The organism is Erythrobacter sp. GH1-10 (assembly GCF_045363165.1).
In the GTDB taxonomy this organism is placed as follows: Bacteria; Pseudomonadota; Alphaproteobacteria; order Sphingomonadales; family Sphingomonadaceae; genus Erythrobacter.
On sequence record NZ_JBJFLP010000001.1, the window covers coordinates 2,628,786 to 2,685,334 of the forward strand.

The 56,549-nt window shown below is 62.8% G+C and carries 51 protein-coding genes, 1 other RNA gene and 1 pseudogene (2 of these 53 cut by a window edge); 24 read left to right on the plus strand and 29 right to left on the minus strand.

Translation table 11 applies throughout. The annotated features are described in order from the left end of the window. Positions 1-1,174: the 3' end of a TonB-dependent receptor domain-containing protein gene (locus ACI5KX_RS13015; protein WP_406811088.1), read on the plus strand. 1,862 nt of this gene lie to the left of the window's left edge; 1,174 of the gene's 3,036 nt are visible here — the last part of the coding sequence; the start codon falls outside the window, past its left edge; it ends in the stop codon at positions 1,172-1,174. Between the two features lie 763 nt (positions 1,175-1,937). Here ACI5KX_RS13015 and ACI5KX_RS13020 read toward each other — a convergent pair. From ACI5KX_RS13020 to clpB, 3 genes are all read right to left on the minus strand, one after another. After that, complete coding sequence (locus tag ACI5KX_RS13020) at positions 1,938-3,932, minus strand: alpha/beta hydrolase family protein (protein ID WP_406811089.1); 1,995 nt, start codon at positions 3,930-3,932, stop codon at positions 1,938-1,940. A 154-nt stretch (positions 3,933-4,086) separates the two neighbouring features. Then, a complete protein-coding gene (locus ACI5KX_RS13025) occupies positions 4,087-7,509 on the minus strand; it encodes a TonB-dependent receptor domain-containing protein (RefSeq protein ID WP_406811090.1) in 3,423 nt (1,140 codons plus the stop codon). 345 nt (positions 7,510-7,854) lie between these two features. Then, positions 7,855-10,431: an ATP-dependent chaperone ClpB gene (gene clpB, locus ACI5KX_RS13030; protein WP_406811091.1), complete on the minus strand. Its 2,577-nt coding sequence runs from the start codon at positions 10,429-10,431 to the stop codon at positions 7,855-7,857. Positions 10,432-10,632: 201 nt separating this feature from the next. On the opposite strand from clpB, the gene ACI5KX_RS13035 reads away from it, so the two are divergent. From ACI5KX_RS13035 to ACI5KX_RS13045, 3 genes are all read left to right on the plus strand, one after another. Continuing rightward, positions 10,633-12,864: an acylase gene (locus ACI5KX_RS13035; RefSeq protein WP_406811375.1), complete on the plus strand. Its 2,232-nt coding sequence runs from the start codon at positions 10,633-10,635 to the stop codon at positions 12,862-12,864. A 75-nt stretch (positions 12,865-12,939) separates the two neighbouring features. After that, on the plus strand, positions 12,940-15,792 hold the full coding sequence (locus ACI5KX_RS13040; protein ID WP_406811092.1) for a M16 family metallopeptidase: 2,853 nt from the start codon (positions 12,940-12,942) through the stop codon (positions 15,790-15,792). 223 nt (positions 15,793-16,015) lie between these two features. Continuing rightward, positions 16,016-16,321, plus strand: a complete 306-nt coding sequence (locus tag ACI5KX_RS13045; protein ID WP_406811093.1) for a hypothetical protein — start codon at positions 16,016-16,018, stop codon at positions 16,319-16,321. Positions 16,322-16,428: 107 nt separating this feature from the next. On the opposite strand, the gene ACI5KX_RS13050 is transcribed toward ACI5KX_RS13045, so the two are convergent. Together ACI5KX_RS13050 and ACI5KX_RS13055 are read right to left on the minus strand one after the other, a co-directional pair. Continuing rightward, positions 16,429-16,647 (minus strand): hypothetical protein, encoded by a 219-nt coding sequence (locus tag ACI5KX_RS13050; protein ID WP_406811094.1) that lies wholly within the window; start codon positions 16,645-16,647, stop codon positions 16,429-16,431. Positions 16,648-16,791: 144 nt separating this feature from the next. Next, complete coding sequence (locus ACI5KX_RS13055) at positions 16,792-17,838, minus strand: helix-turn-helix transcriptional regulator (protein WP_406811095.1); 1,047 nt, start codon at positions 17,836-17,838, stop codon at positions 16,792-16,794. A gap of 189 nt (positions 17,839-18,027) precedes the next feature. Between ACI5KX_RS13055 and ACI5KX_RS13060 the strand changes: the two genes are divergently transcribed. The 4 genes from ACI5KX_RS13060 to ACI5KX_RS13075 all read left to right on the plus strand — a co-directional run bounded on the left by ACI5KX_RS13060 (position 18,028) and on the right by ACI5KX_RS13075 (position 20,675). Further along, positions 18,028-19,062 carry a hypothetical protein gene (locus ACI5KX_RS13060; RefSeq protein WP_406811096.1) on the plus strand — a complete coding sequence of 345 codons (1,035 nt, stop codon included), beginning with the start codon at positions 18,028-18,030 and terminating at the stop codon, positions 19,060-19,062. Between the two features lie 19 nt (positions 19,063-19,081). Next, positions 19,082-19,690: a hypothetical protein gene (locus ACI5KX_RS13065; protein WP_406811097.1), complete on the plus strand. Its 609-nt coding sequence runs from the start codon at positions 19,082-19,084 to the stop codon at positions 19,688-19,690. A 67-nt stretch (positions 19,691-19,757) separates the two neighbouring features. Further along, positions 19,758-20,231 (plus strand): hypothetical protein, encoded by a 474-nt coding sequence (locus ACI5KX_RS13070; RefSeq protein ID WP_406811098.1) that lies wholly within the window; start codon positions 19,758-19,760, stop codon positions 20,229-20,231. A 12-nt stretch (positions 20,232-20,243) separates the two neighbouring features. Beyond that, the gene (locus tag ACI5KX_RS13075; RefSeq protein WP_406811099.1) at positions 20,244-20,675 is read left to right on the plus strand and encodes an META domain-containing protein; all 432 of its coding nucleotides are present in this window, start codon (positions 20,244-20,246) and stop codon (positions 20,673-20,675) included. A 13-nt stretch (positions 20,676-20,688) separates the two neighbouring features. Here ACI5KX_RS13075 and ACI5KX_RS13080 read toward each other — a convergent pair whose 3' ends face one another. Further along, positions 20,689-20,925, minus strand: a complete 237-nt coding sequence (locus ACI5KX_RS13080) for a hypothetical protein (protein ID WP_406811100.1) — start codon at positions 20,923-20,925, stop codon at positions 20,689-20,691. Between ACI5KX_RS13080 and ACI5KX_RS13085 the strand changes: the two genes are divergently transcribed. After that, positions 20,900-21,481 (plus strand): hypothetical protein, encoded by a 582-nt coding sequence (locus tag ACI5KX_RS13085; RefSeq protein ID WP_406811101.1) that lies wholly within the window; start codon positions 20,900-20,902, stop codon positions 21,479-21,481. The genes ACI5KX_RS13080 and ACI5KX_RS13085 overlap by 26 nt on opposite strands. 15 nt (positions 21,482-21,496) lie before the next feature. Here ACI5KX_RS13085 and gatB read toward each other — a convergent pair whose 3' ends face one another. From gatB to rpsU, 7 genes are all read right to left on the minus strand, one after another. Then, positions 21,497-22,993, minus strand: coding sequence for an Asp-tRNA(Asn)/Glu-tRNA(Gln) amidotransferase subunit GatB (gatB, locus tag ACI5KX_RS13090; protein ID WP_406811102.1), 1,497 nt, complete (start codon positions 22,991-22,993; stop codon positions 21,497-21,499). Then, positions 22,990-23,184, minus strand: coding sequence for a hypothetical protein (locus ACI5KX_RS13095; RefSeq protein ID WP_406811103.1), 195 nt, complete (start codon positions 23,182-23,184; stop codon positions 22,990-22,992). Before ACI5KX_RS13095 ends, gatB begins: the two co-directional genes overlap by 4 nt. Continuing rightward, positions 23,184-24,335 carry an acyltransferase family protein gene (locus ACI5KX_RS13100; RefSeq protein ID WP_406811104.1) on the minus strand — a complete coding sequence of 384 codons (1,152 nt, stop codon included), beginning with the start codon at positions 24,333-24,335 and terminating at the stop codon, positions 23,184-23,186. Before ACI5KX_RS13100 ends, ACI5KX_RS13095 begins: the two co-directional genes overlap by 1 nt. Next, positions 24,332-25,813, minus strand: a complete 1,482-nt coding sequence (gene gatA / locus ACI5KX_RS13105; protein WP_406811105.1) for an Asp-tRNA(Asn)/Glu-tRNA(Gln) amidotransferase subunit GatA — start codon at positions 25,811-25,813, stop codon at positions 24,332-24,334. The genes ACI5KX_RS13100 and gatA overlap by 4 nt, the downstream gene beginning before the upstream one ends. A gap of 1 nt (position 25,814) precedes the next feature. Next, positions 25,815-26,117: an Asp-tRNA(Asn)/Glu-tRNA(Gln) amidotransferase subunit GatC gene (gene gatC, locus ACI5KX_RS13110; protein ID WP_406811106.1), complete on the minus strand. Its 303-nt coding sequence runs from the start codon at positions 26,115-26,117 to the stop codon at positions 25,815-25,817. Between the two features lie 16 nt (positions 26,118-26,133). Then, a complete protein-coding gene (locus tag ACI5KX_RS13115; RefSeq protein WP_406811107.1) occupies positions 26,134-26,751 on the minus strand; it encodes an FKBP-type peptidyl-prolyl cis-trans isomerase in 618 nt (205 codons plus the stop codon). A 130-nt stretch (positions 26,752-26,881) separates the two neighbouring features. Continuing rightward, positions 26,882-27,088 carry a 30S ribosomal protein S21 gene (gene rpsU, locus ACI5KX_RS13120; protein WP_006834591.1) on the minus strand — a complete coding sequence of 69 codons (207 nt, stop codon included), beginning with the start codon at positions 27,086-27,088 and terminating at the stop codon, positions 26,882-26,884. A gap of 224 nt (positions 27,089-27,312) precedes the next feature. On the opposite strand from rpsU, the gene ACI5KX_RS13125 reads away from it, so the two are divergent. The 5 genes from ACI5KX_RS13125 to ACI5KX_RS13145 are packed head-to-tail and all read left to right on the plus strand — an operon-like array spanning position 27,313 to position 30,449. Further along, positions 27,313-27,714 (plus strand): fluoride efflux transporter FluC, encoded by a 402-nt coding sequence (locus ACI5KX_RS13125; RefSeq protein WP_406811108.1) that lies wholly within the window; start codon positions 27,313-27,315, stop codon positions 27,712-27,714. Next, positions 27,711-28,865 (plus strand): RluA family pseudouridine synthase, encoded by a 1,155-nt coding sequence (locus ACI5KX_RS13130; RefSeq protein WP_406811109.1) that lies wholly within the window; start codon positions 27,711-27,713, stop codon positions 28,863-28,865. The genes ACI5KX_RS13125 and ACI5KX_RS13130 overlap by 4 nt, the downstream gene beginning before the upstream one ends. Beyond that, positions 28,862-29,518, plus strand: coding sequence for an HAD-IA family hydrolase (locus ACI5KX_RS13135; RefSeq protein WP_406811110.1), 657 nt, complete (start codon positions 28,862-28,864; stop codon positions 29,516-29,518). The genes ACI5KX_RS13130 and ACI5KX_RS13135 overlap by 4 nt, the downstream gene beginning before the upstream one ends. After that, positions 29,515-29,751, plus strand: a complete 237-nt coding sequence (locus ACI5KX_RS13140; RefSeq protein WP_406811111.1) for a hypothetical protein — start codon at positions 29,515-29,517, stop codon at positions 29,749-29,751. The genes ACI5KX_RS13135 and ACI5KX_RS13140 overlap by 4 nt, the downstream gene beginning before the upstream one ends. Beyond that, positions 29,748-30,449, plus strand: coding sequence for an ATP12 family chaperone protein (locus ACI5KX_RS13145; RefSeq protein ID WP_406811112.1), 702 nt, complete (start codon positions 29,748-29,750; stop codon positions 30,447-30,449). The genes ACI5KX_RS13140 and ACI5KX_RS13145 overlap by 4 nt, the downstream gene beginning before the upstream one ends. On the opposite strand, the gene ACI5KX_RS13150 is transcribed toward ACI5KX_RS13145, so the two are convergent. Genes ACI5KX_RS13150 through ACI5KX_RS13165 form a run of 4 tightly spaced genes read right to left on the minus strand, consistent with a single transcriptional unit; the run spans position 30,446 to position 34,011 of the window. After that, on the minus strand, positions 30,446-31,066 hold the full coding sequence (locus tag ACI5KX_RS13150; RefSeq protein ID WP_406811113.1) for an ABC-type transport auxiliary lipoprotein family protein: 621 nt from the start codon (positions 31,064-31,066) through the stop codon (positions 30,446-30,448). The two genes, ACI5KX_RS13145 and ACI5KX_RS13150, sit on opposite strands and share 4 nt — an antisense overlap. Before the next feature lie 7 nt (positions 31,067-31,073). Beyond that, positions 31,074-32,024, minus strand: coding sequence for an MlaD family protein (locus tag ACI5KX_RS13155; RefSeq protein ID WP_406811114.1), 951 nt, complete (start codon positions 32,022-32,024; stop codon positions 31,074-31,076). 43 nt (positions 32,025-32,067) lie between these two features. After that, on the minus strand, positions 32,068-32,895 hold the full coding sequence (locus tag ACI5KX_RS13160; RefSeq protein ID WP_406811115.1) for an ABC transporter ATP-binding protein: 828 nt from the start codon (positions 32,893-32,895) through the stop codon (positions 32,068-32,070). 3 nt (positions 32,896-32,898) lie between these two features. After that, positions 32,899-34,011, minus strand: a complete 1,113-nt coding sequence (locus ACI5KX_RS13165) for an MlaE family lipid ABC transporter permease subunit (RefSeq protein WP_406811116.1) — start codon at positions 34,009-34,011, stop codon at positions 32,899-32,901. Positions 34,012-34,228: 217 nt separating this feature from the next. Here ACI5KX_RS13165 and ACI5KX_RS13170 point away from each other — a divergent pair, with 217 nt between their 5' ends. Then, positions 34,229-37,039: a valine--tRNA ligase gene (locus tag ACI5KX_RS13170; RefSeq protein WP_406811117.1), complete on the plus strand. Its 2,811-nt coding sequence runs from the start codon at positions 34,229-34,231 to the stop codon at positions 37,037-37,039. A 96-nt stretch (positions 37,040-37,135) separates the two neighbouring features. Here the strand turns inward: ACI5KX_RS13170 and ACI5KX_RS13175 are convergent, their stop codons facing one another. Continuing rightward, positions 37,136-37,918 (minus strand): hypothetical protein, encoded by a 783-nt coding sequence (locus ACI5KX_RS13175; RefSeq protein WP_406811118.1) that lies wholly within the window; start codon positions 37,916-37,918, stop codon positions 37,136-37,138. 128 nt (positions 37,919-38,046) lie between these two features. Between ACI5KX_RS13175 and ACI5KX_RS13180 the strand changes: the two genes are divergently transcribed. Together ACI5KX_RS13180 and ACI5KX_RS13185 are read left to right on the plus strand one after the other, a co-directional pair. After that, positions 38,047-38,862 carry a zinc-dependent peptidase gene (locus ACI5KX_RS13180; protein ID WP_406811119.1) on the plus strand — a complete coding sequence of 272 codons (816 nt, stop codon included), beginning with the start codon at positions 38,047-38,049 and terminating at the stop codon, positions 38,860-38,862. A 225-nt stretch (positions 38,863-39,087) separates the two neighbouring features. Then, on the plus strand, positions 39,088-39,825 hold the full coding sequence (locus tag ACI5KX_RS13185) for a 7-carboxy-7-deazaguanine synthase QueE (RefSeq protein ID WP_406811120.1): 738 nt from the start codon (positions 39,088-39,090) through the stop codon (positions 39,823-39,825). Here the strand turns inward: ACI5KX_RS13185 and ACI5KX_RS13190 are convergent. The 5 genes from ACI5KX_RS13190 to ACI5KX_RS13210 all read right to left on the minus strand — a co-directional run bounded on the left by ACI5KX_RS13190 (position 39,822) and on the right by ACI5KX_RS13210 (position 45,972). Beyond that, positions 39,822-41,495: an ATP-binding protein gene (locus tag ACI5KX_RS13190; RefSeq protein ID WP_406811121.1), complete on the minus strand. Its 1,674-nt coding sequence runs from the start codon at positions 41,493-41,495 to the stop codon at positions 39,822-39,824. The two genes, ACI5KX_RS13185 and ACI5KX_RS13190, sit on opposite strands and share 4 nt — an antisense overlap. A gap of 134 nt (positions 41,496-41,629) precedes the next feature. After that, positions 41,630-42,397, minus strand: coding sequence for a TIGR02186 family protein (locus ACI5KX_RS13195; protein WP_406811122.1), 768 nt, complete (start codon positions 42,395-42,397; stop codon positions 41,630-41,632). Then, the gene (locus ACI5KX_RS13200) at positions 42,394-43,308 is read right to left on the minus strand and encodes a sulfite exporter TauE/SafE family protein (RefSeq protein ID WP_406811123.1); all 915 of its coding nucleotides are present in this window, start codon (positions 43,306-43,308) and stop codon (positions 42,394-42,396) included. Before ACI5KX_RS13200 ends, ACI5KX_RS13195 begins: the two co-directional genes overlap by 4 nt. A gap of 100 nt (positions 43,309-43,408) precedes the next feature. Beyond that, positions 43,409-44,566, minus strand: coding sequence for a hypothetical protein (locus tag ACI5KX_RS13205; protein ID WP_406811124.1), 1,158 nt, complete (start codon positions 44,564-44,566; stop codon positions 43,409-43,411). Further along, entirely contained in the window at positions 44,563-45,972 is a 1,410-nt protein-coding gene (locus tag ACI5KX_RS13210; RefSeq protein ID WP_406811125.1) for a glycosyl transferase family protein, read from the minus strand. The genes ACI5KX_RS13205 and ACI5KX_RS13210 overlap by 4 nt, the downstream gene beginning before the upstream one ends. Before the next feature lie 90 nt (positions 45,973-46,062). On the opposite strand from ACI5KX_RS13210, the gene nhaA reads away from it, so the two are divergent. Then, entirely contained in the window at positions 46,063-47,310 is a 1,248-nt protein-coding gene (gene nhaA / locus ACI5KX_RS13215; RefSeq protein WP_406811126.1) for a Na+/H+ antiporter NhaA, read from the plus strand. 4 nt (positions 47,311-47,314) lie between these two features. On the opposite strand, the gene ACI5KX_RS13220 is transcribed toward nhaA, so the two are convergent. Continuing rightward, positions 47,315-47,752: a VOC family protein gene (locus ACI5KX_RS13220; RefSeq protein ID WP_406811376.1), complete on the minus strand. Its 438-nt coding sequence runs from the start codon at positions 47,750-47,752 to the stop codon at positions 47,315-47,317. A 193-nt stretch (positions 47,753-47,945) separates the two neighbouring features. On the opposite strand from ACI5KX_RS13220, the gene ACI5KX_RS13225 reads away from it, so the two are divergent. Further along, complete coding sequence (locus ACI5KX_RS13225) at positions 47,946-48,596, plus strand: SIMPL domain-containing protein (protein ID WP_406811377.1); 651 nt, start codon at positions 47,946-47,948, stop codon at positions 48,594-48,596. 100 nt (positions 48,597-48,696) lie between these two features. Here the strand turns inward: ACI5KX_RS13225 and ACI5KX_RS13230 are convergent, their stop codons facing one another. Then, positions 48,697-49,626, minus strand: a complete 930-nt coding sequence (locus ACI5KX_RS13230) for a TorF family putative porin (protein WP_406811127.1) — start codon at positions 49,624-49,626, stop codon at positions 48,697-48,699. Positions 49,627-49,921: 295 nt separating this feature from the next. On the opposite strand from ACI5KX_RS13230, the gene ACI5KX_RS13235 reads away from it, so the two are divergent. Together ACI5KX_RS13235 and ACI5KX_RS13240 are read left to right on the plus strand one after the other, a co-directional pair. Beyond that, a complete protein-coding gene (locus tag ACI5KX_RS13235; RefSeq protein WP_406811128.1) occupies positions 49,922-50,740 on the plus strand; it encodes a metallophosphoesterase family protein in 819 nt (272 codons plus the stop codon). Positions 50,741-50,826: 86 nt separating this feature from the next. Continuing rightward, positions 50,827-52,308 (plus strand): FMN-binding glutamate synthase family protein, encoded by a 1,482-nt coding sequence (locus ACI5KX_RS13240; protein ID WP_406811129.1) that lies wholly within the window; start codon positions 50,827-50,829, stop codon positions 52,306-52,308. Between the two features lie 62 nt (positions 52,309-52,370). On the opposite strand, the gene rnpB is transcribed toward ACI5KX_RS13240, so the two are convergent. The 4 genes from rnpB to ACI5KX_RS13260 form a co-directional block, all read right to left on the minus strand. Next, an RNA gene (gene rnpB, locus ACI5KX_RS13245) (RNase P RNA component class A) lies at positions 52,371-52,789 on the minus strand. Between the two features lie 54 nt (positions 52,790-52,843). Continuing rightward, on the minus strand, positions 52,844-53,590 hold the full coding sequence (locus ACI5KX_RS13250; RefSeq protein ID WP_406811130.1) for an N-acetylmuramoyl-L-alanine amidase: 747 nt from the start codon (positions 53,588-53,590) through the stop codon (positions 52,844-52,846). A gap of 3 nt (positions 53,591-53,593) precedes the next feature. Further along, positions 53,594-54,247, minus strand: coding sequence for a histidine phosphotransferase family protein (locus ACI5KX_RS13255; RefSeq protein ID WP_406811131.1), 654 nt, complete (start codon positions 54,245-54,247; stop codon positions 53,594-53,596). A 195-nt stretch (positions 54,248-54,442) separates the two neighbouring features. Then, positions 54,443-54,829: a Mov34/MPN/PAD-1 family protein gene (locus tag ACI5KX_RS13260; protein WP_406811132.1), complete on the minus strand. Its 387-nt coding sequence runs from the start codon at positions 54,827-54,829 to the stop codon at positions 54,443-54,445. Between the two features lie 64 nt (positions 54,830-54,893). Between ACI5KX_RS13260 and ACI5KX_RS13265 the strand changes: the two are divergent. The 3 genes and pseudogenes from ACI5KX_RS13265 to rpoH all read left to right on the plus strand — a co-directional run. After that, positions 54,894-55,103: pseudogene (locus tag ACI5KX_RS13265) on the plus strand (GIY-YIG nuclease family protein); the annotation flags it as partial. 99 nt (positions 55,104-55,202) lie between these two features. Next, the gene (locus tag ACI5KX_RS13270) at positions 55,203-56,141 is read left to right on the plus strand and encodes an RluA family pseudouridine synthase (protein ID WP_406811378.1); all 939 of its coding nucleotides are present in this window, start codon (positions 55,203-55,205) and stop codon (positions 56,139-56,141) included. A 58-nt stretch (positions 56,142-56,199) separates the two neighbouring features. Continuing rightward, positions 56,200-56,549 carry the 5' portion of an RNA polymerase sigma factor RpoH gene (rpoH, locus tag ACI5KX_RS13275; protein WP_406811133.1) on the plus strand. Its footprint extends 610 nt past the window's final position, so 350 of the gene's 960 nt are visible here — the first part of the coding sequence; its start codon is at positions 56,200-56,202; the stop codon falls past the right edge of the window.

Genomic DNA, 56,549 nt, shown 5'->3' on the forward strand with positions numbered 1-56,549 from the left:
CCCTGGCTTCCAGGAACTCACGCTTTCGGGCCAGTATCGTTACTCGAGCTACAGCACCGACGGTAACGGCACGACCAACAGCTTCGACACCAATGCATTCGGTGTACAGCTGACCTGGGCTCCGGTCGAGGACATCACCCTGCGTGGTCAGTTCCAGCGCGCTGTTCGTGCACCGAACGTGATCGAGCTGTTCACGGGCCAGAACACTGGTCTGCCGAACCTCAACTCGGACGTGAACTCGAACGGCGATCAGATCTTCGACCCGTGTGCAACGCCCTTCCCGACTGCTTCGCAGGCGGCATGTGCGAACACCGGCGTGACTGCAGCCCAGTACGGTAACATCCCTGATGTGATCTCGGGCCAGACCCAGTCGATCACAGGTGGTAACCCGAACCTGAACCCGGAAGAATCGGATACCTGGACCTTCGGCGCGGTTCTCACGCCACGGTTCCTTCCGGATCTGACGCTCTCGGTGGACTACTTCAGCATTTCGGTTGATGGGTTCATCGCTGCCGGTATCGCGGCCCAGACCACTCTCGATCAGTGCCTTGCGACGGGTAACCCGACGTTCTGCGACCTGATCAACCGTGCGTCGAACGGTTCGCTTATCGCCGGCATCCCGGGAGTTGGCTTCACACAGACCAACCTCAACATCGCGGAACTCGAAACCTCGGGTATCGATGTCCAGCTCAACTATCGGGCTGATATCGGTTCGCTCGGCGGATTGCGTCTCGACTACGCGGCTACTTACCTCGAGAAGTTCGACTTTGCGTCGTTCCCGGGTGACACGCCGATCGAGTGCGCTGGCTTCCTCAACAACGGTTGCGTTGCTCCGGTGAACCCGAAGTATCGTCACCGTGCTCAGGTGAGCTGGGAAACCATGTTCGGTCTCGATGCGACCGTGGCATGGCGTCACTTCTCGGGGACCGAAAACGAAACCGTTGCGGCCAACCCTGAGATTGACGACAACCTGCCTGCTGTGAACTACGTCGACCTGTCGTTCTTCTACGACATTGCAGACGGCGTTAGCCTGCGTGGCGGTGTTCTCAACGTTCTCAACGAACAACCGCCGGTTTCGACCTCTTCGGGTCCGCCGCTCGGTAACGGTAACACCTTCCCGACGATCTACGACACGGCTCGTACGGTCTTTGGCGGCATTCGGTTCAGCTTCTGATCCGAAGGTCTACCTAACAAGAGGAGCCGCGGTCTTCGGACCGCGGCTCTTTTTTTTTGCGCCGGTCGAGTGTTCCAATCCATGCCCGACATCGGCGATACTCAGGCATTCACGTGCGGCTCCTCGCCCACGAAGAACTTCTAGCCTTCCTTGCCGAAAGCGAGCCTGATCATCCCTCACGCGAGATAGGTCGCCGAGTTGTCTTCGAGAAAGGCATAGCCGCGCTCACCAGAGTGGCGCGGACCGCCAAAGCGTACCGTACACAGCTCGGGCGGTGCGAGAACGCGCTGTCCCAGCGCAGATGATCGGGTGAATGATGCCGGAATATCTTCCCGAGCCTTTCGCCTGCCGCATCTTTCGCACCCAGCGGGACGGCCTCGTCCGAATTTCTCGCGCCCTCCCCGGTCCTCGAACCATGCACTGCCTCCGATATCCGTCGGCTCATAACAGGCCGCAGCTGCGATCCACGTCCGGTAGTCGACCAGGCCTGCACGCCAATCGCGTTCTTCCGGAGCGAAGCTAAGCCTCACGCTGCGCGGCAGCCTCGGGACGGAAGTCGGGCACCGCAGCCATGAGCTGCGAGTACTGGGCTGGGTCTGGCGCGTTTCGTCCGAAGAGGCGTACAGGACGCAACCAGCCCGGCAAGTACCGCGAGCGATGCAGAACGGGGAAAGAGTCGGGACCATCGCCGTGCCCGCTCCAATCAAAAGACCCGCGTTCTCGTTGGAGAACGCGGGCCCTTGTCATCGTATCAGGCTCCGGATCAAAGGCCGCCCGGGCCGCAATCGTTCGCCAAATAATCGAGCACCTTCGTGAACAGCTGCTGCTGATGATCAAACATCAGCGTGTTCGAGAAGTGGTCCGCGCCTTCAAGAGTCACGAACTGCCCTTTCTTGCCTGCCGCTTCGAATGCCTTCTTGTAGTCCTTGAAGTGATAATACATCACGCGCCGATCGACGTCGCCGTGCACCATCAGCAGCGGAATGTTGACCTTGGACACCTCATTGATCGGGTTTACGCCGATCGTCCCGCGCCGCTTCGACCATTCGTCGAGCGCCTTGAGATCGGTGTTCCGGCGGCCCATGTACTGCTTTTCCGCATCGGCGACAGCCGCCACGGCGATCGAGCACTGGTAGAGATTGTTCTCGCGGCTGGCCGCCACGAGCGCAGCATATCCACCATACGACCAACCCATGAAAGCAACCCGGTCGGGATCCACGAGGCCCTGTTCAATCAGGTACTTCACCCCGTCGTCCTTGTCGTCCTGCATGGCAAGGCCGTGCTCGCCATAGCCGGCGTCGAAGTGCTTCTGGCCCCAGCCGGTGGAAATACGGTTTTCGGGGTGCAGAACCATATAACCGGCATTGGCCAGCATCTGGCCAATCTCGTCATAGAGAACCATGCCGTTCACGTGCGGGCCGCCGTTATGCTGGACGACCAGCGGGAACGGACCTTCGCCCTTCGGAATGGTGATGTAAGCCGGGATCTCAAGTCCGTCGCGCGCCTTGTAGCGGATGTACTTCACGTCGGAGAGCTGCTCGGGATTGACCAGCGGATTGCGGCTTCCAAGTTTCGCGAGTTGACCGTTCTTGACCATCCAGAACGATCCGGGATCGCGCGGACCGACGTTCTGGACGATCATCGTCTTGCCATCGACCGACCGGCTGGTGATCGTCACCTGGTGAGCGTAGGGAATTTGCTGTTCGAGAGCGTCGTAGAGCGCCTTTTCGTCAGCGTCGAACCAAGCCCGCTCCATCTTGGCACCAGGATAGCGTGCGGCCACAACCTTGTCGTTGCCGGGGATCGAATGAAGCTGGAGGCCCATAATGTCGGCATCCTCCACCGCGACGAGCTTTTCGCCGACTGACCCGGTGTTGAAGTCGAACTCGTAGAGCGCGGCCTTGTCTTCGCCGTCGCGGTTATCGATCAGATACCCGATATTCGGATCGTCGGCGCTGAAGCCCGCAATTCCATGGATACCGCCGAGAATGCGATACAGGTTGCCCTGGTCCTCCATGTCGGTTTCCTGGAAAAGGGTCCAGGAACCGTCGCCCGGCTTGCGGTAGTATTCCTTCAGCTTGCCATCATTCGCATCAAGAACCGAGGTGTAGCGCGGGTTCCCGTCGCTATCCCAGCGCTGCACGGTGGGGAACTTGCTGTTCCCCTTCATAACGAGTTCCTTGCCCCCGGATTCAAGGTTGAACTTGTAATACGCACGCGGGCGGAATGCCGCGAAGGGGTCGACACCAGTCGGGTCCGGGATCGCGTTCCCTTCAGCGATCAGGATTTTGTTCGGCTCTTTGGGCAGAGTGCCGATGAGTTGGAACTCACCCGCCGCCTTGCTGAATTCGTTTTCTTCGAGGTTGTAGGAATAGGCGAGGTAGTCTCGCACGTCCTGTTCCGGCCGCTTCACGGTGCTGCGATTGACCTGCCACGCCGTGCCGAAAATGAAATTATTGCTGACCCATTGCGCGCTGACGATTTCCATCGGGTCCGCATTCAGCCGACGCAGCGGCTTGGAAAGGTCATCCGTCGAGTAGATTTCCAGCAGGTATTCGCCGTCACGGCTTTCCACCTTGTGCACCAGCACGTGCTTGCCATCGGGCGAAACCTGCACCGCGTTGACCACGGAGCGCAGCGCCCAGACATCGACCGGGACAGATGCTTGCGCCTGGGTGTCGCTGGGCGCAGCGACGCTAAGGCCGAGCGCGGACACGCCGACCATTGCGGCCATCAGGGGGGCTTTCAAAAGCTTCATCTTCAGAACTCTTCCAGATTGAGAATGGATGGGCGTTCAACTGAGTCGCCTGGCCTCCCGTCCAGCGGCTCGAACGAGTTGCAATAAAACAAAAAAGCGGCCTCTCGGCAAGTGCGAGAGGCCGCCTTTTTTGGCTCTAACGAGCGTTTTTCAATCAGAAGCGATAGAGGAGCTGACCGAAGAACTCGCGACCGTCGAGGTTGTAGCCGTTACCGATCGGAATGTTCGATACACCGAACACTTCGTTGGTGTCGATCAGCGGCGGAGCCGTGTCGAAGATGTTGGTCACACCCGCGATGATGCGGATCGTGCCGTTGTCCCAACGGATCGATGCGGTGTGCTCGAACCACTCTTCGGCGAAACCGACGTCGCGGCAGAAGTTACCGTCACCGGTAACGTTGGCCGTACCGGCACCGGTGCAGGTGTCGGAGAAGAAGCCGGTGCCGAGGTTGCCGAACACGTCGTCGAAGGGGTCGATCCCATCCGGATCCTGTTCGACGTCGCCGATGTAGCGGGTCTGCCAGGTGAAGCGGAAGTCATCGTAGTCGACGGTGAAGGTCGCACGACCGGTCCAGCTCGGGAAGCCAAACTCGCCCGCGAAATCTTCTTCGGAGATCGATCCGTCATCATTGGTGAACAGGCTCGAACGTTCGATCAGGTGGTTCGCACGGATGTTCAGACCAAGGTCGAACTCCGAACCGCCGATCATGAGCGGATAGCCGAAGCTGGCGTTGATATCGATACCGCGAACCGATTCCTGATCGAGGTTGAGGAAGCCCTGGAACACGCCGCTGATCAGCTGACGACCGAAGCTGTCCACGAAGATACGATCACAGAACTGACTGCGGGTCCCATCGTCGCGGGTAAAGCAGTCGTTGATGACGAACTGCGCATTCGGCTCGATGATCGAGTCCTTCAACTGGATGTCGTAGTAGTTGAAGTTCAACGAGAAGTCGAAACCGCTTGCGAAGCTCTCTTCGAAGGCGAAACCAGTGGTCAGCGACGTCGAAGTTTCCGGATCAAGGTTCGAACCGTTGGCAATCACGCCACCGCCGAAGATTTCGCCGCTGACTGCCTGCTGAGTGTTCAGACCTTCGTCATCGATACCCACACTGGTCGGATCGCGTCCTTCACGAATGCAGTTTTCGAGAACGACCGCTTCACGCTGATCCAGGCTTGGATCATACGCCCCGTTCTGGAAGGCGGCATCCGGAACCGCGCACGGATCGAACAGAGTGCCAAAGCCCGACTGACTGCGGAGGAAAAGCTCGCGCAGGTTCGGCGCACGGAACGATGTGCCGTAGCTGAACTTCAGCAGCAGCGGCGCGACCGGACGCCAACCCGCCTTGATCGAGTAGGTGCCGTTGGTGCCGTAAAACTCGTCGTCCGTGATACGGCCCGAGAAGTTCACATTCAGCTCTTCGACCAGCGTCTCGCCCGCGATGAGCGGGACGTCGATTTCGCCGAACGCTTCCACGACCGAACGCGAGCCGCTGGCACCGCCGTCGGAGAAGAAGCCGAAGAACAGTCCGTTCGACGCGGTAAACGCAGGATCCGATTCGATCTTGTCGTTGCGATATTCGCCACCGACCACGACACCGACCGGACCAGCCGGCAGTTCGAACAGGTCACCGGTGATGAACGCAGAGAGCAGGGTCTGCTCGTAGGTGGTATCGAACGTCCGCTGGTCGAACACATAGTCACGCTCGGCCTGCGTTGCGAAATCGCCCTGCTCGCCGGTCAGAACGCTGGCAGCGAAGAGATTGACCGGTACGCAGCCCGCGGCCAGATCGGGTGCGGCCAAGTCCGGATTGGCGAGACCGGCCGTGTTACATTCGCCGATGAAGAGCGGGTTGCCGCGGAAGACATCGACACCGTTATCGTAATCGTCCGCGATGCCATCGCCGTCATTATCGACGATGCCGTCGCCATCGTAATCGGCCGTCGGGTCGAGGCCGAGTGCGAGAGCAAGGCGGTCCTCACGGATGCCGTCGCGCGACGACTTACCTTCGGAGCGTGAATAGACGCCTGCGATTTCGAAGGTCCAGCTCGAACCGATGAACGGCAGGTCACCGCGAACACCGAGAACGCCGCGATACTGCTCCTGCGTGACTTCGAAGTTGTTACGGTCACCCACGATCGATGCGATTGGAACGGTCGGCAGATCGAAACCGGTCGAGAGCGCTCCCGGCGGGTTCGGCGAGGTCGCTGCCTGAAGCGCGTTGTCGATCGCGCGACAGTCGACGCCGTTCGGGTTCGTCGTCCAGTTGCAAGGGTTGAACTGGTTTGCAGCCGGAACCGAAGGGAAGATCTGCGGAGCACCAGCCCGCGGCTGGAAGATTTCCGCACGCGAATACTGTGCTTCGAAGAACGGCGTGATGTTGGCTTCGCCCGGGAACGTATACTCACCGTAGGCGAATACGTTGTAGAGTTCCTGCTCCGGAATGAAGGTCCGGTTCAGCTCGGTCGGGCCGCCATTGGTGTTGACGTTCTGGAAGTCGACATCGCGGATGCCGTCATTGTTCGTGTCCAGATCGATACCGCGGGCGTTGGTCGATTCACCGAAGTTGAACGGACGACCGGTGCGCGGATCGAGCGGGAAGTTGGCAATGTTGCCGTTGGCGGGGAAGTAAACCGAGCCGAAACGGGCGTATGGCTGGAAGATACGGCCGGAAATGCCGCCAATCTTACACGGGCTTTCCGAAACCGACACGCCCGGCGTGCGGTCCTGGACGACTGCGTTGTCCGCCTTGCCCAAGGTGTAGATGTTGCCGTCTTCGTCGATTTCATACTCAGTGTTACAACCCGAAAGGAAGTCGCGGTCGGCCTGGATGATTTCATCGCGATAGGCGTATTCCGCACCGATGCCGAAGAAGGCACGGTCGGTGTTGAAGCCCCACGCCGCGCTGACGACATAGTCGTTGCCGCCACCCTGCTCGTTGACGTTGCCGTTGGCCTGAAGCTCGAGGCCGTCGAAGTCCTTGCGCAGGATGAGGTTACCCACACCGGCGACAGCGTCCGAACCGTAAACCGATGACGCGCCGTCGAGCAGCAGGTCGTAACGGTCGACCAGAGTCGAGGGGATAAGGTTAAGCGACGGGTTGGTCGGCGCACCTTCCACACCGGCAGGCGCCAGACGGCGGCCGTTGACGAGGAGAAGCGTACGGTCGGCACCAAGGCCGCGCAGGTTCAGCGTCTGCGAACCCGGGCCGTTGTCGAGCACGAAGCCCTGGAAGGTCGCATCGATCTGCTGACCGGCGGCGCTTTCGGAGCGCTGCAGGATCTGTGCGGGGTCGAATGCACCGACCGACTGCTGGTTTTCGGTGGTCAGGACCTGCAGCGGCGAAATCGAGCTGTAGGTGTCGCGAACGATACGCGAACCGGTGACGGTGATGCCGCCCGAAGGTTGGGGCTGGCCCGAAGCATCGGTCGTTACATCGACCTCTTCTTCTTCCTCGGCCTCTTCCTGGCCATCTTCGCCTTCATCCTGCGCGTAGGCCGGACCGGCGATTACGAATGCGAGTGCGGACGCGGAGAATGCCAGCGCCTTCACCGAATTGCTGTGAAACTTTTTCATGATCACTCCAGTTGCGACAACCGGAGCTTTGTCAGGTCAACGAACTAAATTTCCTGCCGCGACCGAATTTCGGTCTCGACAGGAAAGCCCCTGCTCGATTCACCACAAAGCCCCTGCGGTGTCGGCTGTGTGCAATAGTGAAAGTTTGATGTCAAAGCGCCGAGTGCGCCACCCAAACTTTTCAGCGCTGTGTTGCGTTAATCCCACAGACAGGATGCGGTCAGGAAATCTGGCACTATTGTGGCTTTCCATTAAATACAAAGAAGGACCGATCGTGTGAAACAATCCGTCCCTGCTGTTCATGGTATCCCTCGAGCGTCAGATCGTTGCGCCTTCGGGTAACGGTCAGGCAGCCACCATTTTCAGTTCACCGTCACCCTCATCGATCTTGAGAGTCGTGCCGTCGGTCACCTTTCCTTCAAGCAGCATCTCGGCGAGCGGGTCTTGCAGGTATTTCTGCACCGCCCGCTTCAGCGGACGTGCGCCATAGACCGGATCGTAGCCGACCCGTCCGAGCCAGCGCAGCGCGGCGTCGGTCAAATCGAGTGTGATCTTGCGGTCGTCGAGCAGTTTCTGCACGCGCTTGACCTGGATCTCGACGATCGGCGCCATATGCTCCTGCGCGAGGCGGTGGAACAGGATGATCTCGTCGAGCCGGTTGAGGAACTCGGGGCGGAAATGCCCGCGCACGACATCCATCACCTGGTCCTCGACATCGGCAACTGTCTGGTCGTCGCCGAGGTTCGACAGGTACTGGCTGCCGAGGTTCGAGGTGAGGATGATCAGCGTGTTCGAGAAATCGACCACGCGGCCCTGCCCGTCGGTCAGGCGCCCGTCGTCGAGCACCTGCAGCAGCACGTTGAACACATCGCCGTGTGCTTTCTCGACCTCGTCGAACAGCACCACCTGGTACGGACGGCGCCGCACCGCTTCGGTCAGCACGCCGCCTTCGTCGTAGCCGACATATCCCGGAGGCGCGCCGATAAGGCGGGCGACCGAGTGCTTCTCCATGAACTCCGACATGTCGATCCGGACCATCGCCTGGTCGTCGTCGAACAGGAATTCGGCGAGCGCTTTGGTCAGTTCGGTCTTGCCGACCCCGGTGGGCCCGAGGAAGAGGAAGCTGCCCAGCGGACGGTTCGGATCCTGCAGGCCGGCACGCGCGCGGCGGACCGCCTTGGACACGGCCTTTATCGCCTGTTCCTGCCCGATCACCCGCTTGCCGAGAATGTTCTCCATATCGAGCAGCTTGTCGCGCTCGCCTTCCATCATCTTGTCGATCGGGATGCCCGTCCAGCGAGAGACCACGCTGGCGATGTCTTCTTCTGTCACTTCCTCGCGCAGCAGCGCATTTTCGCTCATCGCTTCGGCTTCTTCGAGCTGCTTTTCGAGCTGCGGGATGGTGCCGTAGGAGAGCTCGCCGGCCTTGGCGAGATCGCCCTCGCGCTGCGCCTGTTCGAGCTCGAGCCTGGCGTGGTCGAGCTTTTCCTTGATCTTGCCTTCGGCTTCGATCTTGTCGCGCTCGTTCTGCCAACGGGTGGTGAGTTCCGAGCTTTCCTGCTCGAGCTCGGCGAGCTCCTTGCGCAGGTTGGCGAGGCGTTCCTGCGAAGCGTCGTCATCCTCCTTGGCGAGCGCCGATTCCTCGATCTTCAGCTGGATGATCCGCCGGTCGAGAGCCTCGATTTCCTCGGGCTTCGATTCGACTTCCATGCGGATGCGCGACGCGGCCTCGTCCATCAGGTCGATCGCCTTGTCGGGCAGGAAACGGTTCGAAATGTAACGGTCGGAAAGGCGCGCGGCGGCGACGATCGCGCCGTCGGTTATCCGCACCCCGTGGTGCAGTTCGTACTTGTCCTTGATGCCGCGCAGGATGCTGACGGTGTCTTCCACGCTCGGCTCGTCGATGAAGACCGGCTGGAACCGCCGCTGCAGCGCGGGGTCCTTCTCGACATATTTCTGGTATTCGTCGAGCGTCGTGGCCCCGATACAGTGCAGCTCGCCGCGCGAGAGCGCGGGCTTGAGGAGGTTCGAGGCGTCCATCGAGCCTTCGCTTGCGCCTGCCCCAATCAGAGTGTGCATCTCGTCGATGAACAGGATGATATTGCCTTCGGCGCCCTTCACCTCGTCGAGCACCGATTTCAGCCGTTCCTCGAATTCGCCGCGATACTTCGCGCCCGCGATCAGGGAGCCCATGTCGAGCGACATCAGCGTGCGGCCCTTGAGGCTGTCGGGCACGTCGCCATTGGCGATGCGCAGCGCAAGGCCCTCGGCGATCGCGGTCTTGCCGGTGCCGGGCTCACCGATCAGCGCGGGGTTGTTCTTGGTCCGGCGGGCGAGGATCTGGATCGTGCGGCGGATTTCCTCGTCGCGCCCGATCACAGGATCGAGCTTGCCATCGCGCGCAGCCTGAGTGAGGTCGCGGGCATACTTCTCCATCGCGTCGTAGCTTGCTTCGGCATTGGCACTGTCGGCCGTGCGCCCGCCGCGCAGCTGGTCGATGGCCGCATTGAGGCTTTGCGGGGTGATGCTCGCGGATTTCAACGCCCCGCCGGTCGCGCCGGGCGCGAGCGCCAGCGCGACAAGCATCATCTCTACCGTGACGTAGGAATCGCCCGCCTTGTCGGCGGCCTGTTCGGCCTGGTCGAGCACGCGCACCGCATCGTTATCGAGACCCGGCGTCTGCTGCGCACCGCCACCCGTCACCTGCGGAATCTTGGCCAGCGCGGCATCGACCGCGCTCACCGCAAGCGCCGCTTCGCCGCCCGCACGCTGGATCAGCCCGGCGGCCATGCCTTCCTCGTCTTCGAGCAGCGCCTTGAGGATATGCAGCGGCGTGATCCGCTGGTGATTCATGCGGATCGCGACGGTTTGCGCGCTTTGCAGGAAACCCTTGGCGCGATCGGTAAACTTTTCGAGATTCATCTAGAGACCCCTCACAGAATTGGCCTACTCCAGATAGTGTTGCATTTTAGCAACACAAGGTGTTGTCGACGAATTTTCGCGTCGCCGGTGTATTACTCGACTAGGTGGGTGCGGCAAGTCGCATTGCAAGCCTCATGTTGACCTCGCGCTGGCAGCCGCGCATTGATCCGCGTCAAGAATTCCTTCGGAGACGGATTGACGATGGTTTGGGTAAAGCGCGGCGCGTGGGCGCTGCTGGGATTGTTGGTCGTATCGTTTGTCGCGCTCGCGGCGTGGGAGCCGTTCATGGCCCATCCCGCAAAGCATCCTCCCGAACGGATCTACACCGCAGAAATCGTCCGCGACGAATTCGGTGTGCCGAAGATCTACGGCAAGACCGATGCCGATGTCGCCTTCGGCGTCGCCATCGCACAGGCCGAGGACGATTTCTTCACCCTGCAGGACGTGGTCGCCATGAGCCGCGGGCGCTACGGCGCGATCGCGGGCGAAGAAGGCGCGCAGTTCGATTACGTCTACTATCTCCTCGATGCGCGCGGCACGGCGCAGCGCGAATACCCGAAGCTGCCCGACGACACGCGCGCGCTGTTCGAGGCCTATGCCGCCGGGCTCAACCAGTATGCCGAGGAAAACCCCGACGAGATCAAGCTGACCGGCCTCTTTCCCGTCCATGGAGAGGATGTCGCCGCGGGGTTCGTGCTGCGCCAGCCGTTCTTCTATGGCCTCGGCAATGTGGTCGGCCCGCTGGTTGCCGGCGAGGACTTGCGGCGCGAATTCGGGCCCGACATCCCCGGCTTCCCGCGCGACGAAGAAGACTGTGCCTGTATCGAAGCACCAGCAGACGCCGAGGCCGAAGCGCAGGCGATGACCGGCATCCACCCGCTGCCGTGGGGCGAGGATGCAGCGCTGCTCGGCTCGAACGCCTTTGCGGTCGCCCCTGAGAAGTCGGGCGGACCGACGACGCTGATCTCGAACTCGCACCAGCCACTGCGGGGCGGCGTGGCGTGGTACGAGCTGACCGTGGAGAGCGAGGAAGGCTGGCACTTTACCGGGGCGAACTTCCCGGGATCGCCCTACCCCTTCCTCGGCCATAACGAACATCTCGGGTGGACCAACACCGTCAACCGCCCCGACATGGCGGACATCTACCGGCTGGAAATGAACGAGGACGGGACGCAATACCGGCTCGACGGCGAATGGCGCGAGCTCGAGAGCAAGACCGTGTTCCTGCCGGTCAAGATAGGGCCGATCATCCTGCCGATCCCGCGCGAAATCTATCGCAGCGTTCACGGCCCGGTGATCAAGAACGAGCGCGGTTTCTTCGCCATCCGCTATGGCGGGATGGGAAGCGTCGAACAGCTCGACGCGTACTATCGCATCAACAAGGCGACGAATTTCGAGGAATGGCAGAAGCAGATCGCGCGGATGGCGATCCCTTCGACCAATTTCATCTATGCCGATGCGGACGGCAACATCGCCTATATCTATAATGCGGCAATACCCGATCGGCCCGGCCTCGAAGAGGTGAAAGCCAATTGGCGCAGCGTCCTGCCTGGCGATCGCGGCGAGCTGATCTGGGAGGGCGCAGTCGATTACGCCGAGATCCCCAAGGTCATCAATCCGGCGAGCGGGTGGCTCTACAACGCCAATAACGAGCCCTTCACCGCCGCGGGCGAAGGCAGCGATCTCGATCCTGCGGAGTTCTCGCCGGTGCTGGGCGTCGAGCGCAAGCAGACCAACCGCTCGCGCCGCGCCTACAAGCTGCTGTCCGAGGCGAGCCTGCTCGACCGCGCAAGCCTCGAGCGAATCAAATACGATACCGCCTACGAACGCGAAGGCTATGTGGCGGATATGTTCGATGCGCTGGAGACGCTCGAAGCCGAGGGCGAGCTCGCCGAAGCGCGCGACCTCCTGCTCGGCTGGGATTTCACCGCTGATAATGAGGGCGATGCGGACAGCCTCGCGCTGCTGATGATCCGCGATTACATGTCGGCGGAATACCAGAACAAGCCCGAGCTGCCCGATATCGCGGAGCACCTGCAGAAAGCGGTCGACCATCTCAATGAACACTTCGGCAGGCTCGACCCGCCGATGTCCGAATTGCTCCGTCTGCGCCAGGGCGATGTCGACCTGCCGCTCGATGGCGGATCGGACACGCTGCGCGCCTCGACCACATGGGAGGTCGACGAAGACGGACGATTGAGCCTCGTTCACGGCGACAGCTTCATCCAGTGGACCGAATGGCCTCGCGACGGCGGGCGCGTGACTTCGCGATCGATCCAGCCTTTCGGCGCGGCGATCACCCGGCCCGACAGCCCGCACCACACAGACCAGATGCAGCTATTCGTCGATCACAGGTTGAAGCCGGTCTATTTCTGGCGCGACGAGGTGCTCGCCAATGCTAAGCGCCGATATTCGGTCACGAACGCCAACTGATTCAATCTTGTAATGCGCCGCGACTCGCATCAGGGTGCGCGCCGCAACTGGATCACTTTGAGAGAGAGTATCTTCATGTCACTACGCCTAGCTTCCACCAGCCTCGCCGCCATCGCGCTGGCGACAGTCGCTCCGCTCGCTCCCGCCTATGCCGATGGCCATGCCGCCGAAGAGACGGCGCAAGCCGGAGATTTGACCGAACTCGTCGATCAGGTCGCGATCCCCTACGAGGAATTCCAGCTCGAAAACGGCCTGACCGTGATCGTCCACGAGGACCGCAAGGCACCCGTGGTCGGCGTCGCCGTGTGGTACAATGTCGGCTCCAAGGACGAGCCCGAAGGCAAGACCGGTTTCGCCCACCTTTTCGAGCACCTGATGTTCAATGGTTCGGAAAACGCTCCGGCGGACTACTTCCAGTACCTGCAGGAAATGGGGGCGACCGATTACAACGGCACCACCAATTTCGACCGCACCAACTACTTCCAGACGGTGCCGCGCCCCGCGCTCGAGCGCGCGCTGTGGCTCGAAAGCGACCGCATGGGCTACCTGCTGGGAGCGGTGACGCAGGAGAAGCTCGATAACCAGCGCGGCGTCGTCCAGAACGAGAAGCGTCAAGGCGACAACCAGCCGGGCGGCCTCGTGTTCTACGAGATCCTCGAAAACATGTTTCCCGAAGGCCACCCCTATGGCCACTCGGTGATCGGCTCGATGGCCGATCTGGACAGCGCTTCGATGGAAGATGTGCAGGCGTGGTTCCGCGACAAGTACGGCCCCAACAACGCAACCGTAGTGCTCGCTGGCGACATTTCCGCTGCAGAAGCCCGTCCGCTTATGGAGAAATGGTTCGGCCCGATCGCGCGGGGTCCGGTCAACGATCCGGCAGCGGCTCCGATTCCGACGCTTACCGAAGACAAGCGTTCGGTGATGAAGGACCAGGTCGCTGCGACTACCATCACGAAATACTGGCCGGCCCCTGGCATCACCAGCGAAGAGCTGACTGCACTCAACGTAGGCACCAGCATCCTTGGCGGTCTGGCTTCGAGCCGCCTCGACGAAATTCTCGTGCGTGACGAACAACTCGCCGTTGGAGTGGGCGCATTCAATGCGGATTTCCAGCGCGTCGGCATTATGGGCGTCAGCGCCACGTTGAAACCGGGCGTCGAGCTGGCAACGCTAGAAGCGCGCCTCGATGAACTGGTGGCGGAATTCATCGCCACCGGCCCGACCGAGGACGAGGTCCGCCGTGCGGCCACCAGCGACCTTGCGGGCACGATCCGCGGGCTCGAACAGGTCGGCGGCTTCGGCGGCAAGGCGGTGACCCTCGCACGCGGCGAAGTGCTCGCGGGCGATCCGGGCTTCTACAAGAAACAGTTCGACGTGCTCGCCACGCTTACGCCCGACGACGTCAGGAACGCGATGCAGCGCTGGATGACGAAGCCGAGTTTCACTCTTGTCCTCGAGCCCGGCGAGCGCGACGCCGAATACGAAGAAGCCGCCTCGGTCGAAGCCGAAGACGAAAACGCCTCGGAACGCGACCGCGAAGCCGAGCAGATTACCGTCTCGGTCGAACGGCCCGCTCCGCCGATCGACACGATCGCGACGCTCGACTTCCCCGATGTCGAACGCGCGACGCTCGCCAACGGCATGCAGCTGACCTACGCCCAGCGCGACGCCGTGCCGGCAACCTATGTCACGATGTCCTTCAATGCGGGCAGCGCCGCCGATCCGGCCGACATGCGCGGTCTCGAAGACCTGACCATGAGCCTGTTCGACGAAGGCACGGCGGACATGACCAGCCAGGAAATCGCCGAAGAGCGCGAGCGGCTGGGCCTGACCATCAGCACAGGCGGAGGCTCGGACCGTTCGACCTTCACCCTGTCGGCGCTGTCGTCCAACCTCACACCCTCGCTCGAACTGCTGAGCGACATCGTGCGCGAGCCGGCTTTCAACGAAAGCGACCTCGAACGCGTGCGCACCCAGACGATCACCGGGATCAAGCAGCAGATGAAATCGCCGCAGGGCATCGCCTTCCGCGCGATCGGCCCGGAAGTGTTCGGCGGCGACTACCCCTATGGCGGCAGTGCGACGGTGCAGTCTGTCGGTTCGATCTCCCGCGACGATCTCGTCAGCTTCAAGGACACCTGGATCCGCCCGGACAATGGCGAGGTTTTCGTGATCTCCGACAAGCCGATCGAGGAAATCGTGACCTCGCTCAACGCCGTCTTCGGCGACTGGGAGGCTCCGGCGATGGATAAGGGCGAAAAGAGCTTCGACGCCGCCGGTCAGGCGACGCCGGGCAACCGCATCATCCTCGTCAACCGGCCCAACAGCCCGCAGAGCTTCATCCTCGGCGCGCAGTTGACCCCGCTCGATGCCAGCGATGAGAACTTCATCGACTTCACCAACGCCAACAATTCGCTCGGCGGCAACTTCCTCGCGCGGCTCAACATGAACCTGCGCGAGACCAAGGGCTGGAGCTACGGTGTGCGTGGCGGGCCCCAGAGCTTCGAGAACGCGGTGGTCTATGCGATTTCGGGCGGCGTGCAGGCCGACAGGACCGGCGATTCCGTCGCCGAGATGCGGCGCGAGGTGAGCGAGTTCCTGACTACCAGCGGCGTCACTGCCGAGGAGCTCGAACGCAACGTCGCCTCGGAAATCGGCGAACTGCCGGGCCGGTTCGAAACTTCGCCGGCCGTCCTTAGCGCTCTCCAGTCGAACGCACTCTATGGCCGTCCGGACGACTATTACGAGACGCTGGTCGAGAAGTACCAGGCGCAGACCGCCGACAGCCTCGACGCCGCCGCGCGCGAAGCGCTCGACCTGGAACGCTTCGTGTGGGTCGTGGTCGGAGATGCCAGCAAGGTGCAGCCGCAGCTCGAAGCGCTCGGCCTGCCGCTCGAAGTGCGCGAGATGCCCTCCGAAGACTGACGCTACGGCACCGGGAGTACGAGGGGCGGGAGCACGCGAAATGCGGCTTCCGCCCTTTGTTTTTCGGGGCTTGCCGCAACGGGAATCGGGTTGAACGCCACTGACACACGTGTAAACAACGCATTAGAGTTTTGCGGCCGGCAGGGCCGGTTACGCTCGAACCACCCCGCGGGTCGCGCCTGGCGCCGGCCCCAGGAACACAGCTGATTACAGGAGAACACCAATGTCTGACGTTTCCGGCACCTACAACACCACCGTCAAAAGCCCGATGGGCGACCAGAGCGGCACTTTCACCGTGGTCGACAATGGCGATGGCACCTTCTCCGGCAACATGGCCGGCGGCATGGGCTCGATGGACGTCGAAGACGGCAAGATCGACGGCAACACCCTCACCTGGAAGATGAACATGACGGTGCCGATGCCGATGACGCTCGAATGCGAAGCCACTGTCGAAGGCGACACGATCGCAGGCAACGTCAACGCCGGCGCGTTCGGCGCGATGCCGCTGACGGGCACGAAGGCCTCCTAAGGCAGCCGCTTCACGCGAATAAACAAGGGCCGCCGGAGCACGTCGCTCCGGCGGCCCTTTCTGTTCGGATCAAGCAAGGATCAGTCTTCGGAAGCGCTTCCCGCTTCTCAGGCTGCGCCCTCTGCCTCACCTTCGGCAGCGGCGATCGCAGCAGCTTCGGCTTCGGCCCTCGCTTTCGCCTCGGCTTCGACCGCAGCTTCCCGCGCGAGCCGCTCTTCCTCGGCCTGCTTACGGGCAAGTTCGGCCTGCACGTCGATCACCTCGTCGCGGCTGTAGGCGAGCGCAAGCAGGGGCGCGCCCACCAGAGCTGCAACCCCTTTCGTCATTTAGAGAGAACCCCGTCAAACCATCCCGAGCGCAGAGTTACTGCGCTCGGGATTATTTCAGTTGTATCCCAGAGACATTTCCAGCGAATTTGGAGGAAAGGATTGGTCCGGCACGAAGAAGAACGGCCGGAATCTCAGAACCGGCTATCCTTGCCATTGACCCGGGGATACGCCGTACCACTTCCTGAACGCGCGGACGAAGCTCGATGTGTCTGCGTATCCGAGTTTTCTCCCGACCGATCCGACCGAGCTTCCTCTCATTCTCAGGTGCCGCGCAGCCGATTTCATCCTCGCGCTGGCAACCAGTTGCTTCATTGCCAGTCCCTGCTCAGTCAGTCTTCGCGAGAATGTGCGCTCCGAAAATCCGAATTCGGCCGCAATGCGTGGCAACTGCGGAACGCTGCCTTCATCTTCGAGAATCTGGCCAATACGATCAAGCAGGGTTTGGCGAGTCAAATCATCTTGAAAAACGGGCTGCCTGCGACGGGCCTTTTCCAACGCTCTTTCCATTTGCGCCCAAACGTCCGGATCGTGCTCGAGGTTCGAGGCCGCAAATATTTCGTCGGGAACAAGCATGACCGATTGGCCCCTGCCCTGCTCGACTTCGCAGCCCAACAGATTGCTGACTGCGGCGGCATGTCGGTCTTCGGCATGCCCGAGACTCACGCGGAGGCGTGAAAGCGCTGCCCTGCGATCCAGAGCCGGTTCGACGAAAGCGGCGATGAACCGGTACAGATAGACGTGCAATCCGATTTCGAGAAAAGGAGCAAAAACACCCAGCGCCTCGTGAAAGGTCAATCGTATCGCGCCACCGTCCGGCTTCCGTTCGAAGTGGAGCGAATAATGCGGGTTCTCGATGCTCAAGGATCGTTCGAGGTAGATGAGCGCCGCTTCAAGATCCGGCGCCGCGATGACCGCCGCTTCCCGGGGAAAGCGCGGCAATTCAAGCATCAGAGCGAGCAGATCCTCCAGATCGTTTGCCGACAAGAGCTCACCTATGATGTGCAGATCGTCGGCGAGGCGGATTTCGCGCGAAAGTCGCTGCACAGGCAGGATGCCGGTCACCCTCTTCCAACCGCGGTCCACCGGAAGGGCGGATAGCCAGTAGCGCGTAATGCCCGCAGGCACTTGGGTTGAAGCCAATTCTGGATAATCTCGCTCCAGCTTTTCTACGGCCTCGCGATACATCATGCTGGTTCGGCTCCCGACAGGCAGGAGAAGATCAATCGATTCAGGTGCCAAGAGACGAATCCGCTCATTTCGCCAGTTCAAAATTGAATGGCGTAAAATGTCAATGGCATGGCGCGAACGGTCGATATTCAGTCACACGACCCTTCGATACGTTGGACCTCGCCCCTGGGAAAATGAGGAGGAATTGTCATGGGATCCGGAATTTCGACGAAACTTACGGCCGCCGCCGCAGTGGCTGCGCTTGCCGCCACCCCTGTGCTGGCCGAGAAAGCGCGCCAGCTGCAGGACATCAACGGGATGGATGTCTACGGCGCCGAACGCGCGCTGATCGATCGCGGGTTCAAGAGCATCTCCAGCCACCGCAACACCCAAGGGTATGTCTACAGCTACTGGTGGGACAAGGCCGACGACAAATGCGTGCTCGTCGAAGTCTATGAGCGCAGCAACCGGGTCGAGAGCATCAAGGACGCATCCGACCAGGATTGCGGCCAGCACAAGGGCGATGCCGCGGTTGCCGTCGGCGCGATCGCCGCGACCGCGCTGCTCGGCGCGCTGCTCTCGGGCGGCAAGTCACACCACAAGGAAGGTCGAGACTACGACCGCGATCAAACCGCCGAGTTCGATCGCGGATATACCGATGGGCTGCACAACGCACCGTATCACAACTACTCGCGTTCCGATGCCTATTCGCATGGCTACGAAAAGGGCACCGATGAACGCCAAGCCAATTTGCGCCATCACAAGGGTCGCGGGGGCTATGTCCAGACGGTACAATTCAACGATCTCAGGAATGCCCGCGCTAGCGGAGGGATGAGCGAACTCGAACAGCGCGGTTTCCGCCAGGTCGACAATTTCACCAGCGGCAACACCCGCTACTCGATCCAGTATCATCCAAGCACACGCCAGTGTCTTCAGGTTACGATCGCCGATGGGCGTTTCTACGACATCCGCGACATCCGTACACACCCGAAATGCAACACGAATTCCTCCAGCAGCTCGCGCGATGACGCATGGATCGGTCGCCTCGTCGGAGCGGCAGGCGATGGCGCCGGAACGTATATGGAGAACCAGGGATTCCGCCCGGTGGACAGCTTCCGTTCGGGCCGCAATGGATCCGGTTCGGTCTGGTATAACCGATCGACCCGCCAATGCGTCCAGATGATTGTCGTCAATGGCCGGGTCGATTCCGCGATGGATATCGGCAGCCACCCGCGTTGCCGCTGATCGAAAGGGAGAGCCTGACATGAAAATCCATGTACTGATGGCCGGGGCAGCAGCCCTGGCCCTCTCCGCCTGCGGTGGCGGAGCAGCAGAGGGTGACACCGCGACCGACGAGCCGGTCGAGGAAACGCTGGCCGAAATCCCGGAGAGCCTCGCACCGTTCGGCGACGGCTATCCCGCAGCGGGCGATCCGTGCCGCAGGCTCGGCGAATCCGAAGCGACCTCGAACTATCTCGACGACAGCGCGGCGCTGGTCGGCTGCCCGAGCGAAGCTTCGGCCGAAGCGCTGGGTGGAGAGATCGTCGGCAATGTCGAGGGCGTTCGGCTGGTATCGGTCCCGATGGGCGATGCCAATGCCGGTATGGGCGAGAACGGACCGGTCGAAGCCGCGCCCGCCGCCCCGACGGAAGTCGCAATCCGCGGACCCAACAGCCTCGAATCCCGCTGCGCCGACCGCGTTGCGAAAGAAACCGGAGCGCGCGTCATCGGCACCAACCGGATCGAGGAATCCGAAGCCGCCATCGGCATCTATGTGAATGTCGATGGAGCCACCGCCCCGTGGCGCTGCCTCGCCTATCGCGATGGCACGATCGGCGAAGTAATGTTCACCGGAGACGAAGGCGCGCTCTGAGTCTATGCAAAAGGAGCCGGGTGGGCGGACTATGCCTGCCCGGTTCACAAACCGAGGGATCGAATCGATGAAGAAATGGATTTTTGCCGGCCTTGCGAGTGCCAGCCTCGCCGCATGCGGCGCCTCCGGCGACACAGCCACCAGCGACGATGCTGCCGGTGATGCCGCCACCGAGACCGCGCCCGACAGCACCGACGCCGAACCGGTGGAAGTCGAAGACGCCAAGGTTCCCGGCACCGAATACAACGCCACAGCCCCGGTCAATTGCGGCTTTGGCGGCGCTGCACCGACCGAGACCTGTGATGCCGGGGTGATCCGCAACTGGGGCGAAGACGGCACGACGCTCGTCGAAGTGCAGAAGCCCGACGGCTTCAAGCGCGCGATCTTCTTCAACGGCACCGAGCCCTATGGCGCGGACAGCGCCGAGGCTGACGGCTCTGCGGGATGGGATCTCACATCCTCGCGCGACGGCGACCGGATCACGATCAATTACGGGCCGGAGACCTATGTTATCGTCGATGCCATGATCACCGGCGGATAAGGACAGAAACCCATGCTGAAGCACACCGCATTGCTGGCCGCAGCCTCGCTCTCGCTCGCCGCCTGCCAGGGATTCGGAGCGCCGCATCCGCTCGACGGGACCAGCTGGCGGCTCGTGAATGTCGAGACCTCGGGGACCTCGACCAGCCTCACGACCGAATTGTCATCGCGTCACACTCTGACCTTCGAAGGTGGTGGGCGGCTCGCGATGCAGCTCGATTGCAATCGCGGCAACGCCGACTGGTCGGCCTCGCAGCCGCGCGGCGAAACCGGTTCGATCTCGATCGGACCCGTCGCCTCGACCCGCGCGCTGTGCCCGCGTCCGACATTCGGCGAGGAACTGGCAGCGGAATTGCCGGGGGCGACAAGTTTCACCCTGCTCGACGATCGCAGCGAACTGGTGATCCGCGCCGAAAGTGCGGATTACATCTTCGCGCGCGACTGAGTGCCTGCGCCGTTCAGCGCCGCCAGAGCCAGAACAGGATGGCGGCGTTGATCGCGGGGGCGAGGATCGCAAACCACGGCCCGGTCAGGCCGATCCGGTCGCCGATCAGGTTCCATGGCAGGCCGAGCGGCATCAGGAAGATGCCCGAGAGCGGATCCTGCTCCTGCCCGAACCAGCCGAAGGTGCCGATCGCCAGCAGGGCAAGCGCCGCCGCATAGAGTGCAATGAATACGAAGAAGACCCATTTCATGGCCCGCAATTCCTCCCCCAATCGATTTCTTGCGCTGGCATTGTCCCCCATCGCGTTTGCACTGTCCAGCACCATAGCCGCTAGGGAAGAACCCGAGGCTGCCGACACCCAGCCTGCTGCCAGGTGGGACCAAATCGCCTTCGTTGTGAAGAGCTGGGGCGAGACGATCACCCAGTGGCAGTACACCCCCGAATATGGCGGGGTCTGGATCGAGGTCGAGCGCAAAGAGGACACCGGAGACCGGCGCGTCTGGACCAAGGCCTATCACGTCATCGACGCCGACCCGGCGCGCTACGCCGAGCTCGCGGCGCTGGTCCGCAGCCTCCCCGATCCCGCACCCGACGCCGCCGATTGCACCGATTTCATGGCAGATGCGCCGTACGGGACGATTCGCCTGACTCGCGGCGCGACAACCACCGAGATCGCCTGGAACGCAGGGTGCATGGATTCCGACTACAAGCAGTTCATCGAAACGCTGCGCGCCGCCGACAGGCTGGTGTCCGGCTGGGGCAAGGAATCCCCGGTCGCCAGGACCGTGGATACGCTGATCCCGTAAGCCGGATGACGATTGTCAGCCGAGCTTGTCCTTCAGGATCTGGTTGACGACCGCCGGATTCGCCTTGCCTTGCATCGCCTTCATCGTCTGGCCGACGAAGAACCCGAACAGCTTGTCCTTGCCGCCGCGGTATTCCTCGACCTTGTCCGAGTTGCCCGCGAGGATTTCGTCGATCGCGGCTTCGATCGCGCCGGTGTCGGAGACCTGCTTGAGCCCCTTTTCGTCCGCGATCGCCGCTGGGTCGCCGCCTTCCTTGAGGACGATCTCGAAGATCTCCTTGGCCTGACCGCCCGAAATCTCGCCCTTGTCCTGCATCGCTAGGATGCTGGCCTGCGCTTCGGCGGTGGCGTTCGAGGCATCGCCTTCGTCGCCGACTGCGTTGATCACACCCGGCGCAACCGAGAGCGCCCAGTTGGCAACCTGGGTCGCGACGTCCTTTTCCGACTTGCCGATCTTGGCGGCGGTGGCGGCGAGCAGCGTTTCGAAGCGCGCGAAGGTCTCGACCTCGGCGGTCAGCTCGCGCGCGTTGTAGGGGGTGAGACCAAGCTCGTTCTCGTACCGCGCGCGCTTGGCATCGGGCAGTTCGGGCAGCGACGCGCGGCATTCCTCGAGGAAGTCATCCTCCAGCACCAGCGGCAGCAGGTCGGGATCGGGGAAATAGCGGTAATCGTGCGCGTCTTCCTTCGACCGCATCGTGCGCGTCGTGCCGGTGCCCGGATCGAACAGGCGCGTTTCCTGCTCGACCGTTCCGCCGCCCTCGATCACGTCGACCTGGCGGTTTGCCTCGAATTCGATCACCTGCATCACGAAGCGCACCGAGTTCACGTTCTTGGTCTCGGTCCTGGTGCCGAATTCCTCGCCCGGCTTGCGCACGCTGACATTGACGTCGGCGCGCATCGAGCCTTCCTCCATGTTGCCGTCGCACGATCCGACGTAGCGCAGGATCGAGCGAAGCTTGCGCACATAGGCTCCGGCCTCGGCGGGCGAGCGCATGTCGGGGCGCGAGACGATTTCCATCAGCGCGACGCCGCTGCGGTTCAAATCGACATAGGACATGGTCGGGTGCTGGTCGTGCATCAGCTTGCCCGCATCCTGCTCGACATGGATGCGCTCGATCCCGATCACCTTGTCTTCCGGGATTCCGGCTTTCTCGTCCGCCTCGATCAGCAGCTGCCCCTCGCCCACCAAGGGGTGGTAGAGCTGGCTGATCTGGTATCCCTGCGGGAGATCGGCGTAGAAATAGTTCTTGCGGTCGAAGCGCGACCATGTGTTGATCTCGGCCTCGATCGCCATGCCGGTGCGCACCGCCTGCCGGATGCACTCGCGGTTGGGCACGGGCAGCATGCCGGGCATCGCGGCATCGACGAGGCTGACTTGGCTGTTAGGCTCGGCACCGAACGCGGTCGAAGCGCCCGAAAACAGCTTGGCGTTGGAGGTGACCTGCGCGTGCACTTCGAGGCCGATCACGACCTCCCATTCGCCGGTTGCGCCCTGGATGCGGTAATTGCTCATGTATCGTCTCTCACGTCCTTCTCGATCCGTCGCGCAGGCTCGACCGGCCCGTCACGCTTCGGTTCTTCATCCTTGATCACCTTGCCGTCCGCGTCGAAGCGCGCTTCGCCGTGGTCGATCGTCTGCGAAAGGTACATCACCACCCCGCCGAGGACCACGAAGCACACGAGGAAGATCGTCGCAAACAGCATCAGGCCGCTCCCTGCGCCACGCGCGCTTCTGTCGGCCGGGACAGCAGCCTTCGCGACAGGTCACGCCCCGGCTTCTCGACCAGATAATAGGTCACGAAGGACCCGGCGACAACGATCGCGAGCATCGCAAGCGTGATCGCGTCGGACACCAGCGGCGTGCCCTGGAGTACCGTGCGCCCCATGCTATCGACGCTGAGATCGACGATCCCGGTCACCTGCAGCACCTCGCCGATGCGGCCCTGTGCGAACATGTGGATCATGTAGATCGAATAGCTCGTCAGCCCGAGCAACTGGAACGGCTTTGCGCCCAGCGCTCTGGACACCGCGCCGCGCTGGCTCGCGAGCACGAAGATCATCGCCGCGAACACGAACGGCGCGGCGAAGGTCAGCGTGCGCGTGGTGAAGGACACGAAGGCGACCGTCGCCAGCAGCGCGGCCAGTTCCCACGCGGTGCCACCGATCCCGCCGAACCGGCGGAAGGCGTGATAGGTCAGCACGCCGATCCCGAAGCCGAAGATACAGCGCAGGATGCCGCCGTCGAAGGTGATGTGGAGGTCGTCCGAATAGCTCGTCATCCACGCAAGGCATCCGAGCGAGAGCACCGCCGCGATACCCAGCATCGCCCGCTTGGGCGCGAGGAACACGATTGCGAACAACAAGTAGGTCCAGATTTCCGCTGCGATGCTCCACGCCGGGATGTTCCAGCCTTGCGCCTCTCCGAGGCCGAAGGATTGGAGCAGAAAGACGCTCTGCCACAGCCCTTCGGGCGAACGCGAGCCGGTGAAGGCCTCGCGCGAAACATACTGCGCGATCGTCTCTCCGCCGAGGACCAGCACCATTTCGAGCGCGATGAAAGCGAGCAGCACGGCGATGTGCAGCGGATAGATCCGGCCCATGCGCAGACCCATGAAACGCCCGACCGACACCTCGCGGTTCGCCAGCCGCGTGCCGTAGGAATGCGCGATCACGAAGCCGCTCAGGACGAAGAAATAATCGACGAACAGCCAGCCGTTTTTCACCAGCGCGAGGCTGGAGATGTAGCCGTTCGACTGGAAGTGGTAGAGCGCAACCACCAGTGCGCAGATGCCGCGCAGCGCATCGAGCACATCGAAACGCATCACCGCATCGGCCGCCGGCCGCTCGATGGTCACCACCACTTCTCCGGCGCGTGATCGAACCCGGCGCGCTGCTGGATCGCGAGACCGGCGTCGAGCACGGTCTGCTCGTCGAACGCCTTACCCACCAGCTGGAGGCCGAGCGGCAACCCGTCTTCGTTGAGCGTTGCGGGGACGCTCATCGCGGGCAGGCCTGCGAGCGAGGCCGGAACCGCGAAGACGTCGTTCAGATACATCGTCAGCGGATCGTCGTTGAGGCTGCCGAGCGGGAACGAAGCCGTGGGCGTCGTCGGAGCGAGGATCAGGTCGCACTGCGCCCACGCCTGCTCGAAATCGCGCGCGACCAGCGCCCTCACCTTCTGCGCCTGGTTGTAATAGGCGTCGTAGAAGCCCGCCGAGAGCACATAGGTCCCGATAAGGATGCGGCGCTTCACCTCGTCGCCGAAGCCCTGCTCGCGGGTCTCGGCATACATGTCCTGCAGCCCCGCCCCATCCGGCAGTTCACGCAGGCCATACCGCACGCCGTCATAGCGGGCGAGGTTCGACGAGGCTTCGGCGGGCGCGATGATGTAATAGGCGGGCAGTGCGTATTTGGTGTGCGGTAGCGAGACATCGACGATCTCGGCGCCCGCATCCTTCAGCCACGCCTTGCCTTGCTCCCAGCTGTCGAGGATCGCCTGGTCGGTCCCCTCCATCCGGTATTCCTTCGGGATGCCGACCTTCTTTCCCTTGAGGTCTGCGTTCAGCGCGCCTTCCCAGTCCGGCACGTCCATCTGCAGCGAAGTCGCATCCTTGGGATCGAAGCCAGCCATCGCGCCGAGCATGATCGCGCAGTCCTCGACGCTGCGCGCCATCGGGCCCGCCTGGTCGAGCGAAGAGGCAAACGCCACCACGCCCCAGCGCGAGCAGCGGCCATAGGTCGGCTTGATCCCGCAAATGCCGGTGAAGGCGGCGGGCTGGCGGATCGATCCGCCGGTGTCGGTGCCGGTCGCGGCAGGCGCGATACGCGCGGCGACTGCGCTGGACGAGCCGCCCGAGGAGCCGCCCGGGCTCATCGGCTGGTTGCTGCCCTTCTTGCGCCACGGCGAGGAAACATTGCCGAAATAGGAGGTCTCGTTCGAAGACCCCATGGCAAACTGGTCGAGATTGAGCTTGCCCAGCATGCCCGCGCCTGCGTTCCACAGGTTCTGCGACACGGTGCTTTCATAACGCGGCTCGAACCCTTCGAGGATGTGGCTCGCGGCGGTGGTCTGCACGCCGTGGGTCGCAAACAGGTCCTTCATGCCGATCGGCACGCCTGCCATCGCGCCCAGCTCCTTGCCTTCGGCGCGCGCCGCATCGGTCGCCTCGGCAGCAGCAAGCGCGTGGTCGGGGGTGGTGACGATGAAGGCGTTGAGCTCGGCCGCCTGCGCGACCGCATCGTTGAAGGCTTCCGCCACCTCGCGCGCGGTGAATTCACCTTCGCGCACACCGTCGCGGATGGCTTTGACGCCAAGAGAAGTCAGGTCGGTCATATTATTCGATCACCTTGGGCACGCCGAAGAAACCGTGCTCGGCGGCGGGAGCGTTGGCGAGCACGTCGTCGCGCTTGCCGCCCCCGGTCAGCGGATCGGCATCGACCACGTCGTCGCGCAGCCGCAGCGTGTTGGGGATCACCGCGCTCATCGGCTCGATCCCTTCGACATCCACTTCGCCCAGCTGTTCGACCCAATTGAGGATCCCGTTCAGCTCGGGCACCATGCGTTCGAGTTCTTCGTCCGTCATCCGGATGCGTGCGAGGCTCGCGATCTTGGCGACGGTCTGCTTGTCTACCGACATCGGTTTTCGCCTTCGGTTATTCGGCCGGGGGAATGGGAAGCGCGTCGGGCGGCGGGGGAGCGCCTTGGGGCGCATCGCCGGGCCCGCCCGGACCCTGGCTTTGCAGCATCTGCTGCAGGATCATCATGTTCCGCTCGTAGGTTTCCTGGCTCATGATATCGACCACTTCGATCTCGAACACGAGATCGGCGTTGGGCGGGATCGGCGCTCCGGGAGGCGGTTCGGCGCCGTAGGCTTCCTCGGCCGGGATGTAGAGTTCGTACTTGCCGCCCTTCTGCATCTGCTTGAGGCCGTTGAAGAAGCCCGGGATCATCGCCCCGTCGACCATCTCCATCGGCGCGCCTTCGGGGAAGATCGCCGCGACGCGCTCGCGGATGCCGGGCGGCAGTTCCTGCGTCTGGTCGAACACTTCGCCGGTCGCGGCGAGCGAGCCCTTGTACTTGATCCAGGCGACATCGCCTTCCTTCAGCGTCGGGCCTTCGCCGGCGGTGATGGTGTCGATGCTCAGCCCCTTGGGCATCGCCGCCCAAGCGAGACCTGCGCCAAGCAGCACGGCGACCACCACGCCCAGCCACAATTTGGTGAGCGAGCCCTTGGCGACGGGCTGGATCGGAACGCGGGTAACTTCGGTCATGAAAATATCCTGATCGGGTGAGCGCCTGTCCACAAGGAATTCGGACAGCAAAAGGGCGCGGAATCAACGCCGCGCCCTAATGGCTTATCGCAGGTGTGCGTTCAAGCGTGGAAACGCCCGAACACCGGCATTACTTGATGCCGTCGCGCTCCATGCGCTTGCGCTCGAGCTTGCGGGCGCGGCGAACGGCGGCAGCCTTTTCGCGGGCGCGCTTTTCGCTCGGCTTTTCGTAGTGGCGACGCAGCTTCATCTCGCGATACACACCTTCACGCTGCAGCTTCTTCTTGAGAGCGCGGAGGGCCTGATCGACATTGTTATCGCGAACCATGATTTGCATAAACGACTACTACCTCTTTCCAATTCAAAAGCGCTGCAGCCCGCTCGTTCGAATCGCGGGACAGACGCGAAAATTTGACGCTAAAAACGGCGCGAAACCCGCCTTTCAAAGGCACGGTACGCGCTGTATTGCGGCTGCTTATACCCAAACCGGCGGAAATTGGCAAGATATCAGTGTTGCTCGCCGCTAGGCAGGGGCCTCGCCGGTCGCTAAGGGGGCAAGCGATGACCGCCGCGCTTTCTCCTATCGCCGCTTCCGCCACCGTCGCTTTCGGCGGGGCATTGGGCGCGCTCGGCCGCTTCCAGCTGGGCCGCGCGGTTACGCACTGGGTCGGGCCGACCATGCATTTCCCCTGGCCGACGCTCGCCGCGAACGTGCTCGGCTGCCTTGCGATGGGCGTGCTCTTCGGCTGGCTGGCAAAGACCGGGACGAATGAGACCGTGCGCCTGTTCCTCGGCGTCGGTCTGCTCGGAGGGTTCACGACGTTCAGCGCCTTCAGCCTCGAAATGCTGCAGCTGATCCAGCGAGGGTCCGCCGGGCTTGCGGTTACCTATGCTGGAGTTTCGGTGCTGGCCGGACTTGGCGCGCTTTATGCCGGGCTCCTGGTGATGCGGGGGGCGGCATGAAACCCTCCGATAAGGTTCGTCAGTTCACCGTTTCCGACGACGACGACGGCATCCGGCTCGACCGCTGGTTCAAGCGCAACCTGCCGCAAATCGGGTTCGCGACCGTTTCCAAATGGGCACGCACCGGGCAGATCCGCGTCGATGGCGGGCGCGCCAAGCCCGACGACCGCTTGCAGGCGGGCCAAGTGCTGCGCGTGCCGCCGGGCGGCGAAGCAAAGCACAAGGCGCCCAAGAAGCGCCGCGAGCTGACCGAGGACGAAATCGCCGAGGCACAGGCGATGGTGATCCGCGAAACGCCTTCCGCCATCGTGCTTAACAAGCCTCCGGGTCTCGCGACGCAGGGCGGGAGCAAGACCACCAAACATGTCGACGGGCTGCTCGACGCCTTCGTTCGCAGCGAGGACGATCCCCGCCCGCGCCTCGTGCACCGGCTCGACAAGGATACCTCCGGCGTGTTGCTGGTCGCCCGCACTCCGGGCAGCGCCGCTTCCTATTCCAAGCGCTTTTCCGGCCGCAGTGCTCGCAAGGTCTACTGGGCGCTGGTCGTCGGCGTACCCGAAGTGCGCGAGGGCACGATCGACGCGCCGCTGGCCAAGCAGCCGGGCACCGGCGGCGAGAAAATGCATGTCGACGAGGAAAACGGCGCCACAGCAAAGACCCGCTACCGCGTGGTCGAGCGCGCCGGGACCAGGGCGGCGTGGGTCGAGCTTGAGCCGCTCACCGGGCGCACCCACCAGCTGCGCGTTCACATGGCGGCAATCGGACACCCGATCGTCGGCGACGGCAAGTATGGCGGGCAGGATGCGTTCCTGACCGGTACGATCAGCCGCAAGATGCACCTCCACGCCCGCCGCCTGATCATCGGCACTCCGGAAACGAAGGGTGCGGGCGGGAAACTCGATGTCACCGCCGAGCTCCCCGATCACTTCGCTGCGAGCATGGAGGCGCTCGGATTCGACCTCGCGCTGTCCGACGCAGCTCCGCTGCGCGACGAGCCGCCCGAGCGCACGCCTGCCGAGAAGAAACAGGCCGCGCGCCGCCACGCGAAGCAATTTCGCAAGGATCGCCGGGGCGAACGCCGCTCGCGCACGATCTCGAAAGCGACCGCAAAGAAGAAGGCGAAGGGCAAGCCCAAGGGCAAGCGCAAGTGAAACTCGCGGTGTTCGATTGCGATGGCACGCTGGTCGACGGGCAGGCAGATGTGTGTTGGGCGATGGAGCGCGCCTTCGAGCGGGCCGGCCTGCCGCCCCCCGACAGCAATGCGGTGCGGCGCATGGTGGGCTTGAGCCTGCCGGTCGCGGTGCGCCACCTCGCCCCCGATCTCGACGAAGGGCAGGCGAGCGCGGTCACCGAATTCTACAAATCGAGCTTTCGCGCGCGCCGCGAGGAAGGGCTGCTCCACGAGCCTCTCTATGAAGGGATCGCCGAACTGCTCCACGCGCTGCACGCAGGCGGCTGGCAGCTGGCTGTCGCAACCGGCAAGTCGGATCGCGGCCTCAACGCCTGCCTCGACGGGCATGGCCTCACCGACCTGTTCGTCTCCTTGCAGACCGCAGATCGCCATCCGTCGAAACCGCACCCCGCGATGCTCGAAGCGGCCTTGTTCGAAGCGGGAGCGATGCCATCTGAAGCGGTGATGATCGGCGACACCACATTCGACATGCAGATGGCGGGCGCAGCGCGCGTCCAGGCCGTGGGCGTCGCGTGGGGATATCATCCCCCCGCGGAATTGCAGGCCACCGGCGCGCGCGAGGTGGTCGATGCGGTGGCCGATCTCGGAGCCGCATTGGAGCGCGCGCTGTGACGAAACTCCCCGACGAAAAGGAAACACTCGCACAGCAGCGCTACTTGCTGATGAACGGCCTCAGGATCGGCTCGCTCGCCGCGGTGCTTGTCGGAATAGCGATATCCCGCAAGGTGATCGACGCGCCGATCGCGATTGCCGTCGTGCTCGCGGTCGGCGGTCTGTTGGGGTTCTTCTTTGGCCCGCGCCTGCTCGCGCGGAAATGGAAATCGGGCGGAGACGGCTCTCAGTGAAGCGGTTTTACGATGCGGTGGACGTGCGGCAGGAAGCCGGCGGCTGGCAGGTCACGCTCGACGGGCGCGGGATCAGGACGGTCAAGGGATCGCAACAAGTGGCACCCACCGAAACGCTTGCCCGGTTGATGGCCTCCGAATGGGACGTGCAGGGCGAAGAGCTCGACCCGGCGCAATTCCCGTTTCGCGACATGGCAGACTATGCGATCGATATCGTCGCACCCGATCCTTCGGCGGTGGCAGACAAGGTGGTGACCTATGGCGACACCGACACACTGCTCTACCGCGCCGATCCCGACGAGCCGCTGTTCGCGCGCCAGCAGGAGGTGTGGGAGCCGTTGGTGAGCGCATTCGAGAACCGCTTGGGTATCGAGCTGATCCGTGTGAGCGGGATCATCCACAAATCGCAGAGCGAGACCGCGCTCGGCACCTTGCGCGAACGGCTGGCCGGGCATGATCCGTTCACCCTCGCCCCGCTGGAGGCCATGACCTCGCTCGCGGCTTCGCTGGTTGTCGGATTGTCCGCCATCGATAGCGAGAGCGAGGCCGACACCGCGGCGCTATGGCAGGCAGCGAGCCTTGAAGAAGAATGGCAGGCCGATCTCTGGGGCCGCGATTCCGAAGCCGAAGACCGCCGCGCGAAGCGTCAGCGCGATTTCCTGATGGCGTGGGAATTCGCGCGCGCGGCGCGCGATTAATTCTGTTCGACCAGCCAGTCGGCGAATTCATCCGCAACCGTGTTGGCCACGCGATTGAGCGCAGGGCCGACCGATGCGGTTTCGGCTAAAACGCCGCTTTCGCTCGCCTCGAACCGGCGCGAGACCGCACGGCCATCGGCGTCGACCACGATCGCTTCGTAGCGGACGACAACCGAGGATGTCCGCGCGTCGTAGCCCATCTCGAGCAGCTTGCCGCGCACGCTCTGCTCGGCTGCCGCTGGCGTGTCGTCGGTATCGACCACCAGCGCCGGGGTGCGGGTGCGCAGCGTTTCGCCGAGCAGGGTGCGGAACAGCCGTGCAGGCTTTTCGACCCAGATCGCGTCCTGGAGATAGGCGAGCTCGGTATCCGAGACGGTGACCGGGACCCGCACTACGTCGAGCTTCGCGGGTACTTCGGGCGTGAGCACCACAATCGCGCCATCTTCGCCCTCGCCGCCTGCGACAGCGCCCGAACCCGCGGGCGCGCTGGCCGTCGACGTGAGCGTGAGAAGGCTGGTTGGCAATTCGGTTTCGAAGCTGACGCATCCCGCGAGCGCGAGCGATACCGCGCCGATCAGTCCGGCGCGCAGCGAGTGTGGGATGAAACGGTTGGTCATGCGCATCCTATTTCGGCTCGTAATCGGGCAGCGACTGCCCCTGGACCAGCGCGCCGACGCCCTGGTTGTCGAGTTTCTCGGTGAGCGCGCGCAGCGCCCGGCTGGTGGCGCGCAGATCCTGCATCGTCGCTTCGGTGGTCGGCAGCGTGGTCTCGCGGAATTGCCGCGCCGCCGGACGGGTATCCTCGAGCGTCGCCGAAAGCGAAGCCAGCGCGGTGTTGGCCGATTTCAGCGTGCCGCGCAGTTCCTCCGCAAGCAGCGGGCCCTCTTGATTGATCAGCCGGTCGGTCGATTGGGTCGCCTGTTCGAAGGCGTCGAGCGCTTCGCCCGCTTCCTTCAGCGCAACTTGCAGTTCGGCGAAGGTTCCTTCGAGCTGCGGCGCAGCCTGCGCCAGTTCCTCGGTAAGGCGGTTCGAATTGCGCAGGATCGCGGAAAGCTGCTGCTGGTTCTCGGGGCTGAGCAGGTTGTTCAGGTTCTCGGTCAGCGTCGCCAGCCGCTCGAGCAGCAGCGGCGCGTTTGCGACCAGTTCACCGATACCGCCGCGCCCCGGCGGGATCACCGGGCGGCCTTCGGGGCAGGCGGTGGTCTCGCAGGTGATCGCGGGAGCATCCTTGCGCGCACCGTCGAGCAGGATGGTCGAAACCCCGGTGAAGCTCGCCTGGATCGTCGCTTCGGTCCCGACGAGGATCGGCAGATCTTCCTTCACCCGCACGCGCACGCGAACGAATTCGGGATCGTCCTCAGACAGCGCGATTTCGGTGACCTGTCCGACGGGGACGCCGGCGTAGGAGACCTGGCTGCCGTTCGCGAGACCGGAGACCGATTGCGCATAGAAGATGTCGTATTCGTTCTGTTGGCCCTGCCCCAATCGGGCGATCCAGATGATGAACGCCGCCAGCGCCGCCAGCAGCACCAGCGTGACCGCACCGACCCAAAGATGGTTAGCTCTTGTTTCCATGTGGCTTCCCTATGGCCGCTCTTGGTTCGGCTTGTCCATCGCCTTATCCCGTCTCGCCCGAACGATCGCGTTCATGTGTGTCGCGCGCTGCACGTCCGCGCGGGCCGTTGAAATACTCCTCGATCCACGGATGCCCGGTTTCGAGCAGTTCGGGGATCGTCCCCACGGCGATTACCCTTTTCTCGGCGAGGACCGCCACGCGGTCGCAAATCTCGAACAGCGTATCGAGGTCGTGGGTGATCAGGAACACGGTCAGGCCGAGCGTTTCCTTGAGGTTCTTGGTCAGCCGGTCGAATTTCGAGGCACCGATCGGGTCGAGCCCGGCGGTCGGCTCGTCGAGGAACAGCAGCTCGGGATCGAGCGCGAGCGCGCGGGCGAGGCCGGCGCGCTTCTTCATGCCGCCCGAAAGCTCGGACGGAAACTTCGCGATCGCATCTTCGGGCAGGCCCGAGAGCAGCACCTTGTAGCGCGCGATTTCCTTGCGCAGCTCGTCATCGATTTCGGGGTAAAACTGTCGCAGCGGCACTTCGACATTCTCGCCCACCGTCAGGGTCGAAAACAGCGCCCCGCCCTGGAACATCACGCCCCAGCGGCTGCGCACGCCCAATTCCTCGTCGGGTTCGGCGTCGGTGATCGAATGGCCGAGCACCTCGACGCTTCCCTCGGCGGGGATCTGCAGGCCGATGATCGAACGCATCAGCACCGATTTGCCGCTGCCCGATCCGCCGACCACGCCGAGAATCTCGCCCGGCTCGACGATGAGATCGAGGTTCTCGTGCACGGTGAAATCGCCGAAGCGGTTGGCCAGCCCATGCACTTTTACGGGCGGTTCGGTGCCGAGATGGGCGATATGGGTGTTGTCCTGCGCCATCGCTCAGCCCCACCCGATCTCGGTGAAAAACACCGCGAAGAACGCGTCGAGCACGATTACGGCGAAGATCGCGGAGACCACCGCCATGGTGGTGCGCAGGCCGACTTCCTCCGAATTCCCGCGCACGCGCATGCCGTGATAGCAGCCCGCAAGCGCGACGATCAGGCCGAACACCGGCGCCTTGATCAGGCCGACCCACAGATCGTAGGTCGGCACCACTTCCTGGATTCGCTCTAGGAAGGTGAAAAACGGGATGCCGAGCGCGAACTGGCCGACCACCGCGCCGCCGACGATCGCGACGACAGAGGCATAGAAGCCGAGCAGCACCATCATGAAGGTGCAAGCGACGATGCGCGGGATCACCAGCCGCTCGATCGGCGAGAGGCCGATGGTGCGCATCGCGTCGATTTCCTCGGTCAGCTTCATCGTTCCGATCTGCGCCGCGAACGCGCTGCCCGATCGGCCTGCCACCATGATCGCGGTCATCAGCACGCCGAGCTCGCGCAAGGTGATGCGGCCGACGAGGTTTACCGTCAGCGCTTCGGCGCCGAACTGTTCGAGCTGGACCGCGCCCTGCTGCGCGATCACGATGCCGATCAGGAAACTCATCAGCCCGATGATCGGCAGCGCCGCGACGCCGACCAGCTCCATCTGCCGCACCAGTGCCTTCACCGGAAACCGGGTCGGATGGCGCATCAGGCTGGCAAAGCCGAGCAGAATCTGGCCGAGGAAGCCGACGACCCCGATCACGCCTGCACGCGCATTGAAAACCTGTTTGCCCATCGCGACCGGCACGCGCTCCCAAACCGGCAGGCGCGGCGGCTGAACCTCGACATCCGACTGCAGTCCCTCGACCGCGTCGAGCAGCCGCTGCGCCCGAGCCGATGCGCCGACGATCTCGGCCCCATGTTCGGAAGCGAGGCGGCAGGTAACCCACGCACCGACGGTATCGATATGCTCGACATCGGCGAGATCGATCACCGCGACATCGGAAGAGAGCTTCCTCAGTTCGTGTTCGATCCGCCCGATCGTGGAAATGACCAGCGGCCCGGAAAACGCAATCCGGCTGCGCCCGTCCGCGTCCTCGTCGAGTGAAAATTCCGCGACCCCATCCATCGCAGCGAGCTATGAGGGGATTTCGCGGTCATCACAAGTGGGTGTGTCAGATGTTGCACCGCAACGCGCGGCTTGGCATGGGGTGAAGGATCTTATCTTGGGTGCCAGGCCACCCGCTCCCTCCACCCTTCCACCCGGATGGTATCCCGGTAGGCTCCGGGTGGAAGGGTGGAGGGAGCGGGTGGCCTGCACCGCGAGCGTTAGCGAGCCGAAAGAAATGACACTCGACACCACCTTCAACCCCGCCGAGATCGAGGCGCGATGGTACAGACACTGGGAGGAATCCGGCGGATTCCGGCCCGAACGCCCGGACGCGGAACCATTCACCATCGTCAACCCGCCGCCCAATGTGACGGGCAGCCTGCATATCGGCCACGCGCTCGACAACACGCTGCAGGACATCGTGATCCGTTACGAGCGGATGCGCGGCAAGGACGCGCTGTGGGTCGTGGGCATGGACCATGCGGGGATCGCCACGCAGATGGTGGTCGAACGCCAGATGGAGGAGCGTCAGGACAAGCGCACCAATTACTCGCGCGAGCAATTCGTCGAGAAGGTCTGGGAATGGAAGGCCGAAAGCGGCGGCGCGATTACCAAGCAGCTGCGGCGGCTCGGCTGTTCGATGGACTGGTCGCGCGAGCAGTTCACCATGGACGAGCACTTCACCAAGGCGGTGCTCAAGGTGTTCGTCGACCTCTACAATGACGGGCTGATCTACCGCGACAAGCGGCTGGTGAACTGGGACCCGAAACTGAAGACTGCGATCTCCGATCTCGAGGTCGAGCAGCAGACGATCCCGGGCAGCTTCTGGCACTTCAAATACCCGCTCGCGGACGGCGTCACGCTGGATAGCGGACAGGATTATATCGAGGTCGCGACCACGCGCCCCGAAACGATGCTCGCCGATATGGCGGTCGCGGTCCACCCCACCGATGAGCGCTACAAGAGCGTCGTCGGCAAGCACGTGATCCTGCCGATCACCGGTCGCCGCATCCCCATCGTCGCCGACGAGCATGCGGATCCCGAACTGGGCTCGGGCGCGGTGAAGATCACGCCGGGTCACGACTTCAACGATTTCGAGGTCGGCAAGCGCGCTGGGATCGAGCCCGCGCAGATGCTCAACATGCTCGATGGGGAAGCGAACGTCTGCCAGACGGCGGATGACCTCGTGCCGGAGGAATTCATCGGGCTGCACCGTTTCAAGCGAGATGGTGTCGATGGCGCGCGCGAACTCGTCGTCCAGCGGCTCAAGGAGCAGGGCTACCTGATCCCGCACATCGCCAAGACCAAGAAAGGCGAAGAGGTCGAGCACGACGCCGAGCCGCGTCAGATCGCGACGCCCTTCGGCGACCGCGGCGGCGTGGTGATCGAGCCGTGGCTGACCGACCAGTGGTATGTCGACGCCGAAAAGCTCGCGGCCAAGCCGATCGAGCAGGTCCGCGACGGCACGATCGAAATCGTCCCCAAGAGCTGGGAAAAGACCTTCTTCAACTGGATGGAGAACATCCAGCCGTGGTGCGTGTCACGCCAGCTGTGGTGGGGGCACCGGATCCCGGCGTGGTTCGATAAGGACGGCAATGTCTTCGTCGCGGAGAGCAAGGAAGCAGCGCAGGCTCAGGCGGGGCAAGGCGTCGAACTGACACAAGACCCCGACGTCCTCGACACGTGGTTCTCTTCCGCGCTGTGGCCGTTCGCCACGCTTGGTTGGCCGGAAAAGTCCGACCTGCTGGCAAAGCACTTCCCCAACGACCTGCTCATTTCCGGCTTCGACATCCTGTTCTTCTGGGATGCGCGGATGATGATGATGGGGCAGTACAATATGGGCGAGGCCCCGTGGCCGCGCCTGTACCTCCACGGCCTCGTGCGCGCCGCCGATGGCGCGAAGATGTCGAAGTCCAAGGGCAATGTGGTCGATCCGCTCGGCCTGATCGACCAGTACGGCGCGGACGCGCTGCGGTTCTTCATGGCGGCGATGGAAAGCCAGGGCCGCGACATCAAGATGGATGAGAAGCGGGTCGAGGGGTATCGCAACTTCGCGACCAAGCTGTGGAACGCGACGCGCTTCTGCCAGTCGAACGGGATCGGAGCCTCGACCACACTGAAGGCTCCGGCTGCGCGGCTCGCCGCCAACCAGTGGATCATCGGCGAGGTCCAGCACTGCGTCGAACAAATCGACGCGGCGATGGCCGACCTGCGCTTCGATGCGGCGGCGAATGCGATCTACCAGTTCACATGGAGCCGGTTCTGCGACTGGTATCTGGAATTGATCAAACCGATCTTGGGGAGCCTTACTGCTTCACCAGCCGTGATCGGTGACAGCAGTAATCTACCCCACGACCTAAAGGCCAAAATCGACGACCAAACACGCGAAGCTGAAGAAGGTACTCGTAGCAGGGAAGAAACCCGCGCTGTTACTGGTTGGGTACTCGACCAAATCTTAGTGATGCTGCACCCTTTCATGCCTTTCATAACAGAGGAACTTTGGCACGCCCAAGGTGAACGAAGCTACGATATTATCACGGCAAAGTGGCCAAATCCACGCGCAAAGGTCGACTCGAACGCGAAAGCAGAAGTCGATTTACTGATTGAGCTTACAACTAAAGTTCGAAGCGCAAGGAATGAGTTAGGTGTACCACCGAACGTTGTTGTTACAGCTAACGTGGCTGATCCGAGCGTGGCTATCGTCGACCTTGCGACCAGCAATTCTGCAGCAATCGGTCGTCTCGCCCGGATTTCCGAGTTTAAGTTCGAACCCGCCCCGACAGGTGCTGTTATGCAGGTAAATGTAGCGAGCGATGTTCTTACTATCCCGCTCGAAGGGATCATCGATATCGACGCGGAAAAGGCGCGCTTGGAGAAGGCGCTCGCCGCCTCGCAAAAGGAAGCCAGATCGCTCGAAGGCAGGCTTTCCAACGCCAACTTCGTCGAACGCGCCAAGCCCGAGGCGGTGGAAAAGGCCAAGGCCGATTTCGCGCACCATAGCGCGGAGGTAGAGCGGCTGACGGCAGCGCTGGAACGGCTGGGGTAGGGTTCGCCTTTTCGCCTCCACGAACCGCGTCAGCTTTTGAGCGAGCCACTTGGGTCGTGAATGGCTGGGATTGGATGGAAAGCGGACGTTTGCGATTTACTCTTCTTGAGGGAATGGAATGATACCCTTCGCTTCGAGAAGCGCACGTTGTGCATCAGCATATCGATGTGCGAACGCCTCACGTTCAGTCTTCGGGCGCGCAAAGTATCCCCGCTCCAGATCGATCCAGTCACCGCCTTTTGATGCAGGCTCTTCAACCTTCGACAACCAATCAAACCAATGCCCAATCTCATGCAGCAAGGTTCGGTAAAGTTGTGTGTGTCGAGCAGATGACGCCGAGACGGCAATACGGTACCTGCGTCCTTCCCTCAAAACAGTGTGTCCGTCCTCACGCAGTCGTTGCAGTTCGTGACTATCGTCTGGGTCAAGGGACGTGCTCCAGACCATGACTTTGTCTGGCTCAATCGCATCGAGAAAGATAGCTGGTCCCTTCGCGATTTGTCTGCCTTTCGCAGTCGAAACTTCGGAATAGTAGAGCAAGCGGCCCCAAACAGGCGAGAGCGTCAGCTGCTTGCGAGTGGGTTGGCGAAAAACAAAACTATCCAGTCCTACCCAGTCGCTTTGTGGCAGCGCCTCCAGCATGCGGACGATATCCGAGACCGTGCATGGGTGAACACAGCCCAGTGCGTTCTCTTCGACGATGAAGCGTACAGACCGATTGGAAACGACACGGTCTTCTATTCGGCACTCGCCAATTCGATCCAGCCAATGAAGACCATCCGACCTGTCGGGTATGACAAGCTCGTTGTCTTTGCCGTGGCCCTGTTTTGCGGTCCCGATGTTTCTGTTGCGGCGCGTGGGGTTGCGGGGCGATTGCATGCCTACTTGATGCCACAGGCTTTGAGATGATCCAAACTCCGCAATTGGGTCGTTAGCCGAATGGCCGCATCCCGCAGTGCGACGCCGTCACCCTAACAATCGCGCTTGGTCGATCCTACTTCCCGAACATGTCGCCTTGGTTGATCCTTGCCGTCCCGCTGCTCGTCGCCGCTTTCCTGCTGTATCGCGCGCAGATGCGGAAGCGCAGGCGCAAGGCGCTTCTGGCAACGCGGCTCACGCCCGAACAGCGTGCCGTGATCGCCCGGCTTGTCCCGATCACCCGCCGCTTGCCGCATGATTTGCGGCTCAAGCTGGAGGGCAAAATCAACCTGTTTCTCGATCAGGTGACCTTTCGAGGCAACAACGGTATCGAGGTCACCGACGACATGCGGCTGTCCATCGCCGCGCAGGCCTGCCTGCTGATCGTCAACAGTCCGGTCTGGTACGATACGATCAGGAACGTGCTGATCTACCCTTCGGCCTTCGTCACCAGGCGCGACACGCATGACGGGTTCGTTGTCAGCGAAGACCGCCATGCCATGCTAGGCGAAAGCTGGGCGCGGGGGCCGGTGATCCTGTCATGGGACCAGGCGCTGCATAGCGGGCTCGACCCGGAAGACGGGTTCAATGTCGTCATCCACGAATTCGCCCACCAGCTCGACGCGCTGACGGGTCACACCAACGGCATTCCCGTCCTGCGCAAGGGGCAGGCCTATGCGGGCTGGGAGAAAGCCATGCTGGACGCGTACCATGACCATGTCGAACGGGTGGAGAGCGGACGCCGCACTCTGATCGATCCTTACGGTGCGACCAATCACGAGGAATTCTTTGCCGAAGCGATCGTCACTTTCTTCGAGAGGCCGCAGGAGTTGCGCCGCGAAGTGCCAGCGCTTTATGCGCAATTTTCACAGCTGCTGGCGCTCGATCCTGCGGATTGGGACTAGGCTCACCGCTTTGCGACACCGTTCGCGCCACGGATGGGCAGGCATTTCCTACCCGCGCAATTCGTGGCATGGCCGTTATGTGAGAAGTGCCGCCAGACCCGTTTTGAATTTGCAAAGTGTCAACTTCGCTTTTGGAGCGATTTCGCACGCTTTTCTGCGGGTTTCGGGCCTGTTGGACACGGGTGACACGGTGTCGGTTTTGTCAACTTCGTGTGCAGGTGCAGCATGGCGCAGCTAGTCCTGGCGACCGACGACACCGGCGGTCCGGAAATCTTCGCCTCGCTGCAGGGTGAAGGACCGAGCGCGGGCACGCCGGTCGCTTTTATTCGCCTGTCGCGCTGCAACCTCGCCTGCACCTGGTGCGACACCGCTTACACCTGGCATTTCGAGGGCGACAATCGCCCGCATCGCGACGACCGGACGTTCGATCGCAAGGCCAACCAGGTGGAGGTCTCGCCCGCCAAGGCAGCGGCGAAGATCGCCGCGCTCGGGCAGAAACGCCTCGTGATCACCGGCGGGGAGCCGCTGATGCAGTGCGGCCCCCTGGCCGACATGCTCGCGATCCTGCCCGACATCGAAGTGGAGATCGAAACCAACGGAACCACCAAGGCATCGAGCCATGTCGATATCCGTGTCGACCAGTACAATGTCAGCCCCAAGCTGGCGCATTCGGGCAACCCGGCGGAGCTTGCGCTGATTCCCGAACGGCTCGATTTCTACGCCAGTGACCCGCGCGCGTTCTTCAAGTTCGTGATCGCTTCGCCGGAAGACGTCGAGGAGGTGCTCGACCTGCACCGCCGCCACCGGTTCAAGCCCGGCCATGTGTTCCTGATGCCCGAAGGCACCGACAGCGCGACCCTGCGCGAGCGCGAGACATGGCTCGCTCCGCTCTGCCTCGAACACGGTTTCCGCATGAGCGACCGGATGCATATTCACTTGTACGGGGATACTCGCGGGACCTAGCCCTGGCTTCTCCAACGAAGGACCACGCGCTCGACCAGTTCTTCCTCCTCGCCGCCTTCCGTCCAGAGTTCGACGAAGCTCGGATCCTCCGAAGCCGGGCGCTTGTGCTCTTCGAGCGTATCGAAGGTGACACGCACCGGGATCGCGACACCCTCGCCGCAGATGATGCATTCGCGGTTGCGCAGGGCGGGGATCGAATCGAGGAAGCCGCGCGAGCCTTCGGGCATTGCCGAGCGGACGAAGGCCTGGTCGCGATCGTTGTTGAGACGCATCGAGATGATCGTGCCGCACTGCGAGAGCACGCCTTCGGCGAGGTCCGACGGACGCTGGGTGATGAGACCGAGCGAAATCCCGTATTTCCGGCCTTCCTTGGCGATCCTGCTGAGCACGCCCGCGACCGAGGAGCCGTCGGCATGCTTCTCGCTGGGGACGTAACGGTGCGCCTCTTCGCAGACCAGCAGGATCGGGCGGGTCTTCTCCTCGCGACCCCAGATCGCGAAGTCGAACACGAGGCGGCTGAGAACCGCGACCACGGTCGATGTGATGTCCGAAGGCACGCCCGAAACATCGATGATCGAGATCGGTTTGCCGTTGCCCGGCATGCGGAACACCTTGCCGATGAAGTCGGCCATGGTGTCACCCACCAGCATGCCCGAGAACATGAACTGGTAGCGCGGATCGGCCTTGAGCTCGTCGAGCTTGCTCTTGATCCGCATGTAGGGCGCGGAGGAGGTTGCCTTGTCGAGCTTGCCCATTTCGTCCTGGATGATGTTCGAAAGGTCGGACAGGAGATAGGGAATCGGCGAGTCCACCGTGATCTTGCCCATGGTCTCGGCCAGCCGGTTCTTCGAGCGGGCATGCAGAAGACACTTGGCAAGAATGTCCATGTCGACCTGGCGTTCGTTGCCGTCGCTGGTGAGCAGGACTTCGCAGTGCTCTTCGAAGTTCATCAGCCAGTACGGCATCTGGAGGTTCGACACGTCGAGGATCTGCCCGGTCTGGCGGAACGCAGCGGAGTATTCGCCGTGCGGGTCGATCATCACGATATGGCCGTTCGGCGCAGCCTCGCAGATCTTGTGAAGGATCAACGCCGCGCTGGTCGATTTACCGGTACCGGTCGATCCCAGCAGCGCGAAGTGCTTGCCCAGCATCGCATCGATATAGAGCCCGGCCTTGATGTCCCTGGTCGGGAACACCCTGCCGACCGTGATGTTGGCCCGCCCGTCGCTGGCATAAATCTGCTCGAGGTCCTGCGTGCTCGCGGGGAACACCATCGCCCCGGGCACCGGATAGCGGGTGACACCGCGTTTGAACCCGTTGATCCGTCCGGTCAGCTTTTCCTCGCTGCCTTCGCCGAGGAAGTCGATGTGGGCTATGATGCCGGTCTCGCTGCGGCGGTCCTTGCGCTGGTCGCGAACGCTGGCGAGCAACCAAGCGTCGCCGACGCGGATCTTGATCTGGCTGCCGACCTGCCCCGCGAGTGCGATCGACGGGTCGGAATCGTCCATGCATTCATTCAGGCGCTGGATATCGAGCGCGATCTGCGAGCCTGCACCCGAAATCTCGAGTACGACCCCGATCGGCATACCCGCATTGTCGAGATCGGCCTCGCTCGCGCCGACGCTTTCGCTTCCTGCGGGGTCGAAATTCTGGCTACCCATATCGTTCATTTCGGCGGTCCCTTGCCTGCATCGTTCGCACCGGAAGCTGCGCACAATCCGGCACATTCCGTCACTCGATGCGGATAGGGAGTTTGGGTTAAGATCGCGTCAACGATGACACCCGGTGGAGAGACGAAGATTGGTCAAGAGCGGTTGAAGAAGCGCCCGGCAACCCAGCCCATCGCCAGCGAGAGCAGGATCGCACCGAGGCCGTATAGCAGCGAATTGCGCTCGGCGGCATCGACCACCTCGCCTTCCAGCCCGACCTTCTCGACTTCGATTTCCGCCGTGGCAGAGGCAAGCACCCGCCCGTTCGCAATGGCGAAGGTCTCGGCCGTGTAGGTTCCGGTGATCACGTTGGAAGGCAACGCAATCCGCGCCTGGTAGAGCACGCCTTCGCTGATGCGCACGCCATCGGGATCTTCCTGGTACAGCCCGGCGCGCTGGCGCATTTCGACCAGACCTGCGGCAAAGCGCGCCTGCTCCTCGGGCTCGATCTCCCCGCTGGGGCTGAGCTGGATGAATTCGGTTCCGAGTTCATAGATCGCGGCTGTCCGTCCATCGACGATCTGTTCGATAGGGCGGGACGAGGCAATCGCGAAGAAGGACGGTGCCGAGCGGAAATCGCTTGATCCCGCGTTCATCCAGATGCCGGCGATCCTCTCCTTTTCGCGCAGGCGAATGGGCTCGGTCGGCCCCTTGAGCACGACGGCAATGTCGTATTCGGGGTTATCCCGCGTGCCCGCCGGATCGATCACCGCGCCGTAAAGCAAAAGGTTCGCGCCGGTGAAGCCCTGCCGGACCTCGATACGCGACTGGCTGACTTCCGGAACGAGGACAGGCTCGCGCTGCGCGGTCAGCGTCATCGCAGCGATGGCGACCAGCGCGATCCTGCCGATCCGCAGGATCATAGCGGGCTGACCGTATAGATTTCATCGGGCTGGATGCCGAGCCCGTAAAGCATTCTCAGCGCCACCACGATCACGATTGCGGCAAGCACCAGGCGGAGGATTTCGGGCCGCGCCTTCATCGCGATCTGAGTGCCGAATTGCGCGCCGAGGACCGAGCCGAGCAGCAGCAGGCCCGCCAGCACGATGTCGACTGCCTTGGTCGTCAGCGCATGGGTCATGGTCGTCACCATGGTCACGAACAGGATCTGGTAGAGCGATGTGCCGACCACGACATTGCCGCTCATGCCGAGAAGATAGAGCATTGCAGGGACGAGCAGGAACCCGCCTCCGACCCCCATCAGCATCGTCAGGATGCCGACCAGGGTGCCGAGGATCAGCGGTGCGAGCGGCGAAATATACAGACCCGAGCGATAGAACCGCCAACGGAACGGAAGGCCCGCCACCAGCGGGTGGTGGCGTCGCTTGCGAGGCTGGGCATTGGCCGAAGCCTTGCCCGGCCTCAGCGCATCGACCGCCTCGCGCATCATCAGCGTACCGATCGATCCGAGCAGAATGACGTAGAGAATGTTGATGACGACATCGATCTGGCCTAGCGCCTGCAGTGCCCGGAACAGCACCGCCCCGATCAGCGCGCCGACGATACCGCCTCCAACCATGACGGCACCCATGCGGTAATCGACCCCGCCGCGCCGCGAGTGGGCGAGCACGCCCGAAACGCTCGCGCCCGTAACCTGCGTAGCCGCCGAGGCCGCGGCGACCGTGGGGGGAATGCCGTAAAAGATCAGCAGCGGCGTGGTTAAGAAACCGCCGCCCACACCGAACAGTCCCGAAAGGATACCGGTCAACCCGCCAAGCAGCACGATGAACAGTCCGTTCACCGAGAGATTCGCGATTGGCAGGTAGACGTCCATGCTCTTGCCGATACCTCACCGGAGCGCTTGATGATAGCCGCGGAAGCGTGCTGTTCCCGGCCCGATGCATCCGGGCCCGTGGCGGCGTGGGCAGTGTCCGCTAGAAGCGCGTCGAAAGCGTCGCTGCGATCCCGGAATCGGGCGACGCATCCCCGCCCACGCGCTCGCGCCAATCGACAGAAACACGCGCGGGCACATCGCCCAATGTCAGATCGACCCGGACGGTCGGCCCCACGTCGATACGGCTCGCATCCTCCTGCGCCCCGCCCCAGGCTCCAGCGCCGATGCTCAGGCGGGCTTGCGAGTCCGAAGGGCCGTTGAAACTCGCCAGTTCGCGGGTCAGCGATGCCTGTCCATCCACGAAGGCGGTCGCGCCCTCGCCTCCCACATAGCCCGCCCCGCCATAGGCCTCGAGCCGAAATTGACCCGGCAAGGTCTGCGCAGGCAATTCGGAGATGGCGATAATAGCGGGGCGCAGATCGGTCCCGAACCGTCGCTCGGTCACGCGCAGTTCTGCCGCGACGCGCACGGGCACCTGGCCGATCGGGCGCGCGGACGCGCCAACCGCGACTTCGGTTTCGCCGTTGGTCACCAGGGCGCGATAGGCTCGTGCGTAAAGCCGCGGGTCGCGCTGCGATCCCGGCGCAACGCGGTATTCCAGCCGGGCGCCCAACTGGCTGGCGCCATAAATCGGGACGCGCCCTTGCGAAATCGGCGCGGAGTCGGATCCGTCGCGCCAGAACCCCCACGCATCGAAGGACCACCTGTCCTGCCTGCCCTGCTCCTCGAAAGCCGGGGCAAGCGGAGAGATTCCCGCGCGCCGCAAGGTCTCGTCGACAGCCTGAAAGGATGCGGTCCCTTCGCCGCGCGGGCCACCGCCGGTCGCCAGCGCGCGTTGCCACAGCAGGTTGTGTCCGTATGCCACACCAGTGGGTCGACCCGGCCTGTAGGACGCCGGTGCCATTCCCGCGCTGGACAGCAGAGCGAACTTGGTGGCCGTCCCGGCTTTGGCATTGTGTCCTCCGCGCGTCGTTCTCGCGAACGGATCGACGACTATGTCATTCGAAAATTCGCCCCGATTGCTTGGGGGCGCCGTTTCCCCTTCGGCAAGGAGCGCACCGGCTTCGGGAAGTTCCAACGCGGGGACACCAAACGGATTCTCCCATGTCAGCGCGCGTCCGCCTGCCCATGCGACCATAACCAGTGCCAGCATGGCGAGCGGGCTGCCGCGCCGCATCGTATCCCGATCGCCCTTCACGCCGCACCCGCCGACGCTGGAGCGATGCGTGCAGGGTGGGTCGTGTGCGGCGTCTTGTCCCAGACCACCGCGCTGCCCGTTAGCGTCTTCGCATAGGCGAAGATCGCCCGCCGCCCCGCCATGATCGCGATGATGTTCGTGACCGGTATCCGCAAGACAGCCATAAACCCTTCGCCCACGCCATACTCGCGCGCAGTGAAGGCAAAGCGGAAGAGCGCCCGCCAGACGAAGAAGACGAGGTTCGCGACCAGCAGCCATTTCAGGAACGGCGAAAGCTCTACCGGTTCGCCATATCCCAGCCCGATCGCCGCCCAACTGAGCGCTGTGAGCGCGAGCAGGGTGTAGCCGAACAGCAGCACCAACGCCGTCATCGGACCTCGGCGATCGCGGGCTCGCATCCAGATCTCGACCAGCCCCGCGCCCCAACCGGTGCGATCCCAGCCCTGCAAGGCTATCCCGTGGACCCAGCGTGTCTTTTGCCTGACAACATGATCGAGGCGCGCCGGAAAGAACGCGCGGGTCGCGATCAGCAGCCCGTCATCGCCCCGCGCCCGGATGAACCGGCATGTGCCCCCGGTTTCGGCCACCGACAGCCCCAGTTCGTAATCCTCCGTCAGCGACTCGGACGAGAAGGGTCGCTGGTCGGTGTGCCGCTCGCACAGGCGATGCAGGGCTTTGCGCGACACTGCACAGCCTACGCCCGCGGCAGGCAGTGCAGCGCCGAGCGCGTCGCGGACGACCATTGCTTTTCCGTGGGCCTCGGCAAATTCCTCGCAATAATGGCTGCCGAGCCAGCGGCTCTTCGCCTGCGGCAGCGGCTCGACGGGGATTTGGGCGAAGTCAGTCCCCTCGCCCACAGCCCGATCCAGCAGGCCCAGCGCGGCCGGATCGACGAGATCTTCGGCGTCGTGAAACACCGCCATCCCGTAACTCCGTCCGCTGCGCCGTTCATCATCGCACATCGCTTCATAAAGACGGTTGAGGCAGTCGGCTTTCGTAGTCGGCCCTGTCCGGTCATGAATCACGATCCTGAGGCGCGGGTCGCCATCGGCCGCAGACATCGCGGCAGCAATCGTTGCCGGGTCGTTGCGATAGCAGCCGATGTACAATCGCAATTGTCGCTGAGGCCAGCTTGAAAGAGTGTGCCCGATCGTGTCGCCAATCACCTCGGCTTCCTGCCAGGCAGGGATGAAAATGGCGACGGGAGCGTGCAAGGCCCGGCCTTGCAGTTCAAACCGCCTGAACTGGGGCGTCTTGGCCCGTCCTGTCAGCTTGAGCCAAAGCCAAGAAAGATCGACGGCAATATCGTCGATCGCTCCGACGAGGAAAAACACGCCTGCAAACAAAAGCAGTTCGTGTTGCAGCAGTGCCAGCCACTGCCAGAAATCAAAGCCCCATAGCGCCAAGGCGACCCCCGTTCCCCGTCAGAAAAAGAGCCTAACGTGGCCCGATAGCCCTTGCAACCGCTTCACAATTTCTCAAAGAGAGCGGCCAAGATGACCGATCCTCTCGAACCTCTTCCCAAACCCGTCCGCAAACCCATCCGCACGATCTTTGCGCCGGTGCGCGCGCTGTTCGTCGGCGACGCCTCGGCAGGGGTGTTGCTGATCGTCGTTGCGGCTGCGGCCATGCTGGCTGCGAATTCACCGTTCGCTGCGGAATACAAGCAGCTGTTCTACGGCGAATTGCCGTGGACCCCGATTGCGAAGCTCAAGGACCTTCACCTCTGGATCAATGACGGGCTGATGGCGATCTTCTTTTTCGTCGTCGGTCTCGAGGTGAAACGGGAGATGATTTCCGGCTCGCTGTCCGATCCGGCAGCGCGGCGGCTTCCAATGCTGGCCGCTGCGGCCGGCATGGTGGTGCCCGCGATTGTCTACATGATCGTCTCGGGCGGCGGACAGTACACCAGCGGCTGGGCGATCCCGGCGGCCACCGATATCGCTTTCGCCATGGGTGTGCTCGGCCTGCTCGGCAACCGCGTGCCCGCATCGCTGCGCCTGTTCCTGCTTACGGTGGCGATCGTCGACGATATCGGTGCAGTGCTGGTTATCGCATTCTTCTACACCCCGACGATCAAGATGGCCTGGCTGCTCGCTGCGGCGGTGGTGTTCGGCCTGATGATGGCGCTCAACCGGATGCGGGTAGGTGTGTTCTGGCCTTACATACTGTTGGCGCTGGTGCTGTGGTATTGCGTGCTCAATACCGGTGTTCACGCAACCATCGCAGGCGTCGTTGCCGCCCTCACCATCCCGCTGCGCCGCCGTGACGGCAACTCCATGCTCGAGAAGCTGGAGCATGGTCTCGCTCCGTGGAGCGCCTATCTCGTGGTTCCGGTTTTCGGCTTCGCCAATGCCGGCGTGGCTCTGGGAGGACTAGGGGCCCAGGCCTTGATCGATCCGCTGCCGATCGCCATCGCGGCCGGTCTGGTGCTCGGGAAACAGCTCGGTATCTTCACCACGGTCTTCCTTGCCGACAAGACCGGCTTTGCGCCGCGCCCTGACAATGCCAACTGGACCGAGATCTGGGGCGTATCGATCTTGTGCGGCATCGGTTTCACGATGAGCCTCTTCATCGGCGGGCTAGCCTTCCCGCTGGATCCGGTCCTCGTCGAAGAGGCGAAGATCGGTATCCTCACAGGGTCGGCGATCTCGGCCGTGCTCGGCTATATCGTGCTTCGCCTCACGACGACCCATCCCGAAGCCGAGTGCGACGACCGCGGAGAGGAACCGGGCAAGGCCTGAGCCGTCACCAGCTGCCGGTGTTTTCCATGCTCGCCCAAGGCTCTTTGGGCTCGAGGTTGCCGTCCTGGAGCAACTCGACAGATATCCCGTCGGGCGATTTGACGAAGGCCATATGCCCGTCGCGCGGCGGGCGGTGGATCGTGTGGCCGGCATCCATCAGCTTCTGGCAGGTCTCATAGATATCCTCGACCCGATAGGCGAGGTGGCCGAAATTGCGCCCGCCATCGTATTCCTCCGGCGTGCCGCCATCTTCGGGCGGCCAGTTGTACGTAAGTTCGACCTCGGCGACGCCCTCCTGACCCGGAGCGGCGAGGAAGATCAGCGTAAAGCGCCCGGCCTCGACATCGAAACGCCGCACCTCCTCCAATCCGATCAGCTTGAAGAAATCGACCGTCGCCTTGGGATCGGTCACGCGGATCATCGAGTGCAGGTATTTGACCATGTTCATCTCGCAGCAATTCAAAATCGGTTCATCGACAGTGTTGCACAACTCGTCGCATCATACATTCAAGCAGGAGGACACGATGAGCGGCGATACAGGACAAGACATGGCGGGTGCGGAGACGGGACGCAAGGCGGGATTGAGCCCGATCACGACCCGCTGGTTCGGAACCGCGGCAATCGCTTCCATCGGCATGATCCTCGGCGGATACCTTTTAGGAGACGGATTGCTGCGCGCGAAGGAAGCCGAACGTTCGGTCACCGTGCGCGGGCTGGCCGAACGCGATGTGACCGCCGATCTCGCCACCTGGACGATCTCCTATTCGGCAAGCTCGGAGAGCCTTGCCGAAGCGCAGGGCAAGGTCCGGCGCGACACCGAGAGCATCGAGGAATTCTTCAGCGGACTCGGCTTTCCCGACGATGCGCTGCAACCGACGGGTGCCAATGTTTCGAGCTACACCAATCGCGGTGTCACGACCTACACCGTCCGGCAGCGTCTCGCACTGCGCACCAACGACATCGAGCGCGCTCAAAAGGCGGTCGCGCAACAGTTCGACCTGGTCGGACGCGGCGTGTTCCTCGAGGAAGGTTCGGGTATGAGCTACACCTTCACAAGGCTCAACGATATCAAGCCCGAAATGGTGGCCGAGGCGACGAAGGATGCGCGTGCAGCGGCCCAGCAATTCGCCACCGACAGCGGCGCACAGGTCGGCGCGATCAAGGACGCGACGCAGGGGTATTTCTCGATCGACGCGCGTGACGGCGATGGCGGGGGCTGGGGCAAGTCGGACAGCCCCTACAAGAAGGTCCGCGTAGTCACGACCGTCAATTTCAGCCTCGATTGAATAAAAGGCGCGGGACCCGAAAGTCCCGCGCCCCTCATGAGGTCCCGCTATTCCGCATTATGCGCGGTTAGGGCGTTCGCTCCTGCGACTGAGCAAACGGTTAGAAGCTCGCGCTGAGCGTCACCACGAAAGCATCGTCGGTGAAGGTTCCGGTCGGATCGATCAGCACGTCGCCTTCCACCCCGACATAAGCGGCGCTGAGCGTTGCCGGGCCGACCGCAAGATCGGCGCCGATCGACCAGTCGATCGCTTCGCTGTCGGTGGTGAAGGTCAGGAACCCGTCGGTGTAGCCGATGTGGCCGTTGATGGTGATCGGCGTATCCGGAATGCCGATGCCGACATCGGCGTAGAGATACAGGTTATCGGTGCCGCCGAGCGAATCCTGGTCCGGCGCATAGGCGATGCCGCCGGTCAACGATGCCGGGCCGAGCGAGAAACCGAGCGATCCGTAGAATTCGATGTAATCGAAATCGCCGGGTCCGGTTGCGTCGGGATAGAGGTAGTAGATAACTCCAACGTCCGCGCTGACGCCGTCTGTCAGGTCACCGCCCCAGCCCCCGTAAAGGTCGAGTTCGGCCGATCCGTAGCCGACCGTCTGTTCATCGAGGTTCGATGCCCAGGTCCCGATGTAGAGACCCGATTCGTGACCGATATCGAAACCGCCCTGGACCGCGAATTCACCATCGGTGAGCGCGACACCGCGGAAGCGATACTCGGTGGCGAAAGCGATATTGGCGGAAAACGAAATCGCGCTCGATTCGCCGTCATCCTGCAAACCGCTGGACTTTGCCTCGTCGACCGGAGCCGAAGCCCGATCGATGGATGGTGTGAGGGCGAGCTTCTTTTCGCCTTCGACGATATCATCCAGCTTTGCGGAAGCAGCGAGCAGTTCTTCACTGACTTCGACTTCGCCGGCTTGAATCTTGGTATTGGCCTCTTCTGTAGTGTCGGAGGCGAATGCGGGTGCAGCCGAGAGGAGGAGACCCGCAGAGAACGTTGCGGCCGTGAGGCCGCGGATGGACGTTAGCATGACAACTTCCTTGTTTGTGTTGTTGCTTCGTCCCACCTGCACATTCGCCGGTTGCCATTTTTGTGGGCAATCTCATCCGAATGCGAAACAATCGTGCACACTTTTGCCGCACTGCACAAGAGAAATTGCGCAAGCGTCCACGAGGACACAGAATTGTGGGAAATTTGCATCAGTTGCGTCCGAAGCAATCACTCATTTGCGGTTAAGCTCGCGCGTGTCTATGGGCATTAGGCCGTTGCCTTGCCCCCTTCAGGGAACGGTCCCCGACACTGCCGATTTATATGACAGTCGCACCATGCTGAACGCCCTGAGCAAGATATTCGCGCGCCGACCGCAGCCGCGCCAGCCTGCCGTTCCGGCGGGGGCGCGATACTATGTCATCGGCGACATCCATGGCCGGCTCGATCTCTACGAGGCGATGATCGAGGCGATCGAGCGCGACGATGCCGCAAGCACTCCGGCCGACACCCGGATCATCCTGCTCGGCGACTTGGTCGATCGCGGGCCGGACAGCGCCGGGGTGATCAAGCGAACGCGCAAGTGGCAGAAGAAGCGTAACGTCCGCGTGCTCGCCGGAAACCACGAGGAGATGTTCCTGCAGTCCTTCGAAAAGGAGGATATCCTGCGCCATTTCCTCAAGCATGGTGGGCGCGAAACCATCCTGAGCTACGGGCTTTCGAAAAAGCAGTTCAACGCCATGACGCTCGATGAGCTGTTCAAGCTGTTGCCAAAGCTTATTCCGCAGAAGGACCGTGACTACGTGGCATCCTTCGAGGAACTGATCGTCGCCGGAGATTACCTGTTCGTCCATGCGGGTATCGACCCGTCGCTGCCCATTGCCGATCAAAAGCGCAGCGACATGCTGTGGATCCGCGACCGTTTTCTCAACCATCAGGGTCCGCTCGAGAAAGTTGTGGTCCACGGGCACACGATCTTCGACAAGGTGATGGATTGCGGAAACCGCATCGGGATCGACACCGGCGCCTTCCGTTCGGGCGTTCTCACCGCGCTCGTGCTCGAAGGCGAAGAAAAGCGGGTGATCCAGACCGGCGATGTCGACGGCTCGATCACGGTTTCGCATGAGGACCACGAGGGCACGCTCGATCGGGTCTGACGATCCACGATAGGGCTTGGGTGCAGCCGTCCATAGTGTAACCTGCCGTCAGCAGCGCCCGAACAGGCTAGCGGGAGGACACACGCATGACCGTTTTGCTCGATTGGCTTGTCAATCTGTTCGTCTTCTCCGTTGGTCTGATCGTCCTCGCGGCGATTGTGCTGTTCGTGATCGACCGCAACCAGACCAGCGACGCAGTGAGGCGGAACTATCCGGTCATTGGCCGGGCGCGGTATATCTTTTCCGAGCTGGGCGAGTTCTTCCGCCAGTATTTCTTCGCGATGGACCGCGAGGAGATGCCTTTCAACCGTGCCCAACGCGACTGGGTCTACGAAGCGGCGAAGCACGAATCGACAAATGTCGCCTTCGGATCGACCCGCAATCTCGAAGCGGTCGGCACGCCGATCTTCGTCAATTGCCCATGGCCGACGATGAAGCGCGACGCGGTCAAGGCTGCGCCGATGCGGATCGGCGAAGGCTCCGCGCGGCTTCCCTATGACGCGCCGTCGATCTTCAACATTTCCGGGATGAGTTACGGCGCGCTGTCGAAGCCGGCGGTGCGCGCGCTGTCGAACGGTGCCGCCAAGGCAGGGTGCTGGATGAACACCGGCGAAGGCGGTCTCTCGCCCTACCATCTCGAAGGCGGGTGCGACATCGTGTTCCAGATCGGCACCGCCAAATACGGTGTGCGCGACGGCCAGGGCAATCTCTCCGACGAACGGCTGCGCGAGGTCGCGGCCCACGAACAGGTGCGGATGATCGAGCTCAAGCTCTCTCAAGGAGCCAAGCCCGGCAAGGGCGGCATCCTGCCCGCCGAGAAGGTCAACGCCGAGATCGCATCGATCCGCGGCATTCCCGAAGGCGAGGCCTCGATCTCGCCCAATCGCCATCCGGAGATCGGCAACAATTCCGAGTTGCTCGACATGATCGGGCACATTCGCGAGGTCACCGGCAAGCCGGTCGGGATCAAGCTCGTGATCGGTGCCTATGGCTGGATCGAGGAACTGTTCGCCGAGATCAACCGCCGCGGCCCCGACAGCGCGCCGGATTTCATCACCGTAGACGGCGGCGATGGCGGGACCGGGGCAGCCCCGCTTGCCCTCATCGACAATGTCGGGCTGACCCTGCGCGAGGCGCTGCCGATGCTGGTCGACCTGCGCGATGCGGCAGGCCTCAGGGATCGCATCCGCATCGTCGCCAGCGGCAAGCTCGTGACACCGAGCGAAGTCGCCTGGGCGATCTGCGCGGGTGCCGACTTCATCAACTCGGCACGCGGCTTCATGTTCGCGCTCGGGTGCATCCAGGCGATGAAGTGTAACAAGAACACCTGCCCCACCGGCATCACCACGCACAATCCCAAGCTGCAGCGCGGGCTCGACCCGGCCGACAAGGCGGTGCGGGTCGCCAACTTCGTCGAACAAATGCGCGAGGAAGTCGGCACGATCGCGCATTCGGTCGGCGTGAAGAACCCGCGCGAGATGAAGCGCTACCACGTGCGGCTCGTGTGCGCCGACGGGCGATCCCGCCCACTGGATGAATTGTATCCGCCGGTCCAACAGGTCGCCTGAATCGATAGCTTAAAAGCCGAAATGGACCCGCCCTCAAGCACCGAAGCGGTAGGGCAGAAAGGATGTCAGGGGGCGTCATAAGCCGGGTTCTGTCTCCGCGAGCCGATATCCGAAGATCAGCGCTGCGGCGGCAGCCATTCGTCTAGGCCATCCGTTGCCGAATGGCTCGAGCAGCCAACCCGGGCCTCTCGCGGCGAAACGCCACTGCCCGCCCGAAAGCGGACGCGAGGCCCCTATTTGGCCTTGCTCCAGGTGGGGTTTGCCATGCGGACGCTGTTGCCAGAGCCCCGGTGCGCTCTTGCCGCACCCTTTCACCCTTGCCTGTGACCTTTAGGGTCCATCGGCGGTATACTCTCTGTGGCACTTTCCCTGAATGCCGCCCGTGAGGTAGGCACCCGGCGGGCGTTACCCGCCACCTCTGCTTCGTGGAGCCCGGACTTTCCTCGGTACCTCGCGGTAACGCGGCTGCCTCGGCCCCCTGACAGATGCCGCTTATACCCGAAACCACATGTAGGAAAGCTTTACCGATATCGGCTCATCGCGCCGCGCCGCGATCGCGTTCGAGCAGAAGGTGCCACAGGATCGCGCCCAGTTGTGCGTCCACCCGTCCCTCGATCCGCTCGGGCCGCCAGCGCCGCTCGAACGCTTCGATCGCCTTGCGCCCTTCGGTGATGTCGTAGCCGAAGCGCTCGAGCGCGAGGATAAAAGCGCCTTCATTGTGGAACGGATCGCCCTTTTCGAGCTTGGCGGGCCGCGGCAGGCACAGCCCGTATTCGGCCAGCCGGTCCCACGGGAACAGCTCTCCGGGGTCGACCTTGCGCAACGGCGCCACGTCGGAATGGCCGACGACATTGGCGCGCGGAATGTCGTAGTCCTTCACGATCCGCGCCAGCAGCGGCACCAGCGCTTCGAACTGCGCATCGCTGAACTCGCGATAGCCCAGCGCATGGCCCGGATGGTCGAGCTCGATCCCGATGCTTGCCGAATTCACGTCCTTGGTGCCGCGCCAGTAGGAAGCGCCCGCATGCCAGGCGCGCTTCTCCTCGGGCACCAGGCGGATGACCTCGCCTTCTTCGGTGATGAGGTAGTGCGCGGAGACCTTGGCCTCCGGATCGGTCAGCCGTTCCAGCGCGGTCTCGACCGGCTTCATCTCGGTGTAGTGGATCACCGCCATGGTGATCGGCGTGTTGCGCTCGTCGAAATTGGGCGAAAGCTCGGTCCGGTGCACCAGCTCGGCATCGTCCTTGCCGGTGTAATAGCTGGGATCGAACGGCGTGCTCATCGTTCAGCCGATCATGCCTTCGGGCTCGGGGATGATCGCCCCCAGCACCAAGGCATCGTCGGTAAGAGCATATTGCAGTCCGCCGCCCAGTTCCTCGGCGAGCAGCGCGATCATGTGCGCCGCCGCTGTCCGGCTGGTGACCTCGACCGCTGCGATATCGCCCTGCAAGGCATGGCCGATGGTCTCGTCGAAAGCGATCTTCGCCCCGCGCGCCCGCGCGACGATCTCGACATTGCCTTCGCGCTTCTCGGCGCCGATATCGAGCGTGCCGCCGCGCACCAGCGCATCGAGCGCGATCTGGGCGAGGTTGAGCAGCACTTTCACCGCAGGCTTGGGCAGGCTGCTTTCGCCGACTGCCCAGTTGATCTCGACCCGTTTGTTGTCGCCCGCAAGCGCGTCGATGACATCGCGCGCCTCTTCGACCGGCACGTTTTCGCCGAACCCGCCGGCGGCACCGAAGGCAAGACGGAAGAATTTCAATTTGTCAGTGCTGATCTTTGCGCTCTGTTCAAGCAGTTCGATGCAGCGCTTGCGCATCTCCGGATCCTGCTCGTCGGCGAGCAGCTCGAGCCCGTTCGACAGCGCGCCGACGGGCGAGAGCATGTCATGGCAAAGGCGCGAACACAGCAGGGCGGCGAGGTCGGTTTGCGAGGTCATTCAGCTTTTCCGTGTTAGACCTGAACGAATTCGGGTGACGAAGTTGACACCTGCGTCAATTTCGCAAGCCAGTGATAAGTCGTTGTCATTGTTGATATTCTGTCCCTGTCGACCCGCTGAAATTGACACTTCGGCGCTTTTCAAAAAAAATCCCTGGCCCATGTCACAGGTGCCAAACGTGTTGGAGTGATACCTCTAGCGCGTTGCCAACGCGTAGGAAAGCGCCTCGAAACCGTCCGGATCGTCGCGCCAAAAGCGGACAGTTTCGCCCGCGGCAATCGCCCAGACCCGTCGGTCCCCGGCGGACTCGGCGCGATCGGCCCGGGACGGTTCCGGATCGCCGACCGGATGCGAGTGAAAATATCCCATGACTTTGAGACCACCGGTGCGCGCGGCGCGATGGGCGTCGATCAACGCCTGCGGGTCGATTTCGAAATGCGTTTCGGGGGTCGGGTGGATGTTGGCGGTTTCGGTGAATTGGGTGATGCCCGTTCCATCGCCGAGCAGGATGCCGCAAGCCTCGCGCGGATGCGCAGCGCGGGCGGCGGAGAGCATGGCGTCCAGGACACTTTGCGCCAGCATCACCTCCCCTTCCCCGCTCGTCCTGAGCTTGTCGAAGGACCGTTTTTCCTTTCTAGCGCTTGCCATGCCGTTCTGGACCTACATCCTTCATTGCCGAGGCGGTGTCTTTTACACCGGACATACAGATGATCTGGAATATCGCGTCGCACAGCACAAGGCTGGCGGCGGTTCGACATTCACATCCGAAAGGCTTCCGGTCGAACTGGTTTGGTCGGAGGGGTTCCAGACGAGGCAAGAGGCTTTCGAAGCCGAGCGAAAGATCAAGGGCTGGTCGCGGGCGAAGAAGCTCGCGCTAATTCGCGGGGATTGGAACGCGGTGTCACGTCACGCAAGAAAGAAGGACGGTCCTTCGACAAGCTCAGGACGAGCGGAAGTGATTGAAGGACATGTGACCGCCCCGGCCCGCCTCGACAAGGCGCTGGCCGATACGACCGCGCTCAGTCGCGCGCGGGTGCAGGCGCTGATCGGCGAAGGGCTCGTCGAGGTCGATGGCGTCGTGGCGTCGTCGCCGAGCGCCAAGGTGGTCGAAGGCGCGCAGTTCCGCATCACCGTGCCCGCCGCCGCCGAACCGCAAGCGCAGCCGCAGGATATCCCGCTCGATATCGTGTTCGAGGACCAGCACCTCATCGTGGTCAACAAGCCCGCCGGCATGGTCGTCCATCCGGCGGCGGGCAATCCGGATGGCACGCTGGTCAATGCCCTGCTGCACCATTGCGTGGGCCGGCTTTCGGGGATCGGCGGGGTCGCACGCCCCGGCATCGTCCACCGGATCGACAAGGACACCTCGGGCCTGCTGGTCGTGGCGAAGTCCGATGCCGCGCATGAAGGCCTCGCAAAGCAGTTCGCCGACCATTCGATCCACCGCCGCTATCTCGCGGTTTGCGCGGGCCATCCCAACCCGGCCGAGGGCACGATCGAGGCGCGAATCGGGCGCAGCGACGCCAATCGAAAGAAAATGGCGGTGCTCGACAAGAATTCCTCACGCGGGAAAACCGCCATCACCCATTACAAGTGTCTTCAACGGCTGGAATCGGCTTCGCTGATCGAATGCAGGCTCGAAACCGGCAGGACACACCAGGTGCGCGTTCACTGTGCATCAATCGGTCATGCGCTATTAGGGGATCCACTCTACGGCAGGACGCCCAAGCCCTTGAAACCCATCGTTTCCGAGCTTCGATTCGCCCGTCAGGCGCTGCACGCGGCGGAATTGGGGTTCACCCACCCGATCACCGGGGAAACCATGCGTTTCGAGGCCGATTTACCCCCCGATATGAGGGAACTAATCGACCAACTTGGGCGTTTTAATCGATGAAATGCGCGTAAATCGCGTAAAACTGGTCTATATGTAACCGCGTGGCCCGAAATGCCGGATGCCCATCAGGGGTCCGGGGAGCGAGGTCGACATAAGAAAGGTTAGGGAAGAAGTGAGCAAAACGAAGACGCCGACGGTACCCGCCCTGGGCGGTGAGCAGGGACTCAATCGCTACCTGTCGGAAATCAAGAAATATCCGGTGCTTACGGCCGAGCAGGAATACATGCTCGCCAAGCGCTATGCCGAACACGAGGATCCGGAAGCGGCCGCACAGCTGGTTTCAAGTCACCTGCGGCTCGTGGCCAAGATCGCGATGGGATATCGCGGCTATGGCCTGCCCGTGTCCGACCTCATTTCCGAAGGCAATGTCGGCCTGATGCAGGGCGTGAAGAAGTTCGAGCCCGATCG

Coding starts and splice junctions, on each gene's coding strand:
- ACI5KX_RS13200 (WP_406811123.1), bottom strand. CDS start 43,308: ATGGACGTCTACCTGCCAATCGCGAATCTCTCGGTGAACGGACTGTTC.
- ACI5KX_RS13040 (WP_406811092.1), top strand. CDS start 12,940: ATGTCACTACGCCTAGCTTCCACCAGCCTCGCCGCCATCGCGCTGGCG.
- ACI5KX_RS13065 (WP_406811097.1), top strand. CDS start 19,082: ATGAAAATCCATGTACTGATGGCCGGGGCAGCAGCCCTGGCCCTCTCC.
- ACI5KX_RS13195 (WP_406811122.1), bottom strand. CDS start 42,397: ATGATCCTGCGGATCGGCAGGATCGCGCTGGTCGCCATCGCTGCGATG.
- ACI5KX_RS13070 (WP_406811098.1), top strand. CDS start 19,758: ATGAAGAAATGGATTTTTGCCGGCCTTGCGAGTGCCAGCCTCGCCGCA.
- ACI5KX_RS13050 (WP_406811094.1), bottom strand. CDS start 16,647: ATGACGAAAGGGGTTGCAGCTCTGGTGGGCGCGCCCCTGCTTGCGCTC.
- ACI5KX_RS13180 (WP_406811119.1), top strand. CDS start 38,047: ATGTCGCCTTGGTTGATCCTTGCCGTCCCGCTGCTCGTCGCCGCTTTC.
- ACI5KX_RS13255 (WP_406811131.1), bottom strand. CDS start 54,247: ATGACCTCGCAAACCGACCTCGCCGCCCTGCTGTGTTCGCGCCTTTGC.
- ACI5KX_RS13080 (WP_406811100.1), bottom strand. CDS start 20,925: ATGAAATGGGTCTTCTTCGTATTCATTGCACTCTATGCGGCGGCGCTT.
- ACI5KX_RS13035 (WP_406811375.1), top strand. CDS start 10,633: ATGGTTTGGGTAAAGCGCGGCGCGTGGGCGCTGCTGGGATTGTTGGTC.
- ACI5KX_RS13170 (WP_406811117.1), top strand. CDS start 34,229: ATGACACTCGACACCACCTTCAACCCCGCCGAGATCGAGGCGCGATGG.
- gatC (WP_406811106.1), bottom strand. CDS start 26,117: ATGTCGGTAGACAAGCAGACCGTCGCCAAGATCGCGAGCCTCGCACGC.
- ACI5KX_RS13185 (WP_406811120.1), top strand. CDS start 39,088: ATGGCGCAGCTAGTCCTGGCGACCGACGACACCGGCGGTCCGGAAATC.
- ACI5KX_RS13225 (WP_406811377.1), top strand. CDS start 47,946: ATGATCCTCGGCGGATACCTTTTAGGAGACGGATTGCTGCGCGCGAAG.
- ACI5KX_RS13020 (WP_406811089.1), bottom strand. CDS start 3,932: ATGAAGCTTTTGAAAGCCCCCCTGATGGCCGCAATGGTCGGCGTGTCC.
- ACI5KX_RS13155 (WP_406811114.1), bottom strand. CDS start 32,024: ATGGAAACAAGAGCTAACCATCTTTGGGTCGGTGCGGTCACGCTGGTG.
- ACI5KX_RS13165 (WP_406811116.1), bottom strand. CDS start 34,011: ATGGATGGGGTCGCGGAATTTTCACTCGACGAGGACGCGGACGGGCGC.
- ACI5KX_RS13130 (WP_406811109.1), top strand. CDS start 27,711: ATGAAACCCTCCGATAAGGTTCGTCAGTTCACCGTTTCCGACGACGAC.
- ACI5KX_RS13060 (WP_406811096.1), top strand. CDS start 18,028: ATGGGATCCGGAATTTCGACGAAACTTACGGCCGCCGCCGCAGTGGCT.
- ACI5KX_RS13250 (WP_406811130.1), bottom strand. CDS start 53,590: ATGAGCACGCCGTTCGATCCCAGCTATTACACCGGCAAGGACGATGCC.
- ACI5KX_RS13235 (WP_406811128.1), top strand. CDS start 49,922: ATGCTGAACGCCCTGAGCAAGATATTCGCGCGCCGACCGCAGCCGCGC.
- ACI5KX_RS13150 (WP_406811113.1), bottom strand. CDS start 31,066: ATGACCAACCGTTTCATCCCACACTCGCTGCGCGCCGGACTGATCGGC.
- rpsU (WP_006834591.1), bottom strand. CDS start 27,088: ATGCAAATCATGGTTCGCGATAACAATGTCGATCAGGCCCTCCGCGCT.
- ACI5KX_RS13160 (WP_406811115.1), bottom strand. CDS start 32,895: ATGGCGCAGGACAACACCCATATCGCCCATCTCGGCACCGAACCGCCC.
- ACI5KX_RS13190 (WP_406811121.1), bottom strand. CDS start 41,495: ATGAACGATATGGGTAGCCAGAATTTCGACCCCGCAGGAAGCGAAAGC.
- ACI5KX_RS13125 (WP_406811108.1), top strand. CDS start 27,313: ATGACCGCCGCGCTTTCTCCTATCGCCGCTTCCGCCACCGTCGCTTTC.
- ACI5KX_RS13055 (WP_406811095.1), bottom strand. CDS start 17,838: ATGATGTATCGCGAGGCCGTAGAAAAGCTGGAGCGAGATTATCCAGAA.
- ACI5KX_RS13085 (WP_406811101.1), top strand. CDS start 20,900: ATGAATACGAAGAAGACCCATTTCATGGCCCGCAATTCCTCCCCCAAT.
- ACI5KX_RS13240 (WP_406811129.1), top strand. CDS start 50,827: ATGACCGTTTTGCTCGATTGGCTTGTCAATCTGTTCGTCTTCTCCGTT.
- clpB (WP_406811091.1), bottom strand. CDS start 10,431: ATGAATCTCGAAAAGTTTACCGATCGCGCCAAGGGTTTCCTGCAAAGC.
- nhaA (WP_406811126.1), top strand. CDS start 46,063: ATGACCGATCCTCTCGAACCTCTTCCCAAACCCGTCCGCAAACCCATC.
- ACI5KX_RS13230 (WP_406811127.1), bottom strand. CDS start 49,626: ATGCTAACGTCCATCCGCGGCCTCACGGCCGCAACGTTCTCTGCGGGT.
- ACI5KX_RS13095 (WP_406811103.1), bottom strand. CDS start 23,184: ATGCTGTTTGCGACGATCTTCCTCGTGTGCTTCGTGGTCCTCGGCGGG.
- gatA (WP_406811105.1), bottom strand. CDS start 25,813: ATGACCGACCTGACTTCTCTTGGCGTCAAAGCCATCCGCGACGGTGTG.
- ACI5KX_RS13075 (WP_406811099.1), top strand. CDS start 20,244: ATGCTGAAGCACACCGCATTGCTGGCCGCAGCCTCGCTCTCGCTCGCC.
- ACI5KX_RS13260 (WP_406811132.1), bottom strand. CDS start 54,829: ATGCTGGCGCAAAGTGTCCTGGACGCCATGCTCTCCGCCGCCCGCGCT.
- ACI5KX_RS13045 (WP_406811093.1), top strand. CDS start 16,016: ATGTCTGACGTTTCCGGCACCTACAACACCACCGTCAAAAGCCCGATG.
- gatB (WP_406811102.1), bottom strand. CDS start 22,993: ATGAGCAATTACCGCATCCAGGGCGCAACCGGCGAATGGGAGGTCGTG.
- ACI5KX_RS13115 (WP_406811107.1), bottom strand. CDS start 26,751: ATGACCGAAGTTACCCGCGTTCCGATCCAGCCCGTCGCCAAGGGCTCG.
- ACI5KX_RS13025 (WP_406811090.1), bottom strand. CDS start 7,509: ATGAAAAAGTTTCACAGCAATTCGGTGAAGGCGCTGGCATTCTCCGCG.
- ACI5KX_RS13220 (WP_406811376.1), bottom strand. CDS start 47,752: ATGGTCAAATACCTGCACTCGATGATCCGCGTGACCGATCCCAAGGCG.
- ACI5KX_RS13175 (WP_406811118.1), bottom strand. CDS start 37,918: ATGCAATCGCCCCGCAACCCCACGCGCCGCAACAGAAACATCGGGACC.